The organism is Bradyrhizobium lablabi, from assembly GCF_018129385.1.
Classification (GTDB): Bacteria; Pseudomonadota; Alphaproteobacteria; order Rhizobiales; family Xanthobacteraceae; genus Bradyrhizobium; species Bradyrhizobium lablabi_C.
In genome coordinates this window covers 1-55370 of record NZ_JAFCLN010000023.1, presented here as the reverse complement: position 1 = coordinate 55370, position 55370 = coordinate 1, and the positions used below count along the sequence as shown (strand labels likewise).

At 63.3% G+C, this 55370-nt stretch carries 57 protein-coding genes (1 of these 57 running past the window's edge); 31 read left to right on the top strand and 26 right to left on the bottom strand.

Annotated elements, in window-relative coordinates; genetic code table 11:
• The 4 genes from JQ628_RS30185 to JQ628_RS30170 form a co-directional block, all read left to right on the top strand.
• Positions 1-858, top strand: partial view of an acyl-CoA dehydrogenase family protein gene (locus JQ628_RS30185; protein WP_212228950.1) — the 3' portion only. 270 nt of this gene lie to the left of the window's left edge; the window shows 858 of its 1128 coding nt (coding positions 271-1128); the start codon falls outside the window, past its left edge; the stop codon is at positions 856-858.
• A 113-nt stretch (positions 859-971) separates the two neighbouring features.
• Positions 972-2219 carry an acyl-CoA dehydrogenase gene (locus JQ628_RS30180; RefSeq protein ID WP_212228948.1) on the top strand — a complete coding sequence of 416 codons (1248 nt, stop codon included), beginning with the start codon at positions 972-974 and terminating at the stop codon, positions 2217-2219.
• A 110-nt stretch (positions 2220-2329) separates the two neighbouring features.
• Entirely contained in the window at positions 2330-3574 is a 1245-nt protein-coding gene (locus JQ628_RS30175) for an acyl-CoA dehydrogenase (RefSeq protein WP_212228946.1), read from the top strand.
• 2 nt (positions 3575-3576) lie between these two features.
• The gene (locus JQ628_RS30170) at positions 3577-4296 is read left to right on the top strand and encodes a nitroreductase (protein ID WP_212228944.1); all 720 of its coding nucleotides are present in this window, start codon (positions 3577-3579) and stop codon (positions 4294-4296) included.
• A 217-nt stretch (positions 4297-4513) separates the two neighbouring features.
• Here JQ628_RS30170 and JQ628_RS30165 read toward each other — a convergent pair whose 3' ends face one another.
• The 4 genes from JQ628_RS30165 to JQ628_RS30150 form a co-directional block, all read right to left on the bottom strand.
• Positions 4514-4660 carry a hypothetical protein gene (locus tag JQ628_RS30165; RefSeq protein ID WP_212228942.1) on the bottom strand — a complete coding sequence of 49 codons (147 nt, stop codon included), beginning with the start codon at positions 4658-4660 and terminating at the stop codon, positions 4514-4516.
• A gap of 103 nt (positions 4661-4763) precedes the next feature.
• Entirely contained in the window at positions 4764-5594 is an 831-nt protein-coding gene (locus tag JQ628_RS30160) for a universal stress protein (RefSeq protein WP_212228940.1), read from the bottom strand.
• A gap of 219 nt (positions 5595-5813) precedes the next feature.
• Complete coding sequence (locus tag JQ628_RS30155; protein WP_212228938.1) at positions 5814-6596, bottom strand: enoyl-CoA hydratase/isomerase family protein; 783 nt, start codon at positions 6594-6596, stop codon at positions 5814-5816.
• Positions 6597-6607: 11 nt separating this feature from the next.
• A complete protein-coding gene (locus JQ628_RS30150; protein WP_433996175.1) occupies positions 6608-7660 on the bottom strand; it encodes a cyclic nucleotide-gated ion channel in 1053 nt (350 codons plus the stop codon).
• A gap of 427 nt (positions 7661-8087) precedes the next feature.
• Between JQ628_RS30150 and JQ628_RS30145 the strand changes: the two genes are divergently transcribed.
• Together JQ628_RS30145 and JQ628_RS30140 are read left to right on the top strand one after the other, a co-directional pair.
• Positions 8088-8744 (top strand): Crp/Fnr family transcriptional regulator, encoded by a 657-nt coding sequence (locus tag JQ628_RS30145; protein ID WP_212228935.1) that lies wholly within the window; start codon positions 8088-8090, stop codon positions 8742-8744.
• On the top strand, positions 8741-9637 hold the full coding sequence (locus JQ628_RS30140) for a DUF6537 domain-containing protein (protein ID WP_249128607.1): 897 nt from the start codon (positions 8741-8743) through the stop codon (positions 9635-9637). Before JQ628_RS30145 ends, JQ628_RS30140 begins: the two co-directional genes overlap by 4 nt.
• A 30-nt stretch (positions 9638-9667) precedes the next feature.
• On the opposite strand, the gene JQ628_RS30135 is transcribed toward JQ628_RS30140, so the two are convergent.
• On the bottom strand, positions 9668-9925 hold the full coding sequence (locus tag JQ628_RS30135) for a hypothetical protein (RefSeq protein WP_349628138.1): 258 nt from the start codon (positions 9923-9925) through the stop codon (positions 9668-9670).
• A gap of 143 nt (positions 9926-10068) precedes the next feature.
• Here JQ628_RS30135 and JQ628_RS30130 point away from each other — a divergent pair, with 143 nt between their 5' ends.
• Positions 10069-10317 carry a DUF6894 family protein gene (locus JQ628_RS30130; RefSeq protein WP_349628137.1) on the top strand — a complete coding sequence of 83 codons (249 nt, stop codon included), beginning with the start codon at positions 10069-10071 and terminating at the stop codon, positions 10315-10317.
• A gap of 52 nt (positions 10318-10369) precedes the next feature.
• Complete coding sequence (locus JQ628_RS30125) at positions 10370-10585, top strand: hypothetical protein (protein WP_212228933.1); 216 nt, start codon at positions 10370-10372, stop codon at positions 10583-10585.
• A 44-nt stretch (positions 10586-10629) separates the two neighbouring features.
• Here JQ628_RS30125 and JQ628_RS30120 read toward each other — a convergent pair whose 3' ends face one another.
• Positions 10630-10872, bottom strand: a complete 243-nt coding sequence (locus JQ628_RS30120; RefSeq protein ID WP_212228931.1) for a hypothetical protein — start codon at positions 10870-10872, stop codon at positions 10630-10632.
• A gap of 188 nt (positions 10873-11060) precedes the next feature.
• Between JQ628_RS30120 and JQ628_RS30115 the strand changes: the two genes are divergently transcribed.
• Together JQ628_RS30115 and JQ628_RS30110 are read left to right on the top strand one after the other, a co-directional pair.
• Positions 11061-11219 (top strand): hypothetical protein, encoded by a 159-nt coding sequence (locus tag JQ628_RS30115; RefSeq protein WP_212228929.1) that lies wholly within the window; start codon positions 11061-11063, stop codon positions 11217-11219.
• Positions 11203-11379, top strand: a complete 177-nt coding sequence (locus JQ628_RS30110; RefSeq protein WP_212228927.1) for a hypothetical protein — start codon at positions 11203-11205, stop codon at positions 11377-11379. Before JQ628_RS30115 ends, JQ628_RS30110 begins: the two co-directional genes overlap by 17 nt.
• Positions 11380-11402: 23 nt before the next feature.
• On the opposite strand, the gene JQ628_RS30105 is transcribed toward JQ628_RS30110, so the two are convergent.
• On the bottom strand, positions 11403-12818 hold the full coding sequence (locus JQ628_RS30105; protein ID WP_212228925.1) for a TAXI family TRAP transporter solute-binding subunit: 1416 nt from the start codon (positions 12816-12818) through the stop codon (positions 11403-11405).
• A 399-nt stretch (positions 12819-13217) separates the two neighbouring features.
• Here JQ628_RS30105 and JQ628_RS30100 point away from each other — a divergent pair, with 399 nt between their 5' ends.
• Entirely contained in the window at positions 13218-13565 is a 348-nt protein-coding gene (locus tag JQ628_RS30100) for a DUF3307 domain-containing protein (protein WP_212229063.1), read from the top strand.
• Here the strand turns inward: JQ628_RS30100 and JQ628_RS30095 are convergent.
• Positions 13549-14049, bottom strand: a complete 501-nt coding sequence (locus JQ628_RS30095) for a GNAT family N-acetyltransferase (RefSeq protein WP_212228923.1) — start codon at positions 14047-14049, stop codon at positions 13549-13551. The genes JQ628_RS30100 and JQ628_RS30095 overlap by 17 nt on opposite strands.
• A gap of 125 nt (positions 14050-14174) precedes the next feature.
• Between JQ628_RS30095 and JQ628_RS30090 the strand changes: the two genes are divergently transcribed.
• Complete coding sequence (locus JQ628_RS30090; protein WP_212228921.1) at positions 14175-14576, top strand: hypothetical protein; 402 nt, start codon at positions 14175-14177, stop codon at positions 14574-14576.
• Between the two features lie 141 nt (positions 14577-14717).
• On the opposite strand, the gene JQ628_RS30085 is transcribed toward JQ628_RS30090, so the two are convergent.
• Together JQ628_RS30085 and JQ628_RS30080 are read right to left on the bottom strand one after the other, a co-directional pair.
• Entirely contained in the window at positions 14718-15038 is a 321-nt protein-coding gene (locus tag JQ628_RS30085) for a YkgJ family cysteine cluster protein (protein ID WP_212228919.1), read from the bottom strand.
• Positions 15039-15090: 52 nt separating this feature from the next.
• On the bottom strand, positions 15091-15789 hold the full coding sequence (locus tag JQ628_RS30080; RefSeq protein WP_212228917.1) for a helix-turn-helix transcriptional regulator: 699 nt from the start codon (positions 15787-15789) through the stop codon (positions 15091-15093).
• A 102-nt stretch (positions 15790-15891) separates the two neighbouring features.
• Between JQ628_RS30080 and JQ628_RS30075 the strand changes: the two genes are divergently transcribed.
• Together JQ628_RS30075 and JQ628_RS30070 are read left to right on the top strand one after the other, a co-directional pair.
• Positions 15892-16128, top strand: coding sequence for a hypothetical protein (locus JQ628_RS30075; RefSeq protein ID WP_212228915.1), 237 nt, complete (start codon positions 15892-15894; stop codon positions 16126-16128).
• Positions 16129-16162: 34 nt separating this feature from the next.
• Positions 16163-16897 (top strand): glutathione S-transferase family protein, encoded by a 735-nt coding sequence (locus tag JQ628_RS30070; protein ID WP_212228913.1) that lies wholly within the window; start codon positions 16163-16165, stop codon positions 16895-16897.
• A gap of 1 nt (position 16898) precedes the next feature.
• Here JQ628_RS30070 and JQ628_RS30065 read toward each other — a convergent pair whose 3' ends face one another.
• Positions 16899-17528, bottom strand: a complete 630-nt coding sequence (locus JQ628_RS30065; protein ID WP_212228911.1) for a pyridoxamine 5'-phosphate oxidase family protein — start codon at positions 17526-17528, stop codon at positions 16899-16901.
• Between the two features lie 126 nt (positions 17529-17654).
• Between JQ628_RS30065 and JQ628_RS30060 the strand changes: the two genes are divergently transcribed.
• Positions 17655-18551, top strand: a complete 897-nt coding sequence (locus tag JQ628_RS30060) for a LysR family transcriptional regulator (protein WP_212228909.1) — start codon at positions 17655-17657, stop codon at positions 18549-18551.
• Positions 18552-18663: 112 nt separating this feature from the next.
• On the opposite strand, the gene JQ628_RS30055 is transcribed toward JQ628_RS30060, so the two are convergent.
• Positions 18664-19116 carry a PaaI family thioesterase gene (locus JQ628_RS30055; RefSeq protein ID WP_249128606.1) on the bottom strand — a complete coding sequence of 151 codons (453 nt, stop codon included), beginning with the start codon at positions 19114-19116 and terminating at the stop codon, positions 18664-18666.
• A gap of 224 nt (positions 19117-19340) precedes the next feature.
• Here JQ628_RS30055 and JQ628_RS30050 point away from each other — a divergent pair, with 224 nt between their 5' ends.
• The gene (locus JQ628_RS30050; RefSeq protein WP_212228899.1) at positions 19341-19781 is read left to right on the top strand and encodes a PaaI family thioesterase; all 441 of its coding nucleotides are present in this window, start codon (positions 19341-19343) and stop codon (positions 19779-19781) included.
• Positions 19782-19952: 171 nt separating this feature from the next.
• On the opposite strand, the gene pobA is transcribed toward JQ628_RS30050, so the two are convergent.
• The gene (pobA, locus tag JQ628_RS30045; protein ID WP_212228897.1) at positions 19953-21122 is read right to left on the bottom strand and encodes a 4-hydroxybenzoate 3-monooxygenase; all 1170 of its coding nucleotides are present in this window, start codon (positions 21120-21122) and stop codon (positions 19953-19955) included.
• 263 nt (positions 21123-21385) lie between these two features.
• On the opposite strand from pobA, the gene JQ628_RS30040 reads away from it, so the two are divergent.
• From JQ628_RS30040 to JQ628_RS30000, 9 genes are all read left to right on the top strand, one after another.
• Positions 21386-22402, top strand: a complete 1017-nt coding sequence (locus JQ628_RS30040; protein ID WP_212228895.1) for a TRAP transporter substrate-binding protein — start codon at positions 21386-21388, stop codon at positions 22400-22402.
• Positions 22403-22633: 231 nt separating this feature from the next.
• The gene (locus tag JQ628_RS30035) at positions 22634-23146 is read left to right on the top strand and encodes a TRAP transporter small permease (RefSeq protein WP_212228893.1); all 513 of its coding nucleotides are present in this window, start codon (positions 22634-22636) and stop codon (positions 23144-23146) included.
• A gap of 4 nt (positions 23147-23150) precedes the next feature.
• A complete protein-coding gene (locus JQ628_RS30030; RefSeq protein ID WP_212228891.1) occupies positions 23151-24470 on the top strand; it encodes a TRAP transporter large permease in 1320 nt (439 codons plus the stop codon).
• 64 nt (positions 24471-24534) lie between these two features.
• Positions 24535-24996 carry a DUF3237 domain-containing protein gene (locus JQ628_RS30025; RefSeq protein WP_212228889.1) on the top strand — a complete coding sequence of 154 codons (462 nt, stop codon included), beginning with the start codon at positions 24535-24537 and terminating at the stop codon, positions 24994-24996.
• A 313-nt stretch (positions 24997-25309) separates the two neighbouring features.
• On the top strand, positions 25310-26119 hold the full coding sequence (locus JQ628_RS30020) for a crotonase/enoyl-CoA hydratase family protein (protein ID WP_212229059.1): 810 nt from the start codon (positions 25310-25312) through the stop codon (positions 26117-26119).
• Entirely contained in the window at positions 26116-27993 is a 1878-nt protein-coding gene (locus JQ628_RS30015) for a feruloyl-CoA synthase (protein ID WP_212228887.1), read from the top strand. The genes JQ628_RS30020 and JQ628_RS30015 overlap by 4 nt, the downstream gene beginning before the upstream one ends.
• Before the next feature lie 24 nt (positions 27994-28017).
• Complete coding sequence (locus JQ628_RS30010) at positions 28018-28779, top strand: SDR family NAD(P)-dependent oxidoreductase (RefSeq protein ID WP_212228885.1); 762 nt, start codon at positions 28018-28020, stop codon at positions 28777-28779.
• 9 nt (positions 28780-28788) lie between these two features.
• Entirely contained in the window at positions 28789-29208 is a 420-nt protein-coding gene (locus JQ628_RS30005) for an acyl-CoA thioesterase (protein WP_212228883.1), read from the top strand.
• A 75-nt stretch (positions 29209-29283) separates the two neighbouring features.
• Positions 29284-30438, top strand: coding sequence for an ABC transporter substrate-binding protein (locus JQ628_RS30000; protein WP_212228881.1), 1155 nt, complete (start codon positions 29284-29286; stop codon positions 30436-30438).
• Between the two features lie 464 nt (positions 30439-30902).
• On the opposite strand, the gene JQ628_RS29995 is transcribed toward JQ628_RS30000, so the two are convergent.
• Genes JQ628_RS29995 through JQ628_RS29985 form a run of 3 tightly spaced genes read right to left on the bottom strand, consistent with a single transcriptional unit; the run spans position 30903 to position 34444 of the window.
• A complete protein-coding gene (locus JQ628_RS29995; RefSeq protein WP_212228879.1) occupies positions 30903-31634 on the bottom strand; it encodes an ABC transporter ATP-binding protein in 732 nt (243 codons plus the stop codon).
• Positions 31631-33400, bottom strand: coding sequence for a branched-chain amino acid ABC transporter ATP-binding protein/permease (locus JQ628_RS29990; protein ID WP_212228877.1), 1770 nt, complete (start codon positions 33398-33400; stop codon positions 31631-31633). The genes JQ628_RS29995 and JQ628_RS29990 overlap by 4 nt, the downstream gene beginning before the upstream one ends.
• A 3-nt stretch (positions 33401-33403) precedes the next feature.
• Positions 33404-34444: a branched-chain amino acid ABC transporter permease gene (locus JQ628_RS29985; RefSeq protein WP_212228875.1), complete on the bottom strand. Its 1041-nt coding sequence runs from the start codon at positions 34442-34444 to the stop codon at positions 33404-33406.
• Between the two features lie 164 nt (positions 34445-34608).
• Between JQ628_RS29985 and JQ628_RS29980 the strand changes: the two genes are divergently transcribed.
• Complete coding sequence (locus JQ628_RS29980; RefSeq protein WP_212228873.1) at positions 34609-35133, top strand: MarR family winged helix-turn-helix transcriptional regulator; 525 nt, start codon at positions 34609-34611, stop codon at positions 35131-35133.
• A 129-nt stretch (positions 35134-35262) separates the two neighbouring features.
• On the opposite strand, the gene JQ628_RS29975 is transcribed toward JQ628_RS29980, so the two are convergent.
• The 10 genes from JQ628_RS29975 to JQ628_RS29930 form a co-directional block, all read right to left on the bottom strand.
• Positions 35263-37413, bottom strand: coding sequence for a sensor domain-containing protein (locus tag JQ628_RS29975; RefSeq protein ID WP_212228871.1), 2151 nt, complete (start codon positions 37411-37413; stop codon positions 35263-35265).
• A 168-nt stretch (positions 37414-37581) separates the two neighbouring features.
• Entirely contained in the window at positions 37582-38865 is a 1284-nt protein-coding gene (locus JQ628_RS29970) for a glycerate kinase type-2 family protein (protein WP_212228869.1), read from the bottom strand.
• Positions 38866-38989: 124 nt separating this feature from the next.
• Complete coding sequence (locus JQ628_RS29965) at positions 38990-40213, bottom strand: ABC transporter substrate-binding protein (protein ID WP_212228861.1); 1224 nt, start codon at positions 40211-40213, stop codon at positions 38990-38992.
• Between the two features lie 157 nt (positions 40214-40370).
• Entirely contained in the window at positions 40371-41600 is a 1230-nt protein-coding gene (locus tag JQ628_RS29960) for an ABC transporter substrate-binding protein (protein WP_212228859.1), read from the bottom strand.
• Positions 41601-41802: 202 nt separating this feature from the next.
• Positions 41803-43023 carry an ABC transporter substrate-binding protein gene (locus tag JQ628_RS29955; RefSeq protein WP_212228857.1) on the bottom strand — a complete coding sequence of 407 codons (1221 nt, stop codon included), beginning with the start codon at positions 43021-43023 and terminating at the stop codon, positions 41803-41805.
• Positions 43024-43204: 181 nt separating this feature from the next.
• Positions 43205-44224 carry a branched-chain amino acid ABC transporter permease gene (locus tag JQ628_RS29950; protein ID WP_212228855.1) on the bottom strand — a complete coding sequence of 340 codons (1020 nt, stop codon included), beginning with the start codon at positions 44222-44224 and terminating at the stop codon, positions 43205-43207.
• A 2-nt stretch (positions 44225-44226) separates the two neighbouring features.
• Positions 44227-45105 carry a branched-chain amino acid ABC transporter permease gene (locus tag JQ628_RS29945; protein WP_212228853.1) on the bottom strand — a complete coding sequence of 293 codons (879 nt, stop codon included), beginning with the start codon at positions 45103-45105 and terminating at the stop codon, positions 44227-44229.
• Positions 45106-45117: 12 nt separating this feature from the next.
• The gene (locus tag JQ628_RS29940; RefSeq protein WP_212228851.1) at positions 45118-45831 is read right to left on the bottom strand and encodes an ABC transporter ATP-binding protein; all 714 of its coding nucleotides are present in this window, start codon (positions 45829-45831) and stop codon (positions 45118-45120) included.
• Positions 45828-46625 carry an ABC transporter ATP-binding protein gene (locus JQ628_RS29935; RefSeq protein ID WP_212228849.1) on the bottom strand — a complete coding sequence of 266 codons (798 nt, stop codon included), beginning with the start codon at positions 46623-46625 and terminating at the stop codon, positions 45828-45830. The genes JQ628_RS29940 and JQ628_RS29935 overlap by 4 nt, the downstream gene beginning before the upstream one ends.
• 69 nt (positions 46626-46694) lie before the next feature.
• Positions 46695-47558 carry an IclR family transcriptional regulator gene (locus JQ628_RS29930; RefSeq protein WP_212228847.1) on the bottom strand — a complete coding sequence of 288 codons (864 nt, stop codon included), beginning with the start codon at positions 47556-47558 and terminating at the stop codon, positions 46695-46697.
• Positions 47559-47740: 182 nt separating this feature from the next.
• Here JQ628_RS29930 and JQ628_RS29925 point away from each other — a divergent pair, with 182 nt between their 5' ends.
• From JQ628_RS29925 to JQ628_RS29905, 5 genes are all read left to right on the top strand, one after another.
• Positions 47741-49837, top strand: coding sequence for a 3-hydroxyacyl-CoA dehydrogenase NAD-binding domain-containing protein (locus JQ628_RS29925; RefSeq protein WP_212228845.1), 2097 nt, complete (start codon positions 47741-47743; stop codon positions 49835-49837).
• 145 nt (positions 49838-49982) lie between these two features.
• Positions 49983-51656: a dicarboxylate--CoA ligase PimA gene (gene pimA / locus JQ628_RS29920; protein ID WP_212228843.1), complete on the top strand. Its 1674-nt coding sequence runs from the start codon at positions 49983-49985 to the stop codon at positions 51654-51656.
• A 14-nt stretch (positions 51657-51670) separates the two neighbouring features.
• Positions 51671-52861 (top strand): pimeloyl-CoA dehydrogenase large subunit, encoded by a 1191-nt coding sequence (gene pimC, locus JQ628_RS29915; RefSeq protein ID WP_212228841.1) that lies wholly within the window; start codon positions 51671-51673, stop codon positions 52859-52861.
• A 168-nt stretch (positions 52862-53029) separates the two neighbouring features.
• Positions 53030-54172: a pimeloyl-CoA dehydrogenase small subunit gene (gene pimD / locus JQ628_RS29910; protein ID WP_212228839.1), complete on the top strand. Its 1143-nt coding sequence runs from the start codon at positions 53030-53032 to the stop codon at positions 54170-54172.
• 147 nt (positions 54173-54319) lie between these two features.
• Positions 54320-55093 carry an SDR family NAD(P)-dependent oxidoreductase gene (locus JQ628_RS29905; protein ID WP_212228837.1) on the top strand — a complete coding sequence of 258 codons (774 nt, stop codon included), beginning with the start codon at positions 54320-54322 and terminating at the stop codon, positions 55091-55093.
• The last annotated feature ends 277 nt before the right edge of the window (positions 55094-55370 follow it).

The window sequence follows — 55370 nt, the reverse complement described above, 5'->3', positions numbered from 1 at the left end:
GTCTATCTCGCCGCTGAAGCGCTGCTGATCGCCGGCAGCGACGCGCAGAAACAAAAATGGCTGCCGAAGGTCGCGTCGGGTGAGGCGATCGGCACGCTGGCGCTGTTCGAAGGATCAGGCAATCCGTCGCCGAAGGCGATCAAGCTCGCTGCGTCCGGCGTAACACTCAGCGGCGTCAAGAAGCCGGTGGCTGACGGCGCCATCGCAGACTTTGCCGTGGTCGCCGCGCGCACCGGATCGAGCGGGCGCGAGTCGGACATCTCGCTGTTCCTGGTCGATCTCAAGGCCGGCGGCGTCGAGGTCAAGGAATTGACCAACATCGACCCGACCCGCGGTCAGGCCGAGCTCACCTTCACGAACACCAAGGCCGAGCCGCTTGGAGCCACCGGCGAGGGCTGGAGCATCCTCACGCAGGTGCTCGACCGCGCCGCGGTGCTGCTGGCGTTCGAGCAGGTCGGCGGCGCCGACCGCGCGCTGGAGATGGGCCGCGATTATGCGCTCGATCGTATCGCCTTCGGGCGGCCGATCGGTTCGTTCCAGGCGGTGAAACACATCCTCGCCGACATGTATGTCTCGGCGACGCTGGCGCGCTCCAATTGCTATTACGGCGCCTGGGCGCTCTCGACCAATGCCGGCGAATTGCCGGAAGCGGCCGCCGCCGCGCGCATCAGCGCGACGCAGGCGTTCCAGCATTGTGCCAAGAACAACATCCAGGTTCACGGCGGCATGGGTTTCACCTGGGAGTTCGACTGCCACATGTACTACCGCCGCGCCAACGCCACCGCGCTGGCGCTCGGCAGCATGTCCTATTGGGAAGACGCGCTGATCGACCGCATGCGCAAGAAGAACGCGGCTTGAGGGGTCCGTAGGGTGGGTTAGCGAAGCGTAACCCACCGTCTTCGCAACAAGGTCAAACAGAATTGGCGGGTTACGCCTTTGGCTAACCCACCCTACGAAAAAAAGAGACGAGCATGAACTTCGACGACACCCCGCAGGAAGCCGCGTTCCGCGCCGAGGCCAAGGCGTGGATCTCGGCGAACGCGCCGAAGCAGTACGAAGAGGACCTGCGAAAGTCCTCGCTCGGCCGCACCGTGATCAAGGGCGTCAACCTGCTCGAGGCCGCAAAGGCCTGGCAGAAGAAGAAGGCCGACGCCGGCTGGGCTTGCCTGCATTGGCCGAAGGAGTATGGCGGCCGCGGCGCTTCGCCGATCGAGCGGGTGATCTGGCAACAGGAGGAGGGGCCGTTCGGCAATCTCTCCCGCGTCTTCATCATCGGCCACGGCATGTGCGGTCCGACCATGATGGCGTTTGCCGGCGAGGAGCAGAAGCGCAAGCATCTGCCGCCGCTCGCCTCCGGCGAAAAGATCTGGTGCCAGTTGTTCTCCGAACCTGCCGGCGGCTCGGATGTGGCAGGTCTGCGCACGCGCGCGGAAAAAGAGGGCGATGACTGGATCATCAACGGCCTGAAAATCTGGACCTCAGGCGCGCACTATTCCGACTACGGCATCTTGCTCACCCGCACCGATCCCAACGTGCCCAAGCACAAGGGCCTCACCATGTTCTTCCTGGACATGAAGAGCCCGGGCGTCGAGGTGCGGCCGATCAAGCAGGCGAGCGGCCAGTCGGACTTCAACGAAGTCTATTTCACCGATGTTCGCATCCCTGACTCGCAGCGGCTCGGCGCCGTCAATGACGGCTGGAACGTCTCGCTCACCACGCTGATGAACGAGCGCATGTCGATCGGTGCGGGCGTTGCCACCGGCTTTCCGGAGCTGTTCGAGTTCTGCAACAATCTGATGCTGGAGGATGGCCCCGCCATCGAGGACCGCGACGTGCGCTCCAAGCTGGCGAACTGGGCGGTGAAGGCGAGCGGGCTGAAGTACACCAGCATGCGCACGATCTCGGCGCTGTCGAAGGGCGAGCGGCCGGGTCCGGAAAATTCCATCGGCAAGCTGGTGGCGGGATCGATGATCCAGGACGTCGCGACCTTCGCGCTGGACTTGCAGGGCGCGGCAGGCGTGCTGAGCGGTCCGGAAGACGCAGAACTCGCAGGAAAATTCCAGGCGATGCTGCTGCGCGCGCCCGGCACCCGCGTCGAGGGCGGCACCGACGAGATCATGCGCAACATCATCGCCGAGCGCGTGCTTGGGCTGCCCGGCGACATCAGGGTCGACAAGGACGTGCCGTTCAACAAGATACCGACCAAGGGAAGAGCTTGAGAGATCGTAGGGTGGGTTAGCGAAGCGTAACCCACCATCTTTGCGCCGAGATCAGACAGAATTGGTGGGTTGCGCCTTCGGCTAACCCACCCTACGCAGAGGAACACGCCATGAATTTCGATGACACCCCGCAAGAGGCCGAATTCCGCGCCACCGCCCGCAAGTGGATCGCCGCCAACGCGCCCAAGGAATTCGAGGAAGAGCTTTCAAAGTCCTCGCTTGGCCGCATCCGCCTCGCCCAGCACGACATGGTGGAGGTTGGAAAAGCCTGGCAGAAGAAGAAGGCCGAAGGCGGCTGGGCCTGCCTGCACTGGCCGAAGGAATATGGCGGCCGCGGCGCTACCCCGATCGAAAAAGTGATCTGGCAGCAGGAAGAGGGCGTTTACGGCAAGCTGACGCAGCCGTTCCAGATCGGCGAGGGCATGTGCGGCCCCACCGTGATGGCGTTCGGAACTGAGGAAGCCAAGCGGCGGTACTTGCCGAAGCTGGCCTCCGGCGAGGAAATCTGGTGCCAGCTCTTCTCCGAGCCGTCCGCCGGCTCTGATGTTGCGGGCCTGCGCACCCGCGCGGAGAAGAAGGGCGACAACTGGGTCGTCAACGGCCAGAAGATCTGGACCTCGGGCGCGCATTATTCCGACTATGGCCTTTTGATCGCGCGCACCGATCCGAATGTGCCGAAGCACAAGGGGCTCACCATGTTCTTCCTGAGCATGAAGAGCCCGGGCGTCGAGATACGGCCGATCAAGCAGGCCAACGGCATGCAGGAATTCAACGAGGTCTATTTCACCGACGTCGTGATTCCGGACAGCCAGCGGCTCGGTGCGGTCGGCGACGGTTGGAACGTCTCGCTGACCACGCTGATGAACGAGCGCATGTCGATCGGCGCACGGCTCGCCACTGGCTTCCCCGAAATGTTCGAGTTCTGCTCCAACTTTATGACCGAGGACGGCCCGGCGATCGACGATCGCGCCACGCGTTCGAAGCTGGCAGGCTGGGCGGTCAAGGCCAGCGGCCTCAAATACACCAGCTATCGCACGATCTCGGCGCTGTCGAAGGGCGAGCGGCCTGGTCCGGAAAATTCCATCGGCAAGTTGGTCTCCGGCACCATGCTACAGGACATCGCGACCTACGCGATGGACCTCGAAGGCGCGGCCGGCGTTCTGTCCGGCCAATCCGAGGAAGTCGCGAGCGGCCAGTTCCAGCAGATGCTGCTCTCATCTCCGTCGATGCGCATCGCCGGCGGCACCGACGAGATTTTGCGAAACATCATCGCCGAACGCGTGCTGGGTCTGCCCGGCGATATCCGAGTCGACAAGGACGTGCCCTACAACAAGATCCCGACCAAGGGACGCTGATCATGGTGGATGCGGCGGCGAAGACGCGCGTAGCGCGTTATGTGAACGAAGATCGTATCGGCGTGCTCGAAGAACTTTTGAACGAACGCTATTCCGTTCGCGCGTTCCTGCCGCAGCCCGTGCCGCGCGAGACCATCGAGCATGTTCTCACGGTGGCCCAGCGCACGGCGTCCTGGTGCAACAGCCAGCCCTGGCAGGTGATCATCGCGAGCGGCGAGGCCAAGGAGCGCTTTCGCAAACTGATCTACACGGAGGCCGCCTCGGGCGCCGAGCAGGGCCACGACTTCCCGCCGCCACGCGAGTATCTCGGCGTCTATCTCGATCGCCGGCGCGAGAGCGGCTTTCAGCTCTACAACACGCTCGGCATCGCGCGCGGCGACAAGGCGGCCTACGCAAAACAGGCGCTGGAGAATTACAATTTCTTCGGCGCGCCGCATGTTGCCATCATCCACACCGATGAACCGCTGGGCGTCTACGGCGCTGTCGATTGCGGCGCCTATGTCGGCAATTTCATGCTGGCGGCGCAGGCGCTTGGTCTGGGCACCATCCCGCAGGCCGCGCTGGCGCGGCATTCAAGCCTGATCCGCCGCCACTTCAACCTGCCCGATGACCGCCGCGTGGTCTGCGGCATTTCCTTCGGCTATGCCGACCACGGTCACAAGGTGAACAGCTACCGCACCTCGCGGGCCAGCATCGCCGACACGGTCACTTTCGCCGAGTAGACTCTCTCCCCGTCATTCCGGGACGCGCCCTCTTGGCGCGGGCCCGGAATCCATACTCACGATCGTAGTTATGGATTCCGGGCTCGTGCTTCGCACGCCCCGGAATGAGGAGTTGTGAGACGGCAACGAAAAAACGCCCCACGCGAGGTGGAGCGTTTTCCGCAAGTATTCAACGGTACGGCTCAATTCAACATCAGCCGGCCGTTATCCCCGGGGCTTAGCAGCGCTGGCCGTTCGAAAGCCGGCACTGGCCGCTGCCCGGTTGGCTCTTCGGATCAGACGCGGTTTGTGCGTGCGCGACCGAGCCGGCGATAACAGAACCGACGGCCAGAAGCGCGGCGACAAAAGCGGTGATACGTTTCATCCACTAATCTCAAATGTTTGATCGCACCAAAACGGTGCGAGTCGAATCTAGCAGCGCTCGTCATAACGAACGTGATTCCGATCACGTTCGTCGCCGGAGCCGTTCAGTGCGACAGCAGGATCGGCAGCGTCGGCTGTGCAAGCAGGCTCCTGGTCGCGCCTCCCAACACGAAATCGCGGAGCCGGGAGTGGCCGTAAGCGCCCATCACCAGCAAATCCGCGCCATGCGAAGCCGCATAGGTTTGCAGGGTTTCGCCGATCTGACGGCCTTTGGCATCTTCCTTGTCCAGCACAATATTAATGCCGTGGCGCGCGAGATTTTTTGCGAGTTCTTCGCCCGAGCGGCTGCTGTCGATCGCCTTCTCGTTGACGACGGTGACGAGGCGGACCTGCCTGGCGAGTTCGAGGATTGGCAAGGCATCGGAGACCGCGCGGGCGGCGGCGCGGCTGAAATCCCAGGCCACCACGACCGTGCCGAGCGCGAACGGCCGCTTGGCCGGCCCGTCCGGCAGTATGAGCGTCGGCCGCCCGGATCCGAAGATCACCTCATCGGCAACCCACTGATTGCTGGAGGATAGAGGCAGGATCGTGAGGTCGCGCAGCCGTGCATACTCGACAAGCAGGGCCGGCACGCGAGTCAGAATGCATTTCTCGAGGATGGTCTCGTGAAGGATGCCGGCCTTCTCGGCCGCCGCGTCGAACGCCGCGAGCAGATCGCGTGCGTTGTCCCGGCTCCTGGCCGTCTCGTTGGCAATCATCCCTTCGACCGCCGATACGAAAATGACATGGCCGGGCACCTCCACGCGGGTCTCGAACGAGAGCGCGGCAAGATGAGAGCCGAGCGCGGCCGCGACCGACACGGCATTTGCTGCCGAGATCGCCTGGGTAGGTTCGGGATAGCTGGTCAGCGCAACGAGAATATCCTTGATGGCCATCGTACACTCCTGTTGCTGACGACAATAGGCAGCGGCAGCGCCGGCTTGATTGATCTAGCTCAAATCGCTGTCCCGGCGTTTTGACGCACCGCGCGCTAGCGCAGGATGACTTTTCTTCGAATCGTCATCCCGCTCTATCTTTTTGTTTGAGCATGATCTCCGCGCAAACGCTTCGTTTGTCGCGAGGGAAAACCGGTGTCCACTTTTCCGGATCATGCTCTAAAATTTCGGCGGTCGCTTCTCGGCACGGGCCTTGATGCCTTCCTTGATCTCGGCGCCGCGCATGCTCTCGCGATGGCGCTGGTCGGCGGCGGCCTCGTCCAGCTTGCCGCGGGCGAATTCGTTGATGGCGCGCTTCATGCCGGCCATCGCGCGAGGGGCGTTACCGGCGAGGATACCCGCGAGCCTGTCGACTTCCTCGTCCAGCGCCTCCGTCGGCACCATCGCGGTGAGGTAGCCGATCCGCAGCATTTCGGGGGCGGCGATCTTCTGCGCCGTCAGAAACAGCATCTTGGCGTTGTCGACGCCGAGCCGCGACACGTAGCGGCGGATACCGCTCTTGTAATAATGCAGGCCGAGCCTCGCCGCCGGCATGAACATCTCTGATGTGTCGACGCCGATACGGAAATCGCAGGCCAGCGCCAGGTCGGTCGAACCACCATAGACGCCGCCGTTGAGCCGGCAGATCGTCGGCACGCCGAGATCTTCGAGACGATCGACCACGATCTCGAAGGCCGACCCGGCGCTCTGCTGTTCATTGGCGCTGACCGCTCGCTCGGCGACCGAACCGAGATCGTAGCCGGACGAGAAGGTGCGCCCGGTGCCGGTCAGCACCAGCACACGCAACGTTGGATCGGCCTCGATCCGGTCGAACAGTTCCAGCAGCACGCCGAGGTCGCCCGCCTCCAGCCGGTTGTGATGCCTCGGCCGGTTGAGGCGGATGGTGGCGCGGGCGCCGGAAATGTCCAGCAGCGGCGCGCTGGCGCCCTCGGTGTCCAGCATGAAAATTCTCCTTACTTGTTTTCCTGTATGCGCCGTTTGGCCTCGGCATCGATGGTCTCGGCCAGTTCCGGATGCCGTGCCATCAACAGGCGGAAGTCGACGAGATCAAGCACCAGGAGCCGCGATACCCGCGTCGTCGTGATGTTGGCCGAGCGCGTGGTGTTGCCGACCAGCGCCATCTCGCCGAAGAACGCGCCTTCGCCGAGCGGCACTTTCTTGCCGCCTGGAAGGTCGACCTCGACCTCGCCGGCGGCGATGAAATACATGCAGTCGCCTTGCTGGCCCTTGCGCATGATCATGGTGCGCGCCGGCAGGTCCATGGTCCGCAGCATGTTGGTGACATCGGCGATCGCGGCGGGACCAAGCGCCGCGAAGAACGGCACCTTGCTCACGCTTTCCCAGGTCTTCAGGAAATTGTCGCGCCGCGTCTCCGCGGCAAAGCCGGTCGCCAGAATGCCGGTCCAGAGCCCGAACACGCCGAGACCGGAGATCATCACCATGGCGGCGATGATGCGCCCGAGCGGCGTGACGGGCACCACGTCGCCATAGCCTGTCGTGGTCAGCGTCACCACCGCCCACCAGAACGCGGCCGGCACGCTGCCGAACGTCGCCGGCTGAACGTCCCGCTCCAGGAAATATTCGGCGACCGAGGCCAGAAAAACCACCATCAGAAAGATCACCAGCACGCTGAGCAGCGGTCCGGATTCCAGCACCAGGACGCGGCGCAACTGCCGCAATCCCGGAATGCCCTGAACCAGTTTCAGCACCCAGACCACGCCAAACAGCCAGGCTGATTTGGGATGGGCACCGAAGGCAAGGGCGAGTGGAATGGCGATGACGGACGCCGCATCGACCAGGCCGCGGAAAGACAACCCATAGGCAAGGCCGCGTTCGGCGCGGATGGCATGGCGCAGCCGCACCGCCCATTCGAACAGGAAGAAGGCAAGGCAAGCCCACAGCGCCGCATCGGCCCAGCGATGCGCCGCCTCGTAGGCCGGATCGACCGTGAGCAGGACCATCGCCGACGTGCCCGCCGCAACCGCGACATAGGCCGGCCGGGTCATGTTTCGCCCTTCGGTCGCGGCGACGAAGTGTGACAGGGATGGAAGCGTCGGTCTTGGTATCGGTCTTGGCATTGGGAGGCAGTGCCTCTCCACGGAAACCTTGAGGGGGAAATGCCCATGCCGGGCATACGGCAAGGTGCCCGCGCCGGGGCAGGCCGTCAACGATGCCACGGCCTGAGCCATGCTTTCGCGAGCCCCTGCCTGGGAGAGCGTCTTGGGGCGGTGCAGCGAGGCCGTCCGTCATCGCCGGGACAGGCCGTCCGCAGCGGGGTCAATAAGGCCCCGATTTTTGACCGGAGAGTGTGAAAAACCAAACAAATCGTCGCCTATTGTCCGTATATCGGAGGGGTGCCGCGCGGATTATGATGGCGGCCACGCGCTTTACGCATTCGCAAAACGACTTACTCCGGAAGACTGGTTGGCTCCCATGGATACGTCTCATCTGGTACAGCATGCGGGAACGGCAGGCACGCTTTTCGCGACGATCTTCGTGGTTGCCTCCACAACGATGAAGACGATGATCCCGTTGCGTGTGTTCGGAATCCTCTTCAATGTGGCGCTGATCGGAACCGCGATTCCGACCCATAATTATCTGGTCATCGCGGTGCAACTGGTGATGCTGTCGCTCAATTCCTGGCGGCTGCACCAGATGCTGCAACTGATCCGTGACGTTCGAAAATCCGTCAGCGGCGACCTGTCGATGGAATGGCTAAAGCCGTTCATGACCGAGCGCCAGTACAAGGCGGGCGAGGTCCTGTTCTACAAGGACGAGAAAGCCGAGGACATGCTCTACATCGTCAGCGGCCGCTTCCGCCTGGTGGAATCGGGCATCGAGCTTCCGGTCGGCGCCATCGTCGGTGAGCTTGGCATGCTGTCGCCGTCGAACATGCGCACGCAGACGCTGGAATGCGTCGAACCCGGCCTGATCCTTTCCGTCAGCTACAGCAAGGTCGAGGAGCTCTACGTGCAAAATCCGGAGTTCGGCTTCTACTTCCTCCGTCTCTCCAGCGCGCGGCTGTTCGAGAACCTCAATACGCTACAGCAGCAACTGGAGCAGGCGAGGGCGGCTGCCAAACCCGCATGAGCGTCAGCAGCATGGGTGCGTTTTCGAACTTCATGGAGTCGATGCGTTATCTGTTCGCCGACATCATCGGCGAACAGGACGATCGTCCGGCGTTCCTGCCCGAAAACCTCCCCGAGGCGGTCGTTCCGGTCGCCAGCGAAGCCATTCACCTTCTGACGGAGTATCAGGGCACGCCGTACGCCCGAGTCTATGTCTACCGGCTGCGCCGCTTCATTGGAAAGCCCGGCGTCGACGCTGCCATGCTTGGCGAGATCGCGCGCCTGATGGCGATCCGCATGGCGTACGAAGATCCGATCCGCATCGCGCAGCAAAAGCTGATCGAGCTGGCAACCGACCCCGATACGCCGCGCGCCAACGACATCAGGAAATTCCGGCTGGACGAACTGGTCGACGTGTTGCCCGCGGTCGTGGCCGAGCCGATCCTTGGCCTGCTGGACTGGCTGGGATGGACGCACAAGCGGGTCTCGGTCCATTTCAACAACAAGAGCTGGTTCGGCATCCTGCGCCTGCGGATGGAGTCGTCGCTGCGGCGCTGGCGCCGCTACTCCATCCGTTACGGCAAGGAGCGGCTTTGGGTCGAGCGCTGGCTGCATATGGTCGACCGTGCGCTGACCAAGCAGCCCGCCGCGGCGCGCGAGATCATCGAGACCGCGACCATGGTGCAGGGCTACAGCAGCGAATATCGCCACGGCCTTGCGGACTGGCACGCGATCATCGACGGTCTGGCCAAGCCGACCTTTGACGGCGCGCTCAATTTGCCGGATCTCGCCGGCGCGATCCGGGAAGCCCGCGCTGCGGCTATGCCCGACCCGCGCCAGGCCGCGCTGAAGCGCAAGATCGCGGAAATCCGGGCGCGAACGCTCGGAGGCGGCGCGGAGGCCGCGGCGGAGTAGCCGGTATCGCGCCCGGCGAGCAACGGAAAATCAGGCGCTGCGAGCGATCTGGTACTCGCGATGCGCTATTTGCTCCGGAAAACCTGCTGGATCGCGGCTGGCTGCCAGTTGCCCGGCGGCGGTGAGCTCATCGAGCGTCGTCCTGCCTGATCTTGCGCATTTGATGATTTGTTTCGCGATCCGCTTGCGGGTCGCATGCTCTTCGCCGCGCGGCATTTTTCTACAGACCTCGTCCAGCGCCGCGTTCATGTTCGCCAGAGTCCATCGGTCAAAATCGCCCTCGACCACCGCTGTATCCTCCCGATGTCGTGAACTATTTCGATGCTTTTTGCCTCGCGGAACCCGCGCAGGGTTTCGTTGTTTCTTGACTGCCGAATTCCGGAAGGAGGAACAAAATAGTCCTTCCGCGCCTATTCCAAAGACACAGGAGCGTGAACGAGACACCTCGTCACGGCACGGCGATGCCGCACTATCATTTCGATCTCGTCAACTGGAAGGGCATTGCATACCAGGGCGGTGCCGACCTCGCCGACGACATCGCGGCGATGGACTCTGCCGACGCCATTGCGCGGCGGCTGCTTGGCGAACGGCCGGAGCTGCGCAAGCGATATTACGCCATCCTCGTCACCAATGACGATGGTGCAGAAGTGTGCCGGCTGCCGCTCGAAATTATCCACTGAATTCACAGGGCATCATCCACAGGGCGCCGGCGCGCGATTTGAGGAGAGATCGATGGGACGACATTCCGGTCATGGCATCGTGAAGGACGAGAAGGGCCAGGAACAGCCCGCAGACAAGCAGCGCGCGCAGACGGTCCACAAGACGGATCGGAAAGACAAGGATTCGGTCTCGCGGGAGGCAACGCGTGACCCAAAGCTCACCGATGCCAACAAGACGCCCGGCGCCGGTACCGTGCCCGATGATACCGGCAACGGGAATACCGGATAGAGGCCAACCTCTCGCATAGAGGCCAACCTCTCGCGCAGTCAGCTCTACGGTTCTGTGTCCGATCCGTTTTGAGTGTGGCTGCCCGGTCCCCGGCTGAAGACTCCGTAATCGCTGGATTTCACACCCGCCGTGCCGTCGATCCCGACTGCCTGAAGCCCGAACTTCAGCAGTTCGCGGACGGCGGCGGCTCGCGTCGGCATCCGATGCTTGAAACGGAAATCATCAAGCGCCGCCAGTTCCTCGGGCGACAGCATCACCTGCAACCGTTCTGCACGCGTGTCACTCATGTGCGTTACCCAAATGAGAGTTTTGAGTAGTTTTACTCAACTGAGTAGCCTCATTAACTCACGCCACGCGCTCCGGTTCCACAAATTGCGTCTGGTGTGCTAGTTTAGCTATTTTATCAAGCAAAATCAATAAGTTATGACTTGCGCTGTGCCGCTGAAAGTCGCATGATCGTGGCCAGGAGGACGCCATGACCGACCACGTCAAGCTGCCCCGCAAGCTTTCAGAAGAGCCGACGCCGCCCAAGCCGCGTCGGCCGAGCCATGAGCAGGTCATCGAACAGCTCGACCGCTGGGCCAACAGCCCCGAGCTTCAACCGCCGACATTGCCCGATGCGAAAACGATCTAAACCACACACATTCGAACAGCGGCTGGCCGAATACAGGCAGCGGCTCGAAAACGAGGCATTGGAAGTGCCCGACGGCGAAATGCGCACTGCGATTGCAAAGCGGATCGAGCAATTGCAACTTGCGGCCGACATGAATGCCTGGCTGACGCGCGAGAAATGATTCTGCGCAGTCGCGTAGCGCGCCTAGGCGCTTTGCGCCGTCTTCACCACCACGACATTGTCGTCAAGTGAGCCGTGACTCGCCTGCGCGGCATGGCGCTTGAGGCTTTCGCGCCGCAGGCCGATCTCGTCGCGCACGAACTGATAGCCGAGCTTGAAGGTATCAAGTCCCTGACTGCTGATGGTGCCGTCGCGCAGCCCTATCACCACGTTGCGGAGGATTTTTTCGACCTCGTCCTCCAGGCAATCGAGTTCGTCGACGGTTTTCGCATCCTGGATCTCTTCCCCGAGATCCAGCAGCGCGGTTGCGAGTTCGCTGGCCTTCTCCGGCGCGACCCGTGTCACCTTGGTGTAGAGCGTGGCGCAGATCGAGCCGATGATGCCGAGCGCGGCGAGGCCGATGTACAGCAAATCGCTGTAGCGCTCCATGAACGACTTGATGTCGTCGTTCAGATATTGGGCTGCGCCCTGATGAGCGACGATGAAGGCGTCCTTGTCGGTATCGGCCGGCTCGATCTTGGAGGCAAAACCATCCGGCAGCGCGAGCTCGGCCTTGTTCTCGTAGATCGTCCGCGCCAGGTCGCCGGCGGTCACCGCCGACAGCCGTGAATTGGCGACCAGCAGCCATTCGAGGCCGACGGTCGCGACGTCCTCTTCGGGGATGGCCGGCGAGGAAGAGAGCGTGCCGGCCGCAATCGTCTCTTCCGACAGCGCAGGATTGCGCCTCGCCAGCGCTTTGGCCGCGTCGATCGCGTTCAGCGTGAAAACGCCGCGCTTGGCATTTTGCTCAAAGCTTTTGTCCCTCACGAGTCTGGAGCTGCGGACGATGGCGACGACCGCGCCAAAGCCCGACGCGTACAGTTTCTCGAAACTCGCGCCCGGCGGCGCCATCTGCACCAGCGAAGTTCCGTTGGCGCTGTCGGGGACTTCGAGCAGGTTGCGAACGAGGGCAGTGCCGCTGTCACTGTCGGCCATGACGGCGATCTTCTTCCTGCGCAATTCCGCGATCGTCTTGATCTTCTTCGCCCCCGGGCTGAGCAGCAGCACCACGTCGCGATCGAGCACCGCGAGCGAGCGCGCATGCGCCGGAATCTTGGCGTCGGTGCGCAGCACCGCAAGATTGGCTTGCCTGCGGTCGAACTGCGCGAGCGCCTTGGCGCTGTCGGCGTTGTTCATGATCCTGAGCTGTAGCCGCGATGTGTTGTTCTTGAGAACGGCCGCAAGCCGCGCCGCGAAGCGGGCCTCGGGGCTGGTGGGATCGCCCACCGCGAACACCAGCGTCTCGGTATTCTTCAGCCAGGTGCGGACGCCCCAGACCACTGCGGCGGTCAGGATGACGGTCAGGACGGCGAACAGGAAAATCTGGGCGCTGTTGCTTTTGACGACGCGCTTTTGCTTGCGAGGCTTTTCAACCGCCGGCGTCGGGATATCAGCGCTCATGGCTCTCGACCTGAAGCCTGGGGCAATCGGTGCGCCATTTCCGGCTATTGGCGATCGGCCCCTTGCGAAACTAAATACCTAAAAAAGAACGAGAATTTTCCAGCCTCGGGATGATATCCGGCTGGCTGCCGATTGCAAATCGGGCCTTCGCGGGTAACCTTACTGGTAGAACGCGCCGTTAGGCCACACCTGAGGTTTTTCGATTTGTCCAGAGGTGCAATCCGGCCCGGGAGATGTCATAAATGAGCCATACCGGGCGATTGGCCCGGCTTTGAGAAGAAAATTGCGCTGAACGCCTAAACACTATTTTCCGTCGTCACCCGCCAGTCCCAGAGGGCGTCAGTTTTGTTGCTACCCACGATGTCTTCCACGGTCCCGGTCGGCGCGCTGGTTGGATGGATGCTGCTTCTGACGGCCAAGCACATCGTCGCCGACTTCTTTCTGCAAAATTCCTGGATGGCCATCGGCAAGGACCAGAAGACCGGCTGGGCCTTGCCGCTGCTCGCGCATTGCCTCGTGCACCTTGCGGTTGCATTGCCGCTGATCCTGATCGTCGCGCCGAGATTCTGGTTCGTGGCTTTCATCGATTTTGCCATTCACATCACAATCGATCGCGCCAAGGGATTCGTCACCTCGCATTTCGGCGTCAATCAGGAGCATCCGTGGTTCTGGTCGCTGATCGGTGTCGACCAGGCGCTGCATCACCTGACCGGGTTCGTCCTGTCGATCTTCATGGCGCAGAACTGACGGCGCGGCCTGCGGGATTCCTGTCGCGGACGAACACGCCGAGATGATGGGGACCGACATTGCGTTCGATCACGGTCCACCCCAGCGCTTCATAAAAGCGCGTCATCGGCGGCCGCGCGCAGAGATAGGTGCGCTCCACCCCGAGCGCGAAGCAATCCTGCGCGGCACGGTTCACCAGTGCAGCGCCGACGCCGCGCCGGCGCGCATCTCCCTCCACCCACACCGCCGCAACCCATGGCGAGAGCTGCGGCCGTTCCTCGAGATCGGACGAGATCACCGAACTGGTGCCGAGAAATCTGCCGCCCTCATGCGCCACCAGTGCGAACGGGATTGGCGTGGCTTCCATGTTCTCGCGCAGGCGGGTCGAAATGTATTCGAGCGGATAGCCGTTCGGCTGCCACCACGCCTGCCAGATGCGGTTCGCCACCGTATCGAAGAAGCCTGGGCGCTGTCTCAGATCGGAGATGGTGAAGTCTTGCGGCATCGATCGCCTTATTGGTCGCTCCGATTCGCGCAGAGCGCGCAAGCACCCCGGGCGACTACTGGGATGCGTGGTTAACCCTTCGTTAGAGAATTGCAATGCATCTTCCGCATAGGGGGAGAACTGCAATGTTTTCAAGCCGCGACGCATTTGAGAACGATTTCTGCCCGGTTCGGGACGAGCTGCTTGGCGAGATGTATCGCGCCAGCGAACATGGCCTGCCAAGACTGGTCGAGAGCGTCTCTCCGGAAGTCCGCGCCATGCTGGCGCTGTTCTGCTATCGCCGCAGCCATCTTCATGCGCTGGCGCTCTCGATCGCCGCAAGCTGCACCGAGCGCGAGCTGGTGCACTTCGGCGGCCGCGTCGGCTCGACGCTCTACGCCATGTCGCGCGAACCCGCGGCGCGCACGGCGTCTTCCTCCTCTTCCTACGGCAATCGCAAGCCGATCACGCTCTCGACAAAGCCGCTTTCGACCTTTGCGCCGATCGCGGATGAATTCGATGACGAGATCGAGGCGGTGACGGCGTAAGCTTTCTCCATCGTCGTCCCGGCGCACGCCGGGACCCATAACCACCGCTCTTGATTGTTACGAAGGCAATTAGCCCCAGCGCGCTGCAGACAGGCTGCGGCGTATGGGTCCCGGCGTTCGCCGGGACGACGTGCGGATAGGTCACGCCAACGCCGCCAGCCCGAACCTCGCTCGCGCCATGTTGCACTCATCGTCGCCCGGCATGCACGTACGGCAGACCTCCGGCCGCACCGCATAAATCTCGCAGCGGACGCCGCTGCCGACCTTGCCCGACAGCGCCGAGCAGCGGTCGCCGTCGCAGCGCATGCCTGATAGCCGCGCATTGACGAATCGTTCCGGGATCAGCGCCAGCGCCTCGTCATCCTCGATGCTGAAGCGCGGCCAGTTTTGCGAATAGCTACAGCAGGCGCCGCAGTTTTGGCACAGCAGCTCGGCATCGGCGGCCGGTTCGTTCTTCCCCATGCCCGTCGTTTAGCGCGGAAGACGGGCGCAGACCAGCCGGCGTCGGCGGATATCACGGCTCTTTCGGCTGCTCCCACACCATGCTCTGCCGCCATTTCGCCCGAAGCACGTCGCGCCTCTCAGGATATTTCTCGTCGAGATAGTCCGCGTCGACCACGCGGTCGGTACGAAAGCTGCGAAAATCCTTGCGCAGCTCGCACCAGGCCGCCAGCAGCCGCACCGCCTCGTGGTAGCCGATCGCGATCGGCCAGATCGTGCGCTCGCTGTCGCGGCCGTGTTCGTCGCGATAGCGCAGCGCGATCTTCTTGCCCTCGTGGATTTGCGTGCGCGTGCGCACCATGTCGATGCGGTCGGGCTCCTTGTTCCAGGCGCGGCGGGCGCGGCTCGCGGGCTCCAGCACGAAGGGCCTTAAGCGTTCCGGCACCGTGTCGGCGATCTTTGCCTTGAGGTCTTCAGCCGCGCGCGCGAGCACGGGGTCGGCGTTGCTCGCCACCCATTGCGCGCCGAGCACGGCGGCCTCGATCTCGTCGGGCGTCAGCATCAGCGGCGGCAGATCGAATCCCTTCTCCAGAATGTAGCCCATGCCGGCTTCGCCGCGGATCGGCACGCGCTGCCCGATCAGGGTGGCGATGTCGCGATAGATCGTGCGCTTGGAGGTCTCGAGCTCGGCCGCGATCGCATCCGCGGTCAGCGGCTTTCGGGTGCGCCGGAGCACCTGGATGATCTGGAACAGACGGTCGGCGCGGCGCATCGCAATTCTCTTTCTCGAAGCCGTGATGCCGATGCTGACACGATGTTGGCAGCAGGGGGCGGCTATCTCTTGGACAACACTTCAATCGAAGGAAGCTTGTCCATGATGATTCTCTGTGAAGTTGGAAATTACCAGCCGCTTTGGCGCGTTCAAACCTGGGCGTTGGAACGCCTGATCGCCCTTCATGTCGGTTCCGGCGACCTGCGCTGGGCGCTTATCTCGCTGGCGCTCAGTTCTTTTGCCGCCGCCTGGGCCCTCGGGCGACGGCGGATCGGCCGGCTGGCCGGAAACAGCCCGAGGCAGGCTGCTGCCACACCGTTGGCAGCAGGGCGCCACTAGCCTTCAAACCAGTTCAGCGAGATCGGAGCTTGAAATGATTACGCTTTACGGCTTTGGCGCCGGCTTCGGCCTGCCGGAGATCAGCCCCTTTGTCACCAAGACCGAGGTTCAGTTGAAGATGGCGGGCGTTGCCTATCGGAAGGAAAAAGCGATGCCGCCGAGCTCTCCCAAGGGGCAGATGCCCTATATCGTGGACGAGGCGGAGACGATCGCCGATTCCACCTTCATCCGCGCCCATATCGAGGGCAAATACGGCTTCGATTTCGATGCGCCGCTCAATCTCCAGCAGCGCGCGCAGGCCTGGGCGTTCGAGCGGATGATCGAGCACCATGTCTATTGGGCGCTGGTCGGGGCGCGCTGGGTCGATCCGGTGAATTTTGCCAAGGGACCGGCGCATTTCTTCGAAGCGATGCCCGAGCACAAGCGCGAAAAGCTGTGCGAGGACGCGCAATTCCGCGTGGCCGAAAACTATCTGCTCAGCGGCCTCGGCCGCCACGCGCCGGACGAGGATGTCGATCTCGCGGTCCGCTCGCTGTTCGCCTTGTCGGTGCAACTTGGCGACAAGCCCTATCTGATGGGCGAGGTGCCCTGCGGCACCGACGCCACCGCCTTCGGCGCGCTGGCCGGCATCTTGACGCCGTTCTTCGACTCAAAACTGCGCGAGCGCGCCGAGCATTTCCAGAACCTCGTCGCCTATGTCGACCGCCTGATGCTGCAATATTACCCGGACTTCGCCTGGAAACCGATGCAGCAGGCGGTGGCCGCCTGATTCAAATCACCGGGATTGGCTGCCCTTTCAGCGCAGCCAGTTCCGCCTCGAGCTCGGCGATCCTTTCGTCGCGAGCGGCAAGTGCTGCCGCGACATCGGCCGCATCGAACTTTTGCGGAATGTGCTGCGGACAGTTGGTGTCCCACGCGGCGATCTTGAACAAAATCACCTGCTCCGGCCGCGCGCGATAACCCTGCGGCATCAGCGATTGCGTCAGCGCCGGATCGTCCTCGACCACGCGCGCTTCGCCCCACAGCTTCACGCGCCGGCGATGTGCGTAATCCATCACGAAGATATACGCCTTCGGGTTCTCCGACAGGTTTCCCTGGGTGATGTATTGCCGGTTACCGGCATAGTCGGCGAAGGCGATCGTGTTCTTGTCCAAAATCTTGATGAAACCCTTCGGCCCGCCGCGGTGCTGGATGTAAGGCTGCCCGTCCGCGGTCGCGGTGGCAAAATAAAAGCTGTTGGCCTCGCCCAGGAACGCTGCAAGGTTCTCGTCAATCTCGGTGCGCCAGCCGCCGCGCGCTTCGACACCAGCGTAGCCCTCGCGCGAACCCTTGCGGGTCTGGATCGCCTTGACGGCGGGGGTGAAGGCCACGTCGCTGGAATAGGTGTGAGTATCGGACATCGGAAGTCTCCCTCGGGCGGGTGAGCGCCGCTGCGCTCTCGCCCTCGACCGGAAATCTAGGTGCTTCATAAATTTGAACAATCATATCGATTGACACTTCACTATTTCAAATATTGAAATAACGGCATGGATCGCCTCGACGCCATGCAGGCCTTCGTCGCCGTGGCCGACCTCCACGGCTTTGCGCCGGCCGCGCGCAAGCTAAAACTATCGCCGCCGGCAGTGACGCGTCTGATCGCGGCACTGGAGGAGCGCCTCGGCGTGCGCCTGTTGCAGCGGACCACGCGCTCCGTCACGCTGACCGACGCCGGCTCGCGCTATCTGGAGCGCGTCAGGCGGATCCTCGCCGATGTGGAGGAAGCCGAAGGCGCGGCGGAGAGCGAGCGGTCAAAACCCAGCGGCCGGCTGGTGATCTCGGCGCCGTCGGGCTTTGGCCGTCTTCACGTCAGCCCGGCCGTCTCGGCGTATCTCAAGCGCCATCCGGAGGTGTCAGCCGAGCTGAGGCTGGAGGACCGCGTCGTCAACCTGGTCGAGGACGGCGTCGATCTCGCGGTCCGGATCGGTATCCTCGCGGACTCCACGCTGGTGGCGCGGCATGTCGGCGAGATGCGGCGGATCGTGGTGGCCTCGCCCGCCTATCTCAGGCGTCACGGCGAGCCGAAGATTCCGGCCGAGATCGCCGATCACCAGACCATCCAGTTTGGCGGCGCATCAGCCAGCGGCGACTGGCGCTTCGTGGAGGGCGCAAGCGAATTTCGGCTCGATGTCACGCCGCGGTTTATCAGCAACAGCGCTGATGCCGCCATCCAGTATGCCGAGCAGGACGGCGGGCTGACGCGGGTGCTGGCCTACCAGGCAGCGGACGGCATCCGCCGAGGCGCGTTGAGGATCGTGCTGCAAAAGTTCGAGGCGCCGGCGCTGCCGATCCACATCGTCTACCCGACGTCGCGGCTGCTGTCCGCCAAGGTGCGCGCCTTCATCGATCTCGTCGTCGAGGAAGCCGATTGGAATTTCGCTCGGTAGCTGGAGTTGCTGTCATGGCCGGGCCTGTCCCGGCCATCCACGTCTTGCTTTCGCACGGCGAGAAAGACGTGGATGCCCGGGACAAGCCCGGGCATGACGATGGATAGGGGCCTCAGCTCACCGCCTCCTTCTTCGGCACCACGCGGAACGTGCCGTTGGCGCGCGCTATCACGACGCCGTCGGCCTTGATCAGGCTCTGTGCAAAACAGATCGTGCTGCCGGTCTTGATCACCTCGGGCTCAATCGAGAGCCATTGCCCGATACTCGCGCTGCCGATGAAATCGACTGACAGATTGACCGTCACCAGCGACTTGCCGGTGTCCCATCCCATGGCCTGCGCGCAGCTGTAGCCCATCGCGTTGTCCGAGAGGGCAGCGATCAGCCCGCCATGGATGAGCCCGCGGGAATTGGTGTGCGCCTTCGCAAGCCGCAGCCCCATATGCACGGCCTTGTCGAGAAACCTGGAATAGAGCGGCTCCCACGGATCGGTGACGGGGCTTTTCTTGAAGTGCGGTTCGAAGCCGGCGGGGATACCGGTGGAGAGCAAAGCGTCGGTCAGCGTCATGCGAACCTCGGATCGTTACGTCGTGCCAGCGCATTCAACGCGAAGTTTGTGACGGCTGCACCGCCTACAAAGTTTTAAACGTTCTTGCAGCGCCTGTTTGAAGCGGCCGCCATTGAATGCAGCGCGAAGCCGATCGAGGATGTCGCGAGATCATTTGCGGTCGTCCTCGCGGAGGACGGCGCAAGTGCAGCGGCTTGGTCGAATGAGACGGGGGAGGCGAGTCCATGGATGCGCAGGACCGGCTGAGCAGGGCCGAGATCGACGCCTTTTCCGCGGGGCTGGAATTCGTGCGGGAGTACGCCATCCGCATGGTTTCGATCGAACCTGGTGAGGTGACGATCGAACTGCCGTTCGACAAGCGCCTCTCCGGCCCGCCCGGGCAGTTTCCGGCGTCCATCGTCGGCATGGCCGGCGACGTCGCGGCGGTCATCTCCTGCTTGTCGCTGCTGCCGCGCGGCTGGGCGCTCGCCACGATCGATTTCACCGTGAAGATGACCGGCGCCGCCAGGGGCGAACGGCTGCGCGCCAAGGGCCGCGTGCTACAGGCCGGGCGCACCAACTCGGTCGGCGCGGCCGACATCTATACCGTTTCCGGCGAGGAAGAGACGCTGTGTGGGACGGTGCTCGCCACCACCCGCAATTTCCAGATCAAGCCGGAGGCATAGGCCTCCGTCACGCTCTGAGACGACGAGCTATTGAAATCGTCATTGCGAGCGAAGCGACGCAATCCAGCTTTCTTCGCCGCGGCAACGAAGCTGGATTGCTTCGTCGCTCGAGCGCAAAATTGCTTCGCAATTTTGTCGCGGGCTCCTCGCAATGACGGGGAGAGAGCGGGGCTAGAACGGCAGCCCCACATAATTCTCCGACAGCGAAGCCGATGCGGCCTTCGACCCCACCAGATAGTTCAGCTCAGCCAACTGGATCCGCGCGCCGAATTCGCCCTCGTCCGGAAACTTGTGCAGCATCGAGGTCATCCACCAGGAGAAGCGCACCGCCTTCCATACCCGGCTCAAGGCCTTCGCCGAATAGCCGTCGATCCCTGCGGATGACTTCTCGTCGTAATATTCGCGCAACGCGCCGGAGAGGTAATGCACGTCGCTGGCCGCGAGATTCAATCCCTTGGCCCCGGTCGGCGGCACGATATGGGCGGCGTCACCCGCCAGGAACATGCGGCCGAACCGCATCGGCTCGGCGACGAAGCTGCGCAGCGGCGCGATGCTCTTTTCGATCGAGGGACCGGTGACGAGATTGTCCACCGCCTTCCGGTCGATCCGCTGCTTCAACTCGTCCCAGAACCGCTCGTCCGGCCAGTTCCTGATGTCGTCGTCGAGCGGGCATTGCAGGTAATAGCGGCTGCGGGTGTGCGAGCGCATGGTGCAGAGCGCAAAGCCGCGCGCGTGGTTGACATAGATCAGCTCCGGCGAGACCGGCGGCGTCTCCGACAAAATGCCGAGCCAGCCGAACGGATAGACCCGCTCAAAGGTCTGGATCGCCGATGGCTTGACACTGGCCCGGCTGACGCCATGAAAGCCGTCGCAGCCGGCGATGAAATCGCAGGCGATCTCGTGGGTGACGCCGTCTTTCACGTAGGTCACGCGCGGGCGGTCGGTATCGAAATCGAGTGGCGTGACATCGGCGGCCTGATAGACCGAGATCTGCCCCGAAGCCTTCCGCGCGTTCATCAAATCGAGCGTCACCTCGGTCTGGCCGTAGATCATTACGGTCTTGCCGGTCGCCCCGTGCATGTCGATGCGATGCCGCGCGCCGCCGAAGGCGAGTTCCACGCCATGATGCACCAGCCCCTCGCGACGGGCGCGGGCGCCTGCGCCGACCTTGTCGAGCAGCGACACGGTGCCTTCCTCCAGCAGCCCCGCGCGGATGCGGCCAAGCACATACTCGCCCGTCTGGCGCTCGAGAATGATGTTGTCGATGCCGTAAAGATGCAGTAGTTGCCCTAGCAACAATCCGGCCGGACCGGCACCGATGATGACGACTTGTGTCCGCAATGCGCGTTTCCTTGTGTGGCGGTGGTTCGCCCGTCGAAATGTCGCAGGCTTGTAATGATGATTACATCATATAACAATCGGCACAAAGGGTGAGGCCGTCCAGTCTTTTTCACTTCCGCGTCGCAGCAAGTCTGCGCGGCGGATGTATCGCAGATGGAGGCTGGCCACACCCGGCTTGAAAAGACATGCCGATTATATAACATGTTAACTAACGAGAGGCCGGGCGGCCAACGCCCGCTCCACAATCAAGGGAGACGACGTCCATGAGGAAAACGTTCCTGGCGCTGCTGCTCGCCGCCAGCGTCACGCCTGCGATGGCGCAGGAAAAAACCTTCGACCTGAAAATCTCGCACTGGGTGCCGGCGTCGCATCCCCTGCAAAAGTCGCTGGAAGATTGGGCAGCCGCGGTCGAGAAGGATTCCGGCGGCACCATCAAGTCGAAGGTGTTTCCGGCCCAGCAGCTCGGCAAGGCGTTCGACCATTACGACATGGCGCGCGACGGCATTGCCGACGTCACCTACGTCAATCCCGGCTACCAGCCCGGCCGCTTCCCGATCATCGGCGCGGGCGAGATGCCCTTCCTGATGTCGGACGCCAAGGGCGGCTCGATGGGCCTCGACGAGTGGTATCGCAAATATGCCGAGAAGGAGATGAAGGACGTCAAGTTCTGCCTCGCCTTCGTGCATTCGCCGTCGTCGTTCCATTCGCGGACCAAGAAGATCGTGGTTCCCGAGGACATCAAGGGCATGAAGATCCGCCCGGCGCACGCCACCATGGCCAACTTCGTCACATCGCTTGGCGGCACCAATGTGCAGTCCTCGGCGCCTGAAGTGCGCGACATCATCGAGCGCGGCGTCGCCGATGCCGTCACCTTCCCCTGGGGTTCGCTGCTGCTGTTCGGCATCGACAAGGTGACGAAATACGACATGGAGGCGCCGCTCTACACCACGACCTTCGCCTTCGTGATCAACAAGGACAAGTACAACGCGATGTCCGACAAGCAGAAGAAGGCGATCGACAACAATTGCAACACGGAAGCTGCCGGCCGCGTCGGCGAGCACTGGGGCAAGATGGAGGACGCCGGCATCGCCAAGATCAAGGCCGAATCCAGCCACGAGGTCTACAAGCTCACGCCCGAGCAGATCGCGCTGTGGAAGAAGGCGTCCGAGCCGCTGGTCAAGACCTGGGGCGAGGGCGTCAAGAAGACCGGTGTCGATCCCGACCCGGCGATGGCCGACCTGCGCGCGGCGCTCAAGAAGCACAACGCGCTGGCGGAGTAAGGGACGCACCGCTGCTTCGTCCCCCTCTCCCGCTCTTGTGGGGGAGGCAGAGGCGGCCTACGGCCGCCGTACTTGAGTAAGAGCGGGGTGGGGGTGTCGCCGCGAGTCAGACTGCCCGCGTGGATAGAGCCCCCACCCGGCGCTACGCGCCGACCTCCCCCGCAAGCGGGAGAGGTTAAACCGAATCCCGAGCCATACCGATTCAACTCACCGCTACAGGAATTCCCCAACATGTCTCGCGCGTGGATGGACCGGTTCATCGACACCATCGAATGGATCGCGGCGGCCTTTGTCGGCATCGTCGCGCTCAACATCTTCCTGGCGGTGATCCTGCGCAACACGCTCAGCTACAACATTCCCGATTCCTTCGACATCGGCCGCATGCTGCTCGGCATCCTGATCTTCTGGGGCATTGCCGCCACCTCCTATCGCGGTGGCCACATCACCGTTGATCTCGTCTGGGCCAATGTCGGCCCGCGCTACAAGCGCATGATCGACGTGTTCGCCACCCTGGTGCTGCTGTTCGTGGTGGCGGTGCAGACCTGGACCTTGTTCGACAAGGTGCGCGGCACCTACAACGACAACGTGCTCACCTTCGACATGCACATGCCGACCTGGCCGTTCTTTGCGCTGGCCTGGGCGGGCGATTTCGCCGCCGTGTTGCTGATCGCGATCCGCACCTATCGCCTGATCTTCCACCCCGAGGAGATGCAGGAAGAACCCAAAGTGAAGGCCGTGGAGTAGGGCGATGAGCACCGACGCGGTCGCGGTTATCGGATTTGTCGCGCTGTTTGCCTTGATGCTGCTGCGCGTGCCCGTCGGCATGGCGATGGGCCTCGTCGGCGTCTGCGGTTTCGGCTACCTCACCGGCTTCACCCCGGCGCTGAAACTGGTCGGCCAGACCTCGATGCGCACGGTGACCGACTACACCTTCGGCGTCATCCCGATGTTTTTGCTGATGGGCACTTTCGTGTCCAATTCCGGCATGAGCCGCGAGCTGTTCCGCGCTGCCAACGGATTTGTCGGCCATCTTAGAGGCGGCCTCGGCATTGCCACCGTCGGCGCCTGCGGCGGCTTCGCCGCGATCTGCGGCTCGTCGGTTGCGACCGCCGCGACCTTCTCCGCGGTGGCCTATCCGGAAATGCGCCGCTTCGGCTATCCGCAGTCCTTTGCGACCGGCGTGATCGCGGCCGGCGGCACGCTGGGCGCCATGCTGCCGCCGTCTACGGTACTTGCGGTCTACGGCATTATCACCGAGCAGGACATCGGAAAGCTTTTCATTGCTGGCATCATTCCAGGCCTGCTCGCGATGAGCATGTACATGCTCACCATCGCGCTGATCGGCTGGTACAAGCCCGACTTTCTGCCACGCGGCACGCCGCTGCCCTGGCGCGAGCGCTTTGCGGGCCTCAAGAGCATCTGGGCGCCGGTGCTGCTGTTCATCTTCGTCATCGGCGGCCTCTATGGTTTGCCGTTCCTGCCGCGCTTTACGCCGACCGAAGCCGGCGGCGTCGGCGCGTCAGGCGCATTCCTGATCGGCGTGCTCACCGGCCGTCTCGACAAGGAAAAGATCCTGGCCTCGCTGCTACAGGCCACCCGTACCGCAGCCGCCGTCTTCACCGTGCTGATCGGCGCGCTGATTTTCGGCTACTTCCTGACGGTGACGCAGACCCCGCAAAAGGTCACCGAGCTGCTCACCGGTCTTGGCCTCGGGCCCTACGGCATCCTCGCGCTGATCATGGTGATGTACCTCGTGCTCGGCTGCCTGATGGACGCGATGGCGATGATCATCCTCACCGTGCCGATCATCTTTCCCGTCATCATGCATCTCGGCTTCGACCCGATCTGGTTCGGCGTCATCATCGTCATGACGGTCGAACTCGGCCTGATCCATCCGCCGGTCGGCATGAATGTCTTCGTCATCAAGAGCGTGGTGAAGGATGTCTCGTTCACCACCATCTTCCGCGGCGTGATCCCGTTCGTGGTGACCGACCTGATCCGCCTGGTGATCCTGATCGCCTTCCCGATGCTGGCCTTGTGGCTGCCGGCGCGCATGATGGCGCATTGAGCATGATCCCGAAAAGTGGGAACCGGTTTTCGGGCAAGATCATGCTCACACTTTAGGACTCGTCATGTCGCCGCAGATCGAAACGAAATACGTCTTCACGATCACCGCCCGCATCGCCGAGGTGACCACCGCCGGCGACATCGGCCACGGCGTCCGCCGCATCATCCCGATCATCGGCGGCGAGGTGAGGGGCGAGAAGGTCAACGGCAAGGTGCTGCCGTTCGGCGCCGATTTCCAGATCATCCGCCCCAACGAGCTGATCGATTTAGAGGCCAAATACGCCTTCGAGACCGACGACGGCGCGATCGTCTATGTCGAGAACAAGGGCATCCGCTTCGGCCCGGTCGACCTCCTGCAAAGGCTCAGGCGCGGCGAGCCGGTCGATCCAAAGCTGATCTATTTCCGCACCGTGCCGAAGTTCGAGACCGGCGCCGAGAAATACCGCTGGCTGATGGAATACATTTTTGTCGCGTCCGCCGCTCGCCACGCCGATCGCGTCGTCATCGACGTGCATCAGGTGTTGTGAGTTCTCGTGTCCCGGACGCGGTGCAGCGCTCTTCGCGCTGCTCCGCAGAGCCGGGACCTAGTGCCACACGCATGGATACCGGACGCAGTGCACCACGCCGCAAACGCGGCGCGCTGCACTGCGTCCGGGGAACGAGCCGCTGGTGTGTTCTCCATCGTCATTTGCGAGCGAAGCGAAGCAATCCAGGGCCACGCGTGCAGCTCTGGATTGCTTCGTCGCTTCGCTCCTCGCAATGACGACATTTGAGAGGGTCCCCTTATTGACTCCCTCCCTATTCGTTATAAAACATAACTATTCTGATCAGGAAGCAATAATACCCATGGGAAACGCCGTCCCTGCCGCCAGCGCAGGCCAATCCGAACTGTTGAAGGTCGAGCAAAAAGGCGCGGTGCTGAGCGTGGGGCTCAACCGTCCGGCCAAGCGCAATGCGCTCAATGACGGCATCATCCTGGCGATCGGCGATTGCTTTGCAAACCTCCCCGACGGTATCGGGGCGGTGGTCATCCACGGCCTCGGCGATCATTTTTCTTCCGGCCTCGACCTGTCCGAACTGACCGAGCAGGACGCCACCGAAGGCTTGCGTCATTCGCAGATGTGGCACCGCGTGTTCGATCGCATCCAGTACAGCCGCGTGCCGGTGATCGCCGCGCTGAAGGGCGCGGTGATCGGGGGCGGGCTGGAGCTCGCCTGCGCCGCGCATATCCGCGTCGCCGAGCCTAGCGCCTATTTCGCACTGCCCGAGGGCCAGCGTGGTATCTTCGTCGGCGGCGGCGGATCGGTGCGGCTGCCGCGCCTGATCGGCGTGCCGCGAATGGTGGACATGATGCTGACCGGCCGGGTCTACACCGCCACCGAGGGTTCGTCCTACGGTTTCTCGCAGTACCTCACCGAGGCCGGCGGCGCGCTGCCGAAGGCGATGGAGCTGGCCGAACGCGTCGCGGCCAATGCGCCGCTGACCAATTTCGCGGTGTTGCAGGCGCTGCCGATGATCGCGGAGGCTAATCCGCAGACCGGCCTGTTGATGGAATCGCTGATGGCGACGGTGGCGCAGAGCGACAAGGAAGCCAAGCAGCGCATCCGCGCCTTCCTCGACCGCAAGACCGCCAAGGTGAAGCCGACATGAGCGCGAGGCCAAACACGGTCGACAAGGGCGGCAGCGCGCATCCGTTGCGCGCGATCTCGTTCGGCGATCCCGCCGTCAATGTCGAGCGTCGCGACGACGGCACCATCTATCTGCGCCCGAAGCAGCCGCTCGCGGATTATCCCGTCCGTCTCACCGATCGCCTGCATCATTGGGCGAAGGCCGAACCGGGCCGCGTGTTCATGGCCGAGCGCAACGCCGCCGGCGGTTGGCGCGAAATCACTTACGCGCAATTGCTCGACTCCAGCCGGCGCATCGCCTCCGCGCTGCTCGCGCGCGGACTTTCGGCGGAACGGCCGATCGTCATTCTCTCCGGCAATTCGATCGATCACGCGCTGATCGCGTTCGGCGCGCTCTATGCGGGCATCCCGTTCTGCCCGGTCTCGCCGGCCTATTCGCTGATATCGAAGGACCATGGCAAGCTCGGCTTCGTCATCAAGCTGCTGACGCCGGGCCTCGTCTTCGTCGACGACGCCAACAAATTCGCCGATGCGCTGGCCGCCAATATTCCCCAGGACACCGAGATCGCGGCGTCGCGCGGCAGCCTGCCCGGGCGCGACGTGACGAAACTGTCGGACCTCATGGCGGCGGGCGACCATCCGCGCCTCGACGCCGCGCATGAGGCGATCGGCCCGGATACGATCGCCAAATTCCTGCTCACCTCGGGTTCGACCGGCAATCCAAAGGCCGTCATCAACACCCAGCGCATGATCTGCGCCAATCAGGTGATGCTGCGCGAGACGCTGGCCTTCCTGAAGGATGAGCCGCCCGTGATCGTCGACTGGCTGCCGTGGAATCACACCTTTGGCGGCAACCACAATGTCGGGCTGACGCTGTTCAACGGCGGCTCGATGTATCTCGACGAGGGCAAGCCGATGCCCGGCGGCATCGAGCAGACCGTGAGAAACCTGCGCGAGATATCCCCAACGGTCTATTTCAATGTGCCCAAGGGCTATGAATCGCTGCTGCCTTACCTGCGCGACGACAACGCGCTGCGGGCAAAATTCTTTGGCCGGCTGCACGCGATGTTTTTTTCCGGTGCGGCACTCTCACCCTACATCTGGAACAGCCTCGATGAACTCGCGGTTGCCGAAACCGGCTTCCGCGTGCCGATGCTGACCGGGCTCGGCGCCACCGAAACCTCGCCGTTTTTCATGTCGGTCCGCCCCGACACCAGCCGTTCCGGCCACGTCGGCTTGCCCGTTTCGGGCAACGACGCAAAGCTCTTGCCGAACAACGGCAAGATCGAGGTCCGCGCCAGGGGGCCGAACGTCACGCCGGGCTACTGGCGCCAGCCGGAATTGACCGCCGCTGCCTTCGACGAGGAGGGTTTTTACAAGTTCGGCGATGCCTTGAAGCCCGCCAATCCCGACGATTTCGATGCCGGCTTCGATTTCGACGGCCGCATCGCGGAAGATTTCAAGCTCGCCAGCGGCACCTGGGTCAGCGTCGGCCCGTTGCGGGCGCGCTTCGTTGCGGCCTGCGCGCCGCTGGTGCGTGATGTCGTCATCGCCGGCATCAACCGCGATGAGCTCTCGGCGCTGGTCGTGCTCGATCTCGACGGTTGCCGCCTGGTCAATCCGGCGCTTGCGTCTGACAATATCGGGACCGCCGCGGCCGATCCGCAGGTTCGCGCCGCCTTCCGCGAGCGCTTCGCCAAATTCCTCGCTACCGCCACCGGCTCCTCGACCCGCATCACCCGCGCCGTGCTGCTCGATACGCCACTGTCGATCGATCGCGGCGAAGTCACCGACAAGGGCTCGATCAACCAGCGTGCGGTGCTAGAGCATCGCGCCGCCTTGATTGAAACGATCTACGCACCGGTGCCCTCGGCGCAAATCATCGCGCTGAACTGAACGGGATTTTTGGGAGAGAGAACCATGCAGTTGAAGGATCAAGCGGCCATCGTCACCGGCGGGGCATCGGGGCTCGGGGCGGCGACTGCGCGGCGGCTGGCGGCGCAGGGCGCCAAGGTCGCCGTGTGCGATCTCAATGGCAAGCTGGCCGAGACTGTCGCCGCCGAAATCGGCGGCGTTGCCATCGTCTGTGACGTTGCCGATGCCGCCTCGGCGGAAGCCGCGGTGGTGCAGGCGGCAAAGGCCCACGGCCCCGCGCGTGTGCTGGTGAATTGCGCCGGCATCGGCGTCGCCAAGCGCGTGATCGGCCGCGAAGGACCGATGGGCCTTGCCGACTTCAACAAGGTGATCCAGGTCAACCTCATCGGTACCTTCAACATGCTGCGGCTCGCGACCGCGGGCATGTCGAAGCTCGAGCCGCTTGCGACCGGCGAGCGTGGCGTCGTGATCAACACCGCCTCCGTTGCCGCCTATGACGGGCAGATCGGGCAAGCCGCCTATTCGGCATCCAAGGGCGGCATCGTCGCCATGACGCTGCCGATCGCACGTGAGCTTGCGCAGTTCGGCATCCGCGTGCTCACCATCGCGCCGGGCCTGTTCCTGACGCCGTTGCTCGCCGGCCTGCCGCAGGAAGCGCAGGACTCGCTCGCCGCCTCGATCCCGTTCCCGCACCGGCTCGGCCAGGCCGACGAATTCGCCTCGCTCGCCCTGCACATGGTCGACAATCCCTATCTGAACGGCGAAGTGGTGCGGCTCGATGCCGCGCTCCGCATGGCGCCGCGCTGAGGTACAGGCATGTTCGTCCATCGGCGCGGCGTGCAGATCCAGTGGGGCGATTGCGACCCCGCCAACATCGTCTACTACCCGCGCTATTTTGCGATGTTCGACGATTCCACGTCGATCATGTTCGAGGCGGCCGGCTATTCCAAGCAGGACCTCGTCCACAAATACGGGCTGGTCGGCATTCCCATGGTCGATACGCGGGCAAAATTCTACATCCCCTCGACCCATGGCGACTGGATCACCATCGAGAGCCGGATCGAAAGCTTCAAGCGCTCGAGTTTTGAGGTCACGCACAAGGTGCTCAAGGACGAAGCCTTGGCGATCGAAGCGTGGGAGACGCGTGTGCTGGTCGGCCGTCATCCTGACGATCCCGACAAGCTGAAATCGGCGCCGATGCCGCCGGAGATTGTTGAGAAATTCATGCGGGGCTGACCCGCATGACCTAAAGAAGGGGCTGAAAGAGCCTGCATTTTTTGATTGAACGATAAAACACCAAGGGAGGAATGAATGAGGAAGACCCTTCTGTCGGCCGTCGCGCTGATGGCCCTGGCCGTGCCGGGATCGCAAGCGTTCGCACAGGCCAATGAGATTGTCATCGGCATCACCGTCACCACCACGGGCCCGGCCGCGGCGCTTGGCATTCCCGAGCGCAACTCGCTCGAATTCGTCGCCAAGGAAATCGGCGGCGTGCCGCTCAAGATCATCACGCTCGATGACGGCGGCGATCCGACCAATGCCACCAACAATGCGCGGCGTTTCGTGACGGAGTCCAAGGCCGACATCATCATGGGTTCGTCGACCACGCCCCCGACGGTTGCGGTGTCGAACGTCGCCAACGAAGCCGGCATCCCGCACTTTGGCCTGGCGCCGTTCCCGATCACGCCGGAGCGCGCAAAATGGTCGGTATCGATGCCGCAGCCGATTCCGATCATGGGCAAGGTGATCTACGAGCACATGAAGAAGAACAATGTCAAAACCGTCGGCTATATCGGCTATTCCGATTCCTACGGCGATCTCTGGTTCAACGACTTCAAGGCGCAGGGCGTGCCGATGGGCATGACCGTGGCCACCGAGGAGCGCTTTGCCCGTCCGGATACGTCGGTCGCAGGCCAGGTGCTGAAACTGATCGCCGCCAATCCCGACGCGATCCTCATCGGCGCCTCCGGCACCGCCGCGGCGCTGCCGCAGACCACGCTGCGCGAGCGCGGCTACAAGGGCCTGATCTACCAGACCCACGGCGCCGCCAGCATGGACTTTATCCGTATCGCCGGTCCGGCGGCGGAGGGCGTGTTCATGGCCTCAGGTCCCGTGATGGATCCCGAGGACCAGCCCGACAGCGCGCTGACCAAGAAGCCGGGCCTCGCGCTCAACAAGGCCTATGAAGCCAAGCACGGCGCCAACAGCCGCAGCCAGTTCGCCGGCCATTCCTACGACGCCTTCCTGGTGCTGGAACGCGTCATCCCGGTTGCGCTCAAGAAGGGCAAACCGGGCACGCCGGAATTCCGCGAAGCCATCCGCCAGGCGCTGATGACCGAACGCGACATCGCCGCCAGCCAGGGCGTCTACAACTTCACCGAAAAGGACCGCTACGGCCTCGACGACCGCTCGCGCATCCTGCTGACCGTGAAGAACGGAAAGTACGTGATGGTGAAGAGCGACTAGTTGCCGAGTATGCGTAGGGTGGGCAAAGCGAAGCGTGCCCACCAACTCTGCTCGATGCGACGAAGGTGGTGGGCACGGCGCAAGAGCGCCTTTGCCCACCCTACGCCTTTAGTTTGGTTTGCAGACCCCCGGTTAATATTGCACCCATGGAAACGGTCATTGGCGTTGCAATAGTTTGTGCGTGGCTAGTGTGCGCTTTGACCCTCATTAGGATGGTCGTGGCGACGATTAGACATGGCGAAAACCTTCGCCTCGGGCGGTTTCTAGGCGGCTCTTTCCTATTGGCGGCCTACAATCGCAACAGTTTTCAGGTATTCGTGGGCGCGTTCGTAATCGCGATAGCGCTAGCAGTCGTGTTCAATGCGTTATTTTGGGCCATTGAACCGTAAGGCTGGAGGAGGATCGCTTCGTATCGTTAGATCCGAAGCGGAGTCGGGTGACAGTCCATCGCCGTCAGCGGTGTTTCAGATGGCACTCTCGCCCTCGCGCGCGAATCCGAGATAGCTCGCAGCCACGCGCTGGTTGGTCGCGATCTCGCTGGCCGGGCCGCTCAGCACGAACTCGCCGAGCTCCATCACATAGGCGCGGTCGGCGATCTTCAGCGCGGCCTGTGCGTTCTGCTCCACCAGCAGCACCGAGACGCCTGCGGCGCGCAGTTCGCCGATGGTGCGAAAAATGTCGGCGACGATGATCGGCGCGAGACCAAGGCTCGGCTCGTCGAGCATCAGAAGCCGCGGTGCGCCCATCAGCGCGCGGCCCATCGCCAGCATCTGCTGCTCGCCGCCGGAGAGCGTGCCGGCCAATTGCTTGCGCCGCTCCTTCAGGCGCGGAAACAGCGTGTAGACGCGTTCGAAGGATTGCGCGACCGCCGCCTTTGCCGTCCGGAAGGCGCCGAGCTGGAGGTTGTCCTCGACATTCATGGTGGCGAACAGCTCGCGATGCTCCGGCACCAGGCTGAGGCCCGCGGCGACGCGATCCTCGATATCGAGCAGCGCCATGTCCGCGCCGGCAAAGGCCGTCAGGCCCTTCAGCGGCAGGACGCCCATGATGGCATTGAGCAGCGTGGTCTTGCCGGCGCCGTTGGCGCCGATGATGGTGACGATCTCGTTGTCGCCGACCTCGAGCGAGACACCGCGCACCGCCTCGACCTTGCCATAGGCGATATGCACGTCGCTGACCTGCAACAGCGCGCTCATGCGCTCACTCCGAGATAGGCCTTGATCACGTCGGGATTGCTCTTGATCGCGTCCGGCACGCCTTCGGCGATCTTGGTGCCGAAGTCGAGCACCACAACGCGGTCGGCGAGATCCATCACAAATCCCATGTCGTGCTCGACCAGCAGCACCGACATGCCGCCGTCGCGGAGCTGGCGCAGCAATGCGGCGAGACGCTGCTTCTCCATGTGCCGCAGGCCGGCGGCCGGCTCGTCGAGCAGCAGCAGCACCGGATCGGCGCAGAGGGCACGCGCGATCTCGACGATGCGCTGCTGGCCGAGCGAGAGCGAGCCCGCGAGCTGGTCGATCTGATCGCCGAGGCCGACGCGCTCGATCTGGCGTGCGGCTTCCGCGAGCAGTCGTGCTTCATCTGATCGGTCGAGCCGGAGCATGCTAGAGACCGCGCCGGAAGACCCGCGCAGATGCGCGCCGATCGCGACGTTCTCCAGCACGGTCATATCGGGCACCAGCTTGACGTGCTGAAAAGTCCTGCTGACGCCGAGCTTGACGACTTCCTGCGGCGGCGCGTTGTCGATGTTTTGGTCGAGCACCGAGATGCTGCCGCCGGTCGCGGTCAGCACGCCCGTGATCAAATTGAACGTCGTGCTCTTGCCGGCGCCGTTGGGGCCGATCAGCGCCACGATCTCGCGCGCCTGCACGTCGAAGCTGACGTCGTTGACCGCGATCACGCCGCCGAACTGCTTGCGCGCTTTCTCGATGTGCAACAGCACTGAGGGCGCCGTCGCCAAGCGCTCGCGCGCCGGCAGGGTCGGCGCCGTGTCGGGATGCTTGCGGCTGAGTCTGAACGGCAATCGGGACATCAGCCAGGGCCACACGCCGGTCGGCGCCAATTGCAGCAGCACCACCAGCAACATGCCGAACACGATGGTCTCGAGCTGGCTCTGGCCGCCGAAGATGAGGGGCAGATAGCTCTGCAATATCTCCTTGAGGATCACGACGATGCCGGCGCCCAGCACCGCGCCCCAGACGTAGCCGGCGCCGCCGACGACGGCGATGAAGAGATATTCGATGCCGGCCTGCGCGCCGAACGGCGTCGGCGTGGCCGCGCGCTGGAAATGCGCATAGAGCCACCCGGAGAGCCCGGCGAGAACAGCGGCATAGATGAACACGAGAAGCTTGGCGCGCGGTGTCTGCACGCCAAACGCCTCCGCCGCGATATGCCCGCGGCGCAGCGCGCGGATGGCGCGGCCGGTGCGGGAGTCCAGCAGGTTCATGGTCAGCACAGCCGAGATCAGCACCGCGAGCCAGATCGCGTAATAGATCGTGCCGGGGTCGAGCATCCTGAACGTGCCGATCGACAGCGGCGGGATGCCGGAGATGCCGTCATTGCGGCCCAGAAATTCCAGCTTGCTGAAGAGATAATAGAGCCCGATGCCCCAGGCGATGGTGCCGAGCGGCAGATAGTGGCCGGACAGCCGCACCGTGATGATGCCGAGGATCACGGCGGCGATGCCGCTGACCAGCAGCGAGAGCGGCAGCGTGACCCACGGCGAAAAGCCGTAGCTCACCGTCAGCACGGCGGTGGTGTAGGCGCCAAAGCCGCAAAACGCCGCCTGGCCGAACGAGGTGAGGCCGCCGACGCCGGTGAGCAGCACCAGCCCCATCGCCACCAAAGCGGCGAGGCCGATATTGTCGAGCAGCACGATCCAGAACGGCGGCATGCCCGGGATCAGCGGGATGACAGCCATGACGAGTGCAAAGACGAGGAGGGGCCAGCGGTTGGTCATGCGTCAGTCCTTCTCCTCCTCGACCTCGGGCGCCGCAAGCGATCGCAGCACCAGAACGGGGATGATCAGGAAGAAGACGATGACCTCCTTGAAGTTCGAGGCATAGAACGAGGAGAACGCTTCCACCGTGCCGACGATCAGCGCCGCGACGGCCGTGAGCGGATAGCTGACGAGGCCGCCGATGATGGCGGCGATAAAGCCCTTGAGGCCGATCAGGAAGCCGGTGTCGTAATAGAGCGTGGTGATCGGCACGATCAGGATGCCCGAGATCGCGCCGATCACGGCGGCGAGCAGGAAGGCGATTTGGCCCGACAGCGTGGTGCGGATGCCGACAAGGCGCGCGCCGAGCCGGTTGATCGCGGTGGCGCGCAACGCCTTGCCCATCAGCGTGGTGCCGAAGAACAGCCACAGCGCGACCATGAAGGCGATGGTGACGCCGTAGACTGCGATGTTCTGGCCGGTGAAGCGCAGCGGCCCGACGGTGAACGCCGCCGTCGAGAGCGCAGGTCCCCGCAGGCCTTCGGCGCCGAAGAACACGAGGCCGAGACCTTGCAGCGCCAGATGGCAGCCGACGGATGCGATCAGCAGAACCAGCACGGAAGTGTGCGCCAGCGGCTGGAAGGCGATGCGGTAGAGCGACAGCCCGATGGTGGCGACGATCAGCAGCGCCAGCACGAGATTGACGGCGATCGGCGTCTTCGCGCTGGCGAGCGAATACGTCAGCGCCAGGATGGCCAGCGGCAGGGCGATGTTGATCGCGACGGTGCGTCCGATCTTCTTCACATGCAGCGCGCGGCGCATCGCGAACAGGTCAAGGCCGCAGGCGACGACGCCCATCGCAACCGCGAGCCACACCGTGCCGGGCACGTTGCCGGTCGCCAGCATCGCATAGCTCAGCGCGCCATAGGTGACGAATTCGCCCTGCGGAATCAGGATGACGCGGGTGACCGCGAATACCAGCACCAGCGCAAGGCCCAGCAGCGCGTAGATCGCGCCATTGGTGATGCCGTCCTGGATCAGGAACAGCATGATCGTCGTATTCAAAACCGGCGCTCCCCCTCACGCGTCGAACCGATCGCAACCTTCAGGCGGCGATCTCGGCGGTTGAAAGCCGCCGGAATTTGATATAGTGGATAACAATTATCGAATATAATCGCAAGGCCGGCCGGCGCCCGGCCCATTTCTAGCGGGATTGCGAGCTTCGAGCGATGACTGTTTCCAAGACCGCTACCCTGGATGCCGCCAAGCCGCCCCGGCCGGCGCGCAAGGACGGGGCGGACGGCGCGGGCGAGGGCGGCGGCCCCTTGCAGATGGGCGAACTGGCCGAGCTGCTCGGCTATTCGCTCAAGCGCGCGCAGCTCAAGGTGTTCGAGGATTTCCTGCGCTGCGTCGCGCCGCTACAGCTCACGCCGGCGCAGTTTTCCGTCCTCCTGCTGCTCGACAAAAATCCGGGCCGCAACCAGACCGAGATCGCCAATACGCTCGGCATCCTGCGCCCGAATTTCGTCGCGATGCTGGATGGCCTCGAGAGCCGCGACCTCTGCGCGCGGATGCGTTCGACCAACGACCGCCGCTCGCATATCCTGGTGCTGACCGACAAGGGCAGGGCGGTGCTGGCGCGCGCCAAAAAGCTGGTCGCGACCAAGCACGAAGCGCGGCTTGATGAATTGCTCGGTCCCGCGAACCGCCTCGCGCTGCTGGAGATGCTGGCAAAGATCGCGCGGGAATTTTGAGTCACCCTCCGACCTCATCCTGAGGAGCCGCGCATCGCGCGGCGTCTCGAAGGATGGCGGCAACGGGATTGGGGCTCTCATGGTTCGAGACGCGCGAAGACGCGCTCCTCACCATGAGGGTCTGCCCGTTCACGCCACTTGAGGGCGCCCCGGCGCGGCCGGCTTCTCGCGCTTCGGCAGGAACAGCCGCTCGATCTCGCCGACGGGAAGCGGCTTGGAGAACAGATAGCCCTGCATCTCGGTACAGCCTTCGGCCGCGATCCTGGCAAGCTGTTCGGTGGTCTCGACGCCTTCGGCGGTCGCCGCCATGCCCATGCCGTTCGCGAGCGCGGCGACCGCGCGCACGATATAGAGCGAACCGGTGTTTTCGGTGATGTCCTTCACGAACGAGCGGTCGATCTTGATCTTGTCGAACGGAAAGCTCTGCAAATACGTCAGCGAGGAATAGCCGGTGCCGAAATCGTCCATCGCAATGCGGATGCCGAGCGTGCGCAATTGATGAAGCACGGCAAGCGTCGCCTCGCGATCGTGCAGCAGCACGCTCTCGGTGATCTCGATCTCCAGCCGCGTCGGGTGCAGGCCTGAAGCCGCCAGCGCATTGACGATGACGGACGTGAGGCTGGTGCCGCGGAACTGCGCTGCGGAAATGTTGACGGCGACGTGCAGATGCTCCGGCCATTGCGCCGCCGTGAGGCATGCCTGGCGGATGACCCATTCGCCCAGCGGCACGATGAAGCCGATCTCCTCGGCGAGCGGAATGAAGGTCGCGGGCGCGACCTGTCCGCGCTCGGGATGATTCCACCGGATCAGCGCCTCGAAGCCGCTGATCTCGCTGCTCTGAAGATTCACCACCGGCTGGTAATAGAGCTCGAATTCGCCCGCCGGCAGCGCCTTGCGCAGGTCCTGCTCCATGATGCGGCGGGTCTGCATCTGCTCGTCCATTCCCGGCTCGAAGAAATGGAAGGTGCCGCGGCCGTCGGCCTTGGCGCGGTAGAGCGCCAGATCCGCGTTGCGCAGCAGCTTCTCCGGCGTCTCGCCGTCGCCGGGGCTGACCGCGATGCCGATGCTGGTGCCGACGCAGGCCTGATGGCCGTCGATGTCGTAGGGCTCGCACACCCATTCGATGATCTGTTGCGCGAGCGAGGTGGCCTCATTGGGATCGGCGATCGGCGCCTGGACGATAACGAACTCGTCGCCGCCCATCCGCGCGATGGTGTCGGTCTCCCGCACGAGGCCGCGCAGGCGGTCCGCGACGATCTTCAGCAGCTTGTCGCCGGCGTGATGGCCGAATGTGTCGTTCACGGCCTTGAACTGATCGAGGTCGAGATGATGCACCGCCACCATCTGCCGGCCCTGGAAGCGGCCCAACGCCTGCTCCAGCCGCTCGTTGAGCAGCACGCGGTTGGCGAGATCGGTCAGCGAATCGTGGTGCGCCATGTGTTCGATCTTGACCTCGGCCCGGCGCTGCTCGGTGATGTCTTCATGGGTGGCGACCCATCCGTGATCGGGCATCGGCCGGTGGCGGATCTTGAAGGTCCGCCCGTTCATCAGCTCGACGATGCTGTCCTTGGGCTCGTTGGAAACCGCAACATTGGTGCGCCAGCGCAAATATTCCTCGCGCGACATCGCCGGAAAGCTGCCTGCCTCATACCGCAGATCGACGATCTCGGTGAGCGGCGTGCCGGGTCCGACGCGGCCGGGCGGAATGTCGTACATGTCGATGAAGCGGTCGTTGCATACGATCAGCTTGTGGGCGGCGTCGAAGAAGCACAGGCCCTGCGACATATTGTTGATCGCGGTGTCGAACTGGAAGTTGCGGCTCCGCAAGGCCTCTTCCTGCTCTCTGACCAGCTCATATTGCTGCTTGAGGCGGGCGTGCAGCGCTTCGCGCTCGGTAACGTCCTCATGGGTCGCAATCCCGCCGCCATCGGGCATCGGACGAACCGTGTAGGCGATGATGCGGCCGTCGGTGAATTCCTGCACCGTGGTGTCGAGCGCGATGTCGCGCCCGACGCGCTCGCGGATGTAATCTTCCGGCGTCGTCCGGATCTTGAGGCCGAGCTTGAGGCGGTGCCGGATCAGTTCGCTGGTCGGCGTGCCCGGCTTCACCTGTTCGGGGGTGAGTCCGTACATCTGCATGTAGCGCTTGTTGCAGAACAGCACTTCGCGGTTGTGGTCGAAAATGACCACGCCGAGCGACAGGTTGTTGATGGCTTCCTCGAGCAGCCGGCCTGGATCGGCAGGCGCAGAAGCGGTGACAGCTTTCCCGGATTCCGTCATCAGCGTTTCCTCATCCGCGATTCTGGCGGAGCTGCTTCTTCGAGCAGCCGCCGATTAAAGGCCGGATGAGGTGAACGGCGCCCTTGGGCTGCCGCCATTTGCGGCAGTTCCTTGGAACGCCCTCAACAGAAAGTTAATTTTTAGGGGCGAGGCAAGCCGCAGCCGGCGCTAGTCGACCAGGATCGCCCTGATATCGTTGACGTTCGTGAGCGTGGGGCCGGTCTGTAGCAGATCGCCAGTTTGCGAAAAGAAGCCGGTGGCGTCGTTGTTCTCGAGATAGGATCTTGCGTCGAGGCCGAGCGACTTCATCCTGGCAAATGTCGCAGCGTCGATCATGGCTCCCGCAGGATCGCTGGCGCTGCCCGCGCCGCCGTCGGCGCCATCGGTGTCGCCGGCCAGTGCCGCGATGCCGGCTGTATCCTTGAGCAGGTCGGCGAGCGCCAGTGCATATTCCTGGTTCGGGCCGCCACGGCCGTTGCCGCGCACGGTCACCGTCAATTCGCCGCCGGACAGGATGGCCATGCGCTTGCCCTCGCGGCGCGCCTTCAGCGCCATTTTCGCGTGTTCGGCGGCGACATCGCGCGCCTCGCCTTCGAGGTCGGCGCCGAGCGCGATCACCTCATAGCCGGCATCGCTGGCGACTTTCGCCGCGGCTTCCAGCGAGGCCTTCGGCTTTGCGATCAGCTCGAACGTCGTGCGTGCAAAGGCGGCGTCGCCGGGCTTGCAGCTCTCATTCGCGGGGTTGTCGAGTGCGCGGCGAACAGCGTCGTCGACGGTGAGATTGTATTTCGCAACGATGGCGCGCGCGTCGGCCAGCGTGGTCGGATCGGGTACCGTCGGACCGGATGCGATGGCCGAGGGGTCGTCATGCGGCACGTCCGAGATCGCGAGTGTCACGATCCCGGCGGCGCGCTGGCCGGCGCGTGCCAGCCGGCCGCCCTTGATCCGCGACAGATGTTTGCGCACCACGTTCATCTCGCCGATCGGCGCGCCCGAGCGCAGCAGCGCACGGTTCACCTGCTGCTTCTGTGCGAACGACACGCCATCGACGGGAGCGATCCAGTTGGCGGAGCCGCCGCCCGAGATCAGTACCAGCAGGAGATCATCCGACGTCGCTTCCTGCGCCAGCGCCAGCGTATCGGCCGCGCCCTTCAATCCGGCCTCATCCGGCACGGGATGGCCGGCTTCCACCACCCGGATTCGCCGCGTCGGCACGCCATGGCCGTGCCTTGTGGTGGCGATGCCCGAGAGGCGCGACGGCTCCAGCCCAAGCGTGTCGAGATAATGCCGCTCCGCGGCGGCGGCGAGTGCGGCGGCGCCCTTGCCGGCGGCGAGGCAGATCACCCGTCCCTTCGGCACCGGGCGCAAATGCCGGGCCAGCACGACATCGGGATGTGCTTCGGCCACGGCGGCGTCGAAGATCGCGCGCAGGAGAGGGCGTTTGTCGGTCATTGCTGAATCTGGGTTGGAGCGGACAGGAAAACGGTTATCCATCCATTCTGCTCAAAAGAAAACCCCGCGGGAGATCGCCCCGCGGAGGTCTTTAGCTTGCCTATCAAGCGATACGATTTGGCGATCAACCGCCGACGTCGCCGCTCATGATTTCACCGAACAGCTCCCAGGTGTCGCCCTTGAACTTCATGAGCTGCACCTGCGAGATCGGCGCGAAGTCGGTCGCCGACGTGTTGACCTTGACGCCGGGCAACAGGCCGCCGAGCTGGAGATCCTTGATGCTCGCCGCCTGTTTCATCACGTTCTCGCGGGTCAGGTTGTCGCCGCACTGCTTGAGCACCTGCACCAGGCCCTGAGCGACGGTGTAGCCGAACATCACGCCGCCATCGGAGCGGTTGGCTTCAGGGTAGTATTTGTCCAGGAACTCGTTCCAGGCCTTCATCCCGGCATCGTTCTTCCACTGCGAATCGGTCGGATCCTTGAGGTAGGCCGAGGAAATGATGTCCTGGGCGTTCTCGAAGCCCGCCGGCTTCATCACCGCGCCGACGGAAGCCGATACGTTGTTGAGGAAGTGCACCGGCTTCCAGCCGATTTCCGCGTTCTTCTTGATGGCCTGCGCCGCAAACTTCGGCGTCGTGATGTTCACGAACACATCGGCGCCGGTCGACTTCAGCTTGACGATATGGCTGTCGATGGTCGGTTCGGAGACTTCATAGCTCTCCTCGAGCACGATCATCGAGGTCTTGCTGCCGAGGCCGTCCTTCAGGCCCTTCAAATAATCCTTGCCGTAGTCGTCGTTCTGGTAGAGCACGCCGATCTTCGCGTTCGGAAAATTCTTCAGGATGTATTTGGCGTAGATCTGGGTCTCGCTCTGGTAGTTGGGCTGCCAGCCCATGGTCCAGGGGAAATCCTTCGGATCGTTCCACTTGGTGGCGCCGGTGGCGACGAACAGCTGCGGCACCTTCTTCGAGTTCATGTATTTCTGGATCGCCGTGTTCGGCGGCGTGCCGAGCGGATTGAAGACCAGCAGCACTTCGTCGCTCTCGACCAGCTTGCGCGCCTGCTCCACGGTCTTGGGCGGCGAGTAGCCGTCGTCATAGCTGATGAAGTTGATCTTGCGGCCGTTGATGCCGCCCTCGGCGTTGATCTTGTTGAAATAGGCGGCCTCGGTCTTGCCGATCACGCCGTAGGCGGACGCGGGTCCGCTGTAGGGCATGATATTGCCGATCTTGATTTCGGTATCGCTGGCGCCCGTATCGTATTTTTTTTGCGCCAGCGCGCCGCTCGATGAAGCGGCGATCACGGCGAATGCGGCAGAAAGCACCGCGAGTCTTTTGGTAGCGGACATTCCGTCTCTCTCCCTTTTAAATTTGCTGCAAAGTATGCCCGGCCGTTGCACGGCTCTTGTTGGCGTCCTGTACCTACCATTTCGGCCGGAACATCACAATAAAAGCCCCCCGCGCCGTCAGCGCGGGGGGCTGCGTCTTTTGGACTAGGGGGGGCGGCTAGCCGCCGACGTCACCGCTCAGGACCTCGCCGAACAGCTCCCAGGTCTCGCCCTTGAAGCGCATGAGCTGGAGCTGCGAAAGCGGCGCAAAGTCGGTAGCCGAGGTATTGACCTTGACGCCCGGCAACAGACCGCGCGGCTCGAAATTCTTGATGTTGGCCGCCTGCTTCATCACGTTCGCGCGCGTCAGATCGTCGCCGCAGGCCTTCAGCACGTGCTCGAGGCCCTGGGCCACGATGTAGGCGTACATCACCGAGCCGTCGGCGCGGTTGGCTTCGGGGTAGTATTTGTCCAGGAACTCATTCCAGGCCTTCATCGCGGCATCATCCTTCCACTGCGGATCGGTCGGATCCTTCAGGTAGGCGGAGGAGATGATCCCTTGTCCATTCTCGAATCCGGCCGGCTTCATCACGCTGCCGATCGAGGCCGAGACGTTGTTGAGGAAGTGCACCGGCTTCCAGCCGATCTCCATGTTCTTCTTGATCGCCTGCGCCGCGAATTTCGGCGTGGTGACGTTGAAGAAGATGTCGGCGCCGGAGGCCTTCAGCTTGACGATGTGGGTGTCGATGGTCGGCTCCGATACTTCATAGCTGTCCTCGATCACGATCATCGAGGCGGCCTTGGAGCCGAGGCCGTCCTTCAGCCCCTTGACGTAGTCTTTGCCGTAGTCGTCGTTCTGGTAGAGGATCGCGATCTTGCCGTTTGGATAGTTCTTCAGGATGTATTTGGCGTAGATCTGGCTTTCGCTCTGGTAGTTGGGCTGCCAGCCCATCGTCCAGGGAAATTCCTTCGGATCGTTCCACTTGGTGGCGCCGGTGGCGACGAATAGCTGCGGCACCTTCTTCTGGTTCATGTATTTCTGGATCGCCGAGTTCGGCGGCGTGCCGAGCGAGTTGAAGATGAGGAGGACCTCGTCGCTCTCGACCAGTTTGCGCGCCTGCTCCACCGTCTTCGGCGGCGAGTAGGCGTCGTCATAGGACACGAAGTTGATCTTGCGGCCGTTGATGCCGCCTTCGGCGTTGATTTTCCGGAAGTAGGCTTCCTCGGTCTTGCCGATCACGCCGTAGGCGGAAGCCGGTCCGCTGTAGGGCATGATGTTGCCGATCTTGATTTCGGTATCGGTCGCGCCGGTGTCGTATTTCTTCTGGGCAAGCGCCGATGTGCTGCTGATAGCAAGTAATGCGAGGGCAGCCGAAATGGCTCCCAGCCGCAAATTGAGAACGGGCATTCGTGTCTCTCCCTGATGGCGGTTGATGTGTCCTTTCTTGTTGATGGCGCACTTGCCGGCGCTTGCCCGCATTGAATACCTTTCCCCCTTTGCCAGCAACAAAAAGCCCCTGCGACGGAAGTCGCAGGGGCTCGTTTTTTAGTCAATGCCGTCCCGGATGGTTACCCGCGCGGCGGAATATTAACCAGCGTCGGTTCCGCGGTTAGTTGCTGACGTCGCCGCTCATGATCTCGCCGAACAGCTCCCACTTCTCGCCCTTGAACCGCATCAGTTGCAGTTGCGAGATCGGGGCGAAGTCGCTTGCCGAAGTGTTGATCTTGACGCCCGGCAGCAGCGTGTCGGGCTCAAAATCCTTCAGGCTGGCGGCCTGTTTCATGACGTTCTCGCGGGTCAGGTTGTCGCCGCACATCTCGAGCACCTTCGCCAGCGTCTGCGCTGCGCCGTAGCCATAGACCACGGAGCCGTCGATCTTGTTGCCTTCGGGATGATGCTTCTCGAGGAAGGCCAGGAATTTCTTCATCCCGGGATCATTGTCCCACTGCGGATCGGCGCCGTCCTTGGCGTAGGCCGCCGAGATGATGCCTTGCGAGTTCTCATAGCCTGCCGGCTTCATCACGCCGCCGACCGAAGCCGAGACGTTGGTGAGCAGATGAAGCGGCTTCCAGTCGATCTCGGCGATCTTCTTGATCGCCTGCGCCGCGAATTTCGGCGTGGCGATGTTGATGAAGGTATCGGCGCCCGTCGCCTTGAGCTTGACGATGTGGCTGTCGATCGTCGGCTCGGAGGTCTCATAGCTTTCTTCCGCGACGATCATCGACGCCTTGGCGCCAAAGCCATCCTTCAGTCCCTTGAGATAGTCCTTACCGAAATCGTCGTTCTGGTAGAGGATCGCGACCTTCGCGTTCGGCTTTTCCTTGATCAGATACTTTGCGTAGATCTGGGCTTCGCTCTGATAGCTCGGCTGCCAGCCCATGGTCCACGGAAAGCCCTTCGGGTCGTTCCACTTGGTGGCGCCGGTGGCGACGAACAGTTGCGGCACCTTCTTGGCGTTGAGGTACTTCTGGATCGCCGTGTTGGAGGGCGTGCCGAGTGGATTGAAGACGACGAGCACCTCATCGCTTTCGACCAGCTTGCGCACCTGCTCGACCGCCTTCGGCGGGCTGTAGCCATCGTCATAGGTGACGAAGTTGATCTTGCGCCCGTTGATGCCGCCGTTGGCGTTGATCATCTTGAAATAGGCTTCTTCGGTCTTGCCGATCACGCCGTAGGCGGAAGCAGGGCCGCTGTAGGGCATGATGTTGCCGATCTTGATCTCGGTGTCAGTCGCGCCGGTGTCGTATTTTTTCTGGGCGAGGGCGCTGCCGGAAGCGGCAAACGCGATCACCGCCGCAAACGCGGCGGTGGACAGTCTTGTAGAAAGCATAGTTTCTCCTTCGAGTTTTTTGGTCTTTGTCTTGGGTCGTTCTTGCTTCTTCTTGCTCCGGGCTTCCAGAGCGAGATGACTTTCGTCATCTCGCTTCCGGCCTATTTCTCAAGCATGATCTCCGCGCAAACGCTTTGCGTTTGTCGCAGGGAAAACCGGTCTCCACTTTTCCGGATCATGCCTAGCCCTTCCTGAGTTTGCCGATCAGTTGCTGGGCAACGATGGCTACTTGCCTTGCGCCATGCGGCACGAGGAAGATCACGATGAACAGCAGTACGCCGAACACGGCGCCGGAGAGGCCCTTGGAGATGCTCTCGGCGATGTTAGGCACGAAGATGATGAACGCGGATCCTACGATCGATCCCGGCAGCCAGCCCACGCCGCCCACCACCATGCCGAGGAACAGCGAAATGGCGAGCGTGATGGTGTAGCCGTCGGGCGCCACGAACTGCACGGCAATGGCGCCAAGGCCGCCGGCGATGCCGGTGATCCCTGCGGAAACGCCGAACGCCAGCGTCTTGTAGAGCGCGACATTGACGCCCATGGCGGAAGCGGCGATCTCGTTATCGCGGATCGCCATGAAGGCACGGCCCGAGCGCGAGCGCAGCAAATTGACCGAGGCCACGTAGATGCCGATCGAGATCGCCAGCGTGAAGTAATACAGCCACATGTCCTGCGACATTTTCAGGCCGAACGGCGCATCGGGCTTGGTCACCACCAGCCCCTGCACGCCGCCGGTCCAGTGCTCGAAGAAGCCGAGCTTGAGCAGTTGCGGCATGGCGACCGCCAGCGCGAAGGTCGCAAGCGCAAGGTAGACGCCGGAAAGGCGCAATGCCGGCTGGCCGAACACGAAGCCGAAGGCAAAGCAGATGATGCCTGCGATCGGCAGCGTCAGCGCATAGTTCATGCCGACATGTTCCATCAGGATCGCCGACGTATAGGCGCCGACCGCGTAGAACGCGCTCTGGCCGAGCGAGAACTGGCCGCTCCCGCCGGTCAGAATGTTCAGCGCGAGCACCGCAAGGGCGTAGATCAGGAGCATCGTCATCTGGAAGATGATGAAGTTCTTGACGAACAGCGGGGCGATGACCAGCGCTGCCAGCACCGCGAGCGAGGTGCCGAGGCCCAGCGTCATGGCGCGCTTCGGAACGGCCTCGACGGCCGGCGCTTCCGTTACGGCGTCTTCTGTTGCAGCGCTCATGATCAAACTCGCTTCACGATGGGCCGGCCCATGAGTCCGGCGGGTTTGACAACCAATACGGTGATGATCAGCGCAAGCGCGATCGGCAGCTTCAACTCGTTACCGACACCGGGAATGTAGGTTCCGGCGAGGTTCTCGAAGACGCCGACCAGGAAGCCGCCGAGCACGGCGCCGAGCGGCGAGGTCAGGCCGCCGAGCACGGCCGCGGCGAAGCCGTAGATCAGCACGCCGCCCATCATGTTCGGCTCCAGGAACACGACCGGGGCGATCAGGATGCCGGCGATCGCGCCGATCGCCGACGCCATGCCCCAGCCGAGCGCGATCATCCAGGAGGTGTTGACGCCGACCAGCCGCGCCGATTCCGGCAGCGCGGCGGCCGCGCGCATTGCAAGGCCGATCCGCGTGAACTGGAAGAACAGATACAGCGCGATCAGCAGCCCGACCGTGACGCCGATCATGCCGGCCTGGTGGGTCGAAATCAGTTGGCTGCCGAGGAAGGGCGAGGACCCGAACGGCGTCGGGTACTGCTTGATGGTGAAGTCCCAGGTGAGGCCGGCCACCGAATTGACGATGGCGAACAGCGCGATGAAGCCGGCGACGTTGGTCAGCACCGGCGCCTTGGCGAGCGGCTTGAACAGCAGCCGTTCGATCAGGATGCCGCCGGCAAAGGAGATGATCAGCGTGAGCAGGAACGCCCACCAATAGGGTATGCCCCACTGCATCAATTGCCAGGAGATGAAGGTCGAGAACATCGCCATTTCGCCCTGGGCGAAATTCAGATGGTCGATGGCCTGGTAGATCATGACGACCGCCAGCGCCATGCAGGCATAGATCGCGCCGGTGGCGATGCCGGCCAGGACCTGGTTGGTAAATAGTTCCATCGTCCCGGCTCCTCAGTAACCCAGATAGGATTTGCGGACGTCTTCGTTGCTCGCGATTTCCTTCGCGTTGCCCGACATCACGATCTTTCCGGTTTCTATCACATAGGCCTGGTCGGCCAGTTCCAGCGCGAGCTGCGCGTTCTGCTCCACCACCAGAATGGTGACCTTTTCCTCACGGTTGATCTTGCCGAGGATCTTGAACAAGTCGCGCACGATCAGCGGCGCGAGGCCGAATGACGGCTCGTCCAGCAGCATCAGCCGCGGCCGCAGCATCAGCGCGCGCGCCACCGCCAGCATCTGCTGCTCGCCGCCCGACAGCGTGCCGGCCTGCTGGGTGTAACGCTCCTTCAGCACCGGAAAATGCGCGTACATCCGTTCGATGTCGTCGACGATGTTCTTCTTGTCGGTGCGGGTGATGGCCCCGAGCTGGAGGTTTTCCTCCACCGTCATGGTGGTGAAGGTACCGCGGCCTTGCGGGACATGAGCAATGCCGAGGCGAACGATGTTTTCGGTCGACTTGCCGGAGAGCGCCTTGCCTTCGAACTCGATCGCGCCGGTCGAGCGCACCATGTTGCAGATCGCCCGCAGCGTGGTGGTCTTGCCGGCGCCGTTGGCCCCGAGCAGCGTGGTGAGGCTGCCTTCGTTGAGGGCAAAGGACAGGCCGTGCAGGGCCTGCACCTGGCCGTAATAGGCCCGCAGGTCCTTGACGTTGAGCATCGCGGTCATTGGTCCTTGCTCCCCAGATACGCCTTGATGACGTCAGGGTCAGCCTGGACCTGGGCCGGCGTCCCCTCGGCCAGCTTGCGGCCGAAATTGAGCGCAACGACGTGGTCGGCAATCGACATCACGAGGCCCATGTGATGCTCCACCAGCAGCACGGTCATGTGCCGCTGATCCCTGATGCGCTTGATCAGGTCGCCGAGCACATAGACTTCCTCGTGGTTGAGGCCGCCGGCGGGCTCGTCGAGCAGCAGGATTTTTGGATCGGCGGCCAGGGCGCGCGCCAGTTCGACGCGCTTCTGGGTGCCGAACGGCAATCCGGACACCACGGTGTGCGCGACGTCCTCGAGATCGAGATAAGCGAGGATCTCGTGGACCTTCTTGTTGATCTCGGCCTCGCCGCGGCGAACCCAGGCGAGCCTGATCGAGTCGGAGATGATGTCGCTGGAGGAGCGCGCATGGCAGCCGACACGGACGTTGTCGAGCACCGAGAGGTTGGGGAACAGCGCGACGTTCTGGAAGGTGCGGCCGATTCCGATCTCGGCGATGCGATGCGGCGGCCGCGTCAGGATGCTGGCGCCTTCCATCAGGATGTCGCCCGAGCTCGGCTGATAAAGTCGCGACAGGCAATTGAACAGCGTCGTCTTGCCGGCGCCGTTCGGCCCGATCAGGCCGAGGATGGCGCCCTTGTGCATGTCGAAGGATACGCCATTCAGCGCGACGATGCCGCCGAACACGACGCTGACGTCGCGAACCGCGAGCAGGGGAGCATTGCCCTGCGCGAGCTGTGCCTGCGTCATTTCGCAGCAACCGACCGAAGCGGGCTCGCGCGACCTCGCGAATGAATTCGCCGGCCGCTGACGCGACGGCTATCTGATCCCCTCGACAACACGCGATTTCCCTCCTCTTCCCTTCTTGCTGATTTCTTCTTTTTTGGTGAGCGACATGCTGCCACCCAGCGCCGCTTCGATGTTCCTTACCATCGCGACCATACGAGGTCCAATGTCGTTCATCAGTCGGTCTTCCGTGAAGCGGAATGCCGGCGCGCCGCAATTGAAGGCATAGGTGCCGGTTCCGTCGTTCAGCTTCAGGGCAACGCCGACGGCGGCAACATCGTCCTGCCATTCACCCGCAGAGATGGCGAAGCCATAGCGCGCAACCGTTTCACCGGAGCGTTCGATGCCGTCGCGGATTTTTGGCCAGCGGCTGCCGTAATGATCGCGCAGTTCACGCAGCAGGGCAGTGCGCTCATCCGGCGGCAGCGCCCAGATATAGGCGCGGCCCATGGCCGTGGTCGCGATCGGTATCCTCGAACCGACGTCGAGCTGCACGCCGAGCGTCAGCCCGTTACGGCTCTGGCCGAAATAGATCATGCTGAGGCGATCGCGGGCGCCGACGGCCACCGCGCCGCCGGTCTCGCGCATCACCTCTTCGCGATAGGCTTCCGACAGATGCCGGACGCCGAGATTGGCCAGCGCCGCATACCCGAGCGCCATGGCTGACGGCGCAAGCTGATACTTTTCGAAGCGGGGGACAGGTGTAAGGTATCCCAGCTTGGTCAACGTGTAGGTCAGCCGCGAAATGGTTGGCTTGGGAAGCTTGGTACGGGCCGCAAGCTCCTGATTTCCCAAAAGCCCGTCATTGGCATGGAATGCGCGCAACACATCGAGGCCGCGCGAAAGCGCAACGACAAAGCTGCGATCGGTCGCCACTTTTTTGGCTGGACGCTTCATTCCCCTCGACTTCTTGCTTCTCGTTGACAAGGCACGTGCTTCAAAATAACCCTCCGTGTCAAGATGTGGAATTTAGTTTCGCAGTGCGAAATTGGCTTCCAGCGTAGCTTCTGAACGCAATTCGCGGGCGTGATGCAGCTACTCAACACAAGTAACCAAGAACAAGATTCAGGGAGAGTCTCGTGAACGCAGTGGTCAAGCTCGAACGTCATGACGTCATCGGCATCGTCACGGTGGACAGTCCTCCCGTGAATGCGCTGAGCGCTGCCGTGCGCGGCGGCATTTTCGATTGCATGAAGGAGGCGATCGCCGATTCCTCAATCAAGGCCATCGTGCTGACCTGCGGCGGCCGCACCTTCATTGCCGGCGCCGACATCACCGAATTCGGCAAGCCGCCGAAGCCGCCCGGCCTCGCCGAGGTGCTGACGCTGATGGAGAACTCGCCGAAGCCGATCGTTGCCGCCATTCACGGCACCGCGCTCGGCGGCGGCCTCGAGGTCGCGCTGGCATGCCACTATCGCGTGGCGGTGAAGGAAGCGCGTCTCGGCCTGCCCGAAGTGAAGCTTGGCCTGTTGCCCGGCGCGGGCGGCACGCAGCGCCTGCCGCGCGCGGTCGGTCCCGAGCTTGCCGTGAAGATGATCGTTACCGGCGATCCCATCAGCGCCTCCGAAGCGCTCAAGGCCGGCCTGATCGAGGAAATCATCGAAGGCCCGGCCTCCGGCGGCGAGGCCTTTGCGCGAAAGCTGATTGCCGAGAACCGCCCGCTGCGCAAGCTGCGCGACGAGGACGGCAAGCTGGCCGCCGCCAAGGCCGACATCTCGATCTTCACCAATGCGGTGGCCGCGCTGACCAAGAAGGCGCGCGGCCTGGAAGCGCCGTTCGCCGCGGCCGACGCCGTGCGCGCCGCGATCGAATTGCCGTTCGACGAAGGCCTGAAGAAGGAGCGCGAGGGCTTCCTGAAGCTCGTCTCCAGCGACCAGTCGAAGGCGCAGCGCTATGCCTTCTTCTCCGAGCGCGAGGCCTCGAAGATCGCGGGCGTGCCTGAGGGAACAAAACCGCGCAAGGTCGACCGCGTCGCCATCATCGGCGCCGGCACCATGGGCGGCGGCATCGCGATGTCCTTTGCCAATGCCGGCATCCCGGTCACCCTGATCGAGACCGGCGAGGAGGCGCTCAAGCGCGGCATGGGCGTGATGCAGAAGAACTGGGAAGCGACCGCCGCGCGCGGCGGCATCCCGGCCGATGCGCCGGCCAAGCGCATGGCGCTGATCGACGGCAAGGTCGGCCTCGAGAACGTCAAGGACGCTGACCTGGTGATCGAAGCCGTGTTCGAGACCATGGCGGTGAAGAAGGAAGTGTTCGGCGCGCTCGACCAGCACGCCAAGCCGGGTGCCGTGCTCGCGAGCAACACCTCCTATCTCAACATCGACGAGATCGCGAAAGTGACAAAACGGCCGCAGGACGTGCTCGGCATGCACTTCTTCTCTCCGGCCAACGTCATGAAGCTGTGCGAGATCGTGCGTGCGGACAAGACCGCGCCGGATGCTCTGGCGACCGCCGTGGCCGTCTCGCGCAAAATTGCAAAAGTGCCGGCGGTGGTCGGCGTCTGCGACGGCTTTGTCGGCAACCGCATGCTGGCCCAGCGCGGCAAGCAGTCGGAGAAGCTGCTGTTCGAAGGCGCGCTGCCGCAGCAGGTCGACGCCGTCGTGACAAAATTCGGCATGCCGATGGGGCCGTTCGCAATGAGCGACCTCGCCGGCCTTGATATCGGCTGGCGCTCGCGCAAGGACCGCGGCATCAAGTCGGAGATCGCGGACGCGCTGTGCGAAGCCGGCCGCTTCGGCCAGAAGACCGGCAAGGGCTACTACAAGTATGAAGGCGGCTCGCGCTCGCCGCTGCCCGACCCCGATGTCGAGAAGCTGATCGACGAGACCTTGCAGAAGCTCGGCAAGAAGCGCCGCGCTGTCAGCGACGATGAAATCCTCGAGCGCATGATGTACCCGATGATCAACGAGGGCGCCCGCATCCTCGAAGAGGGCATCGCGGCGCGTCCGAGCGACATCGACGTGATCTGGCTCTATGGCTATGGCTGGCCGATCTACCGCGGCGGCCCGATGTTCTGGGCCGACCAGGTCGGCCTGAAGAAGATCGCTGAGCGTCTTTCTTACTACGCCAAGGAGACCAACGATCCCTCGCTGGAGCCGGCCCCGCTGCTCAAGCGCCTCGCGGCCGAAGGCGGCACGTTCGCCTCGCTCGCTGCGCCGTCTAAGGCGGCTTGATGCCGAGCTCTCACCACCCGTCATTCCGGGATGCGCCGCTTGGCGCAGGCCCGGAATCCATACTCCCGATCGTGGTTATGGATTCCGGGCTCTCGCTTCGCGAGCCCCGGAATGACGACTTCATTTCTCCGCGCTGAAATCCGACATGACCCATCCCGGCGAACAATATTATCCGCGAGGCGTCCGCTGGGACGATCCGATCGAACGCGGCACGCTGCCTGACTTGCTCGCAATCGCAGCCGCCGAATACGGCGACCGTCCCGCGATTGAATTCCGCGACCGGCCGATCAGCTACGCCGAGCTGGAAGACAAGGTCGAGATCGCAGCCTCAGCCTTCCTTCGCGCCGGCTACGGCACGGACAAATCCGTCGCGCTGTTCCTCGGCAACACGCCGGACCATCCCGTCAATTTCTTCGGCGCCCTGAAGGCCGGCGCGCGCATCGTGCATCTGTCGCCGCTCGACGGCGAGATCGCGCTGTCGCACAAGCTTTCCGATTCCGGCGCGCGTGTGCTGGTCACCAGCAATCTCTCCGCGCTGTTGCCGACCGCGCTGAAATTCCTCGACAAGGGCCTGCTCGACCGGCTGATCGTCTGCGAGGACGACGACTGGGGCAAGGTCGGCACGCCGCAGACCGCGCTGCCGCAAAGCCCCGCCGTCATCACTTACAAGCAATTCATTAGCGGCGTCACGAAGCCGCCGTCCTGGCCCGCGATCAACGTCGAAGACGTCGCGCTGCTGCAATATACTGGCGGCACCACCGGCCTGCCCAAAGGCGCGATGCTCAGCCACGGCAATCTGACCGCGGCGGTTTCGGTTTACGACGTCTGGGGCGCCCCCGCGCGCGCCGAGCGCAACGCGATCGAGCGCGTGATCTGCGTGCTGCCGCTGTTCCACATCTACGCGCTGACGGTCGTGCTGCTGTCCAGCATCCGCCGTGGCCACCTGATCTCGCTGCACCAGCGATTCGACGTCGAAGCCGTGATGCGCGACATCGAGGTCAAGCGCGCGACCTACTTCCCCGGCGTGCCCACCATGTGGATCGCCATCGCCGCGCTGCCCGATCTCGACAAGCGCGATCTGTCGTCGCTGGTCTCCTGCGGCTCCGGCGGCGCGCCGCTGCCGGTGGAAGTGGCAAAGATCTTCGAGCGCCGCGTCGGCATGAAGCTCAAGAGCGGCTGGGGGATGACCGAGACCTGCTCGCCCGGCACCGCCCATCCCAAGGAAGGCCCGGACAAGCCCGGCTCGATCGGCCTGATGCTGCCCGGCATCGAGATGGATGTGGTGTCGCTCGATGATCCCACGAAGGTGATGCCGATCGGCGAGGTCGGCGAGATCCGCATTCGCGGGCCGAATGTCACGAAAGGCTACTGGAACAAGCCGCAGGAAACCGCGGAAGCTTTTGTCGGCGACCGCTTCCTCACCGGCGATATCGGCTACGTCGATGCCGACGGCTACTTCTATCTGGTCGACCGCAAGAAGGACATGATCATCTCCGGCGGCTTCAACGTCTATCCGCAGATGATCGAGCAGGCGATCTACACCCATCCGTCGGTGCAGGAAGTCCTCGTCATCGGCATTCCCGACGACTACCGCGGCGAGGCGGCCAAGGCTTTTGTCACGCTGCGTGCCGGTGCTGCGCCCTTCACCATCGATGAACTGCGCGCGTTCCTCACCGGCAAGCTCGGCAAGCACGAGCTGCCGGTGGCGGTGGAATTCGCAAAGGAATTGCCGCGCACGCCGGTCGGCAAGTTGTCGCGCCACGAATTGCGCAAATCGCAGTCGGTGCCCGCTGTTCAGTCAAAAGTCGCTTCAGGTTAGCAAAGGAGGATCCGATGGATCTCGCTTTTACCAAGGAAGAAATCGCGTTTCGTGAGGAAGTGCGTCAGTTCTTCAGGGACAACGTGCCGCCGGAGACGCGGCGCAAGCTGGTCGAGGGCCGTCATCTGTCCAAGGACGAGATGATCACCTGGTGGCGCATTCTCAACAAGAAGGGCTGGGGCGTCTCGCACTGGCCAAAGGAATATGGCGGCACCGGCTGGAGCTCGGTGCAGCACTACATCTTCAACGAGGAGCTACAGTCCTATCCGGCGCCGGCGCCGCTCGCCTTCGGCGTCAGCATGGTCGGCCCGGTCATCTACACCTTCGGCAATGAGAAGCAGAAGAAGGAATATCTGCCGCGCATTGCGAATGTCGATGACTGGTGGTGCCAGGGCTTTTCGGAGCCCGGCTCCGGTTCGGACCTCGCTTCGCTGAAGACGAAAGCCGAGCGAAAGGGCGACAAGTGGATCATCAACGGCCAGAAAACCTGGACGACGCTCGCCCAGCACGCCGACATGATCTTCTGCCTCTGCCGCACCGATCCCACCGCGAAGAAGCAGACCGGCATCTCCTTCATCGTGTTCTCGATGAAGAGCAAGGGCGTCACCGTGCGCCCGATCCAGACCATCGACGGCGGCCACGAGGTCAACGAGGTCTTCTTCGACGACGTCGAGGTGCCCTACGAGAACCTGATCGGCGAGGAGAACAAGGGCTGGGACTACGCAAAATTCCTGCTCGGCAATGAGCGCACCGGTATCGCCCGCGTCGGCGTCTCCAAGGAACGCATCCGCCGCATCAAGGACCTCGCTTCCAAGGTCGAGTCCAACGGCAAGCCGATCCTGCTCGATCCGGCCTTCCGCGAAAAGCTGGCGGCCTGCGAGATCGAATTGAAGGCGCTCGAGCTGACGCAGCTCCGCGTCGTCGCCGACGAGAGCAAGCACGGCAAGGGCAAGCCGAACCCGGCGTCCTCGGTGCTCAAGATCAAGGGCTCGGAAATCCAGCAGACCACCACCGAACTTCTGATGGAAGTGATCGGCCCGTTCGCCGCGCCCTATGACGTCCATGGTGACGACGGCTCCAACGAAGCGATGGAGTGGACCGCGCAGATCGCGCCGAGCTACTTCAACAACCGCAAGGTCTCGATCTACGGCGGCTCCAACGAGATCCAGCGCAACATCATCGCCAAGGCCGTGCTGGGGCTGTAGACGTCACGCAGTAGCTGTCGTCCCCCGCGCAGGCGGGGGACCCAGTACGCCGTGGCGGTCGTGGCTTACGAACCGCCGGTGATTACTGGATCCCCGCCTTCGCGGGGACGACGACCGAAGGTGGGGCAGCAGTATTGCCCGCAATGGTTTCTGGAGAGAGCAAGTAAAATGGATTTTGATTTGTCCGAGGAGCAGCGGCTTCTCAAAGATAGCGTCGATGGTCTGCTGACCGACTCCTACGACTTCGATGCCCGCAAGAAATACATGAAAGAGAAGGGCGGCTGGAGCAAGGCCGTGTGGAGCAAGCTCGCCGAGCAGGGCCTCTTGGGCTTGCCCTTTGCGGAAGCCGATGGCGGCTTCGGTGCCGGCGGCGTCGAGACCATGATCGTGATGGAAGCGCTCGGCAAGGCGCTGGTGCTGGAGCCGTATCTGGCGACCGTCGTTATCGCCGGCGGTTTTCTGCGCCATGGCGGCTCGGACGCGCAGAAGGCCGCGCATGTGCCCGGCATCATCGACGGCAGCAAGACCTTTGCGTTCGCCCAGCTCGAGAAGAACTCGCGCTACGACCTGCACGACGTCACCACCACGGCGAAGAAGAAGGGCGACGCTTACGTCATCGACGGCGAAAAATTCGTGGTCCTCAACGGCGAGAATGCGGACGCGCTGATCGTCACCGCGCGCACCAAGGGCGACCGCCGCGACAAATCGGGCGTTGGCGTCTTCCTGGTGCCATCAGATGCAAAAGGCATCACGAAAAAATCCTATCCGACCCAGGACGGCCTGCATGCCGCCGACATCACCTTCACCGGCGTCGAGGTCGACGGGAGTGCAGCGATCGGCAATCCCGAGGATGGCCTGGCGCTGATCGAACGCGTGGTCGACGACGCGCGCGGCGCGCTGTGTGCGGAGGCGGTCGGCCTGATGGACGAGTCGCTCAAGGAAACCGTCGAATACATCAAGACGCGAAAACAGTTCGGCGTGCCGATCGGCACCTTCCAGAGTCTACAGCACCGCGCCTCCGACATGTTCGTTGCCGTCGAGCAGGCCCGCAGCATGTCGATGTTCGCGACCATGGCGTCGGAATTCGAGGACGCGAAGGAGCGCGCCAAGGCGATCGCCGCCGCAAAAGTGCAGATCGGAAAATCGCTGAAATTCGTTGGCCAGCAGTCGATCCAGCTTCACGGCGGCATCGGCATGACCATGGAGGCCAAGATCGGCCACTACTTCAAGCGGCTGACCATGATCGAAAACACCTTTGGCGACACCGACTATCACCTCCGCCGCGTCACCGACGCGGGCGGGCTGGTGTGACCCACGATGACTGTCGTCCTCCGCGAAGGCGGGGGACCCAGTACGCCGCGGTCTCTCGGCTCTAGCAAAAACGTCTCTGGAATACTGGATCGCCCGGTCGAGCCGGGCGATGACGACTGAGTAAATGGAAGAAGGGAGGCAACAACAATGAAAAACACCCCGTTCGATCTCACCGGGCAAGTGGCCGTCGTCACCGGCTCCAGCCGCGGCATCGGCCGCTCCTCCGCGGAACTGCTCGCCAAGCTCGGCGCCAAGGTCGTGATCTCCAGCCGCAAGGCCGACGCCTGCCACGAGGTTGCCGACGGCATCAAGAAGGCCGGCGGCGATGCCCATGTCATCCCCTGCAACATCTCGCGCCATGACGAGGTGAAGGCGCTGATATCAGGCACCACAAAGCATTACGGCAAGATCGACATCCTCGTCTGCAACGCGGCGGTGAACCCCTATTACGGCCCGTTGCTCGACATCAAGGACGAGGCCTTCGACAAGATCATGGGTTCGAACGTGAAGAGCAACATCTGGCTCTGCGCGCTGGCGATCCCGCAGATGGCCGAACGCGGCAAGGGCTCCGTCGTCATCATCTCCTCGATCGGCGGATTGCGCGGCTCCACCGTGATCGGCGCCTACGGCATTTCCAAAGCCGCCGATTTCGCGCTGTGCCGCAGCCTCGCCGGCGAGTGGGGCCCGAAGGGCGTGCGGGTCAACTGCGTGGCGCCGGGCCTGGTGAAAACCGATTTCGCCCGCGCGCTGTGGGAGGACGAAGACCGCCTGAAGCGCCGCTGCGCCACCACGCCCTTGCGCCGCATCGGCGAGCCCGACGAGATCGCCGGCGCCGTGGCTTATCTCGCCTCCGATGCCTCCACCTTCATGACCGGCCAGACCATCGTCGTCGACGGCGGCGTGACGACAGCGGCGGTCTGATCTTATCCCGCCCCCTTGTGGGGCGGGTGGCACAGCGTGAGCGAAGCGAACGATGTGACGGGCGGGGGTTGCGCGCGGCAGCGCGCAGAAATGCCTTGCTTCACTCGTAGCGTCGGGATGGCTGCATTTTTCGCGCACTGCCGTGCGCTACCCCCGCCCGGCGCTGAGCAACCGGCGACATAGGTAACAGTTCAGACCGACGACATAGGTAACACAATTCGGGTTTCGTTCTGGTCTGTTGTTGTTGAGGCCGTGGACCCTGTGGGCAACGCGTGAG

Coding starts and splice junctions, on each gene's coding strand:
- JQ628_RS30140 (WP_249128607.1), top strand. CDS start 8,741: ATGAGCGTCAGCAGCATGGGTGCGTTTTCGAACTTCATGGAGTCGATG.
- JQ628_RS29975 (WP_212228871.1), bottom strand. CDS start 37,413: ATGACGGAATCCGGGAAAGCTGTCACCGCTTCTGCGCCTGCCGATCCA.
- JQ628_RS30075 (WP_212228915.1), top strand. CDS start 15,892: ATGATGATTCTCTGTGAAGTTGGAAATTACCAGCCGCTTTGGCGCGTT.
- JQ628_RS30115 (WP_212228929.1), top strand. CDS start 11,061: ATGACCGACCACGTCAAGCTGCCCCGCAAGCTTTCAGAAGAGCCGACG.
- JQ628_RS30030 (WP_212228891.1), top strand. CDS start 23,151: ATGAGCACCGACGCGGTCGCGGTTATCGGATTTGTCGCGCTGTTTGCC.
- JQ628_RS30160 (WP_212228940.1), bottom strand. CDS start 5,594: ATGGCCATCAAGGATATTCTCGTTGCGCTGACCAGCTATCCCGAACCT.
- JQ628_RS30025 (WP_212228889.1), top strand. CDS start 24,535: ATGTCGCCGCAGATCGAAACGAAATACGTCTTCACGATCACCGCCCGC.
- JQ628_RS30090 (WP_212228921.1), top strand. CDS start 14,175: ATGTTTTCAAGCCGCGACGCATTTGAGAACGATTTCTGCCCGGTTCGG.
- JQ628_RS30070 (WP_212228913.1), top strand. CDS start 16,163: ATGATTACGCTTTACGGCTTTGGCGCCGGCTTCGGCCTGCCGGAGATC.
- JQ628_RS30065 (WP_212228911.1), bottom strand. CDS start 17,528: ATGTCCGATACTCACACCTATTCCAGCGACGTGGCCTTCACCCCCGCC.
- JQ628_RS29980 (WP_212228873.1), top strand. CDS start 34,609: ATGACTGTTTCCAAGACCGCTACCCTGGATGCCGCCAAGCCGCCCCGG.
- pimD (WP_212228839.1), top strand. CDS start 53,030: ATGGATTTTGATTTGTCCGAGGAGCAGCGGCTTCTCAAAGATAGCGTC.
- JQ628_RS29970 (WP_212228869.1), bottom strand. CDS start 38,865: ATGACCGACAAACGCCCTCTCCTGCGCGCGATCTTCGACGCCGCCGTG.
- JQ628_RS30145 (WP_212228935.1), top strand. CDS start 8,088: ATGGATACGTCTCATCTGGTACAGCATGCGGGAACGGCAGGCACGCTT.
- JQ628_RS30110 (WP_212228927.1), top strand. CDS start 11,203: ATGCGAAAACGATCTAAACCACACACATTCGAACAGCGGCTGGCCGAA.
- JQ628_RS30100 (WP_212229063.1), top strand. CDS start 13,218: ATGCTGCTTCTGACGGCCAAGCACATCGTCGCCGACTTCTTTCTGCAA.
- JQ628_RS30155 (WP_212228938.1), bottom strand. CDS start 6,596: ATGCTGGACACCGAGGGCGCCAGCGCGCCGCTGCTGGACATTTCCGGC.
- JQ628_RS30085 (WP_212228919.1), bottom strand. CDS start 15,038: ATGGGGAAGAACGAACCGGCCGCCGATGCCGAGCTGCTGTGCCAAAAC.
- pimC (WP_212228841.1), top strand. CDS start 51,671: ATGGATCTCGCTTTTACCAAGGAAGAAATCGCGTTTCGTGAGGAAGTG.
- pimA (WP_212228843.1), top strand. CDS start 49,983: ATGACCCATCCCGGCGAACAATATTATCCGCGAGGCGTCCGCTGGGAC.
- JQ628_RS30120 (WP_212228931.1), bottom strand. CDS start 10,872: ATGAGTGACACGCGTGCAGAACGGTTGCAGGTGATGCTGTCGCCCGAG.
- JQ628_RS29930 (WP_212228847.1), bottom strand. CDS start 47,558: ATGAAGCGTCCAGCCAAAAAAGTGGCGACCGATCGCAGCTTTGTCGTT.
- JQ628_RS30125 (WP_212228933.1), top strand. CDS start 10,370: ATGGGACGACATTCCGGTCATGGCATCGTGAAGGACGAGAAGGGCCAG.
- JQ628_RS30055 (WP_249128606.1), bottom strand. CDS start 19,116: ATGACGCTGACCGACGCTTTGCTCTCCACCGGTATCCCCGCCGGCTTC.
- JQ628_RS30010 (WP_212228885.1), top strand. CDS start 28,018: ATGCAGTTGAAGGATCAAGCGGCCATCGTCACCGGCGGGGCATCGGGG.
- JQ628_RS30095 (WP_212228923.1), bottom strand. CDS start 14,049: ATGCCGCAAGACTTCACCATCTCCGATCTGAGACAGCGCCCAGGCTTC.
- JQ628_RS29935 (WP_212228849.1), bottom strand. CDS start 46,625: ATGACGCAGGCACAGCTCGCGCAGGGCAATGCTCCCCTGCTCGCGGTT.
- JQ628_RS30170 (WP_212228944.1), top strand. CDS start 3,577: ATGGTGGATGCGGCGGCGAAGACGCGCGTAGCGCGTTATGTGAACGAA.
- JQ628_RS30005 (WP_212228883.1), top strand. CDS start 28,789: ATGTTCGTCCATCGGCGCGGCGTGCAGATCCAGTGGGGCGATTGCGAC.
- JQ628_RS30015 (WP_212228887.1), top strand. CDS start 26,116: ATGAGCGCGAGGCCAAACACGGTCGACAAGGGCGGCAGCGCGCATCCG.
- JQ628_RS29950 (WP_212228855.1), bottom strand. CDS start 44,224: ATGAGCGCTGCAACAGAAGACGCCGTAACGGAAGCGCCGGCCGTCGAG.
- JQ628_RS30040 (WP_212228895.1), top strand. CDS start 21,386: ATGAGGAAAACGTTCCTGGCGCTGCTGCTCGCCGCCAGCGTCACGCCT.
- JQ628_RS29990 (WP_212228877.1), bottom strand. CDS start 33,400: ATGACCAACCGCTGGCCCCTCCTCGTCTTTGCACTCGTCATGGCTGTC.
- JQ628_RS30080 (WP_212228917.1), bottom strand. CDS start 15,789: ATGCGCCGCGCCGACCGTCTGTTCCAGATCATCCAGGTGCTCCGGCGC.
- JQ628_RS29960 (WP_212228859.1), bottom strand. CDS start 41,600: ATGCCCGTTCTCAATTTGCGGCTGGGAGCCATTTCGGCTGCCCTCGCA.
- JQ628_RS29995 (WP_212228879.1), bottom strand. CDS start 31,634: ATGAGCGCGCTGTTGCAGGTCAGCGACGTGCATATCGCCTATGGCAAG.
- JQ628_RS30175 (WP_212228946.1), top strand. CDS start 2,330: ATGAATTTCGATGACACCCCGCAAGAGGCCGAATTCCGCGCCACCGCC.
- JQ628_RS30060 (WP_212228909.1), top strand. CDS start 17,655: ATGGATCGCCTCGACGCCATGCAGGCCTTCGTCGCCGTGGCCGACCTC.
- JQ628_RS30035 (WP_212228893.1), top strand. CDS start 22,634: ATGTCTCGCGCGTGGATGGACCGGTTCATCGACACCATCGAATGGATC.
- JQ628_RS30000 (WP_212228881.1), top strand. CDS start 29,284: ATGAGGAAGACCCTTCTGTCGGCCGTCGCGCTGATGGCCCTGGCCGTG.
- JQ628_RS29940 (WP_212228851.1), bottom strand. CDS start 45,831: ATGACCGCGATGCTCAACGTCAAGGACCTGCGGGCCTATTACGGCCAG.
- JQ628_RS29965 (WP_212228861.1), bottom strand. CDS start 40,213: ATGTCCGCTACCAAAAGACTCGCGGTGCTTTCTGCCGCATTCGCCGTG.
- JQ628_RS30165 (WP_212228942.1), bottom strand. CDS start 4,660: ATGAAACGTATCACCGCTTTTGTCGCCGCGCTTCTGGCCGTCGGTTCT.
- JQ628_RS30105 (WP_212228925.1), bottom strand. CDS start 12,818: ATGAGCGCTGATATCCCGACGCCGGCGGTTGAAAAGCCTCGCAAGCAA.
- JQ628_RS29955 (WP_212228857.1), bottom strand. CDS start 43,023: ATGCTTTCTACAAGACTGTCCACCGCCGCGTTTGCGGCGGTGATCGCG.
- JQ628_RS29945 (WP_212228853.1), bottom strand. CDS start 45,105: ATGGAACTATTTACCAACCAGGTCCTGGCCGGCATCGCCACCGGCGCG.
- JQ628_RS30180 (WP_212228948.1), top strand. CDS start 972: ATGAACTTCGACGACACCCCGCAGGAAGCCGCGTTCCGCGCCGAGGCC.
- JQ628_RS29905 (WP_212228837.1), top strand. CDS start 54,320: ATGAAAAACACCCCGTTCGATCTCACCGGGCAAGTGGCCGTCGTCACC.
- JQ628_RS30150 (WP_433996175.1), bottom strand. CDS start 7,660: ATGACCCGGCCGGCCTATGTCGCGGTTGCGGCGGGCACGTCGGCGATG.
- JQ628_RS30050 (WP_212228899.1), top strand. CDS start 19,341: ATGGATGCGCAGGACCGGCTGAGCAGGGCCGAGATCGACGCCTTTTCC.